The following is a 54,360-nucleotide window of genomic DNA, read 5'->3' as shown; positions in this document are numbered from 1 at the left end:
GGATTGCGCTGCGCGATGGGAGCGCAAACGGCGAGCTGCCCGAGGCCGCTCAGCAGTTATCTCCTTCGCACCGTCATAGTCGTACTGTTGCTCCCCCACCGCTGAGCGGGAAGCAGCCTGTGATGTGCCGGTTACAACCGGTGCCGGCGGCGGCGATGGTTCTGGCTCTAGGACCGTCGCCCCGGCACCAGCGAGTTGCCGGCGCAGGATACTCACGGCTTCGACACTGACATCCGTTCCGGATGGATCCGCCACCACCTCAACGGTGACGTCCGGCCATTCCGCCCCACAGACTTTTTCTGCCTGGTCAAGGACGGCCTCCAGCGCCCACCCCTCGGCGATTCCCGTGCCGGGCAGGTCATAGCGATAAATCGTTTCCGGGCCTTCATAAATCGTGGCGGCATCGAGCACCGTGACGATCAGCGTGGTCTCTGGCGCGGTTATCGGTGTTCGCAGTGCGTGCGTCGCGGTCATTGGTTGTCTCCTTTGTTGCCTGTGGTCTGTGGTGGGTTGTGTGAACTATCGGCGCTCGGCACGTACACCTGCGCCAAGCCCTGAGATATGCCGCGCAGTACCCATTGGCCGCGGCCTGGCGGCAGCGCTGTTGGCTTGATGCCGAAGATGGTGCCTTCGTCGCGGTCGGCGTCGAGAAGCAGCAGTGCCGGCTGCAGGTCCCGCACCGCAGAGAGGAACTGCCCAAACATCGCGCGCCCGATGCCGCCGGCTTTGCGCGCAAGCACCAGGTGCAGCCCCACATCGCGGGCGTGCGGGAGGAGCTCGAGCAGTGGCGCCAGGGCAATGTCGCTGACTAGGTCGAGGTCGTCGATAACAAGGTAGATGTCCGGCCCCTCCCACCAGCTGCGCGCTGCGAGCTGGGCGGGAGTGACCTCGGGGCCGGGAAGGCGCTGTTCCAAGGTGCGCACGGTATCGAGGATGGCTTGGGTGGCCGCGCTTGCCGACGCCCCATACGCCGCCACCATCTCCTCATCCAACGTCCCCAAATGTGCACGGCGCTCATCGATGACCACGAGGCGGGCGGCTTCCCTGCCCAGGTGGCTAATTCCGGCCAGGATTACGCTGAGGAAGTTCGATTTGCCGGAGCCTTGGGAACCAATGCACACCAGGTGCGGCTGTGTGACTGGATCCCAACTAAGGACTTCGAGGTCCGGCCCGCCGATTCCCCAGGCCACCCCGTCCAGTGGCGAGCCGTCATCTGGCTCGGGCAACTCGGTGAGAAGGGCGGGCAGCATCTTCAGCGGTGGAACCGGTTCGGCACCGGCATGCACACCGCAGATGTGGGCGATGTCTTGCGGGGACGTTGCGGCAAACAGCAGGTTCTCCCCTGCCAGTGTGATTCCCCGTCCGGGCGTTGCCGGGAGCTTCTGCTGCGCCTTGCGGTCGATGAGTGAGTCCATTGCTTCACCCAGCCGCAGCTCGATACGGGCCGCGATGAGATCCCGAATAGACGGCCGCAGGCTCGTCCACCGCGCTGCAGCGATCACGACGTGGACGCGGGCGGAGGCGCCGTCGGCGACCAGCTGGGTGATCGGCTCAGCAAGGTCCTCAAAATCCGCGCCGGAGGTGCCGATGTGGTGCCAGCCGTCCACGATGAGGAAGGTGTGGCGGGGCTCCGGGTGGCGCACGAGGCCGGCGACTTCATCAACGATGCGACGGATTTTCTCCGGCTCCTCACGGCCGGCCACCCCGGCCACGTGGGGCAGCCGGTCCAGCACCTGCAGCTGCCCGCCGCCCAGGTCAATGACATAAAAACGCACCTGGTCCGGCGAATGCCGCAGTGCCAGACCGGAGGCGATACTGCGCAGCGCCATCGACTTACCCGACTGCGGTCCACCGCACAGCGCCAGGTGCCCACCTCCTGCCTTAAAGTCCACGGTGAGCGGGTCTTGGCGCTGGTGGTAGGGGCGGTCAATAAGCCCCACCTCGGCGCGCAACTCTCCGCCCGCGCCGGGAGAATCTTCCCGTAAGGAGGCAACGCTGGACAGCTCCACCACGGGCGGCAGGGGAGGCAGCCAGATTCTTCGCGCCGACTGGCCACGCCGAGCAGCCTCATCCCGGGCAGCGGCCACTACGGTGTCCAGGAGCGTGCTCGAGGAATCTACGAGCTCTGCAAAGCCGAGTTCTTCTTCCACCGCGCGCTGCCCTGTGAAAAGCTCCACGCGCGCGGCGTGCCGCGCATTCATTTCAGAATCATCAGGCGCTACCCGGCGGGTGACCGGGCCAGACACATAGGAGGCGTGGAAGCGAGTGGGGGCATCGGCATCCGTCTTGAGGTAGCCGGCTCCCGGCTGGGCGGGGAGGTGATAGGCATCGACCACTCCGAGAACTTGGCGGGACTCCCCCGCGGAGAAGGTCTTCAACCCGATGCGGTAGGACAGGTGCGAATCCAATCCCCGCAAGCGCCCTTCCTCCAAGCGCTGGGAGGCCAGCAGCAGGTGCACATGGAGCGAGCGGCCAAGCCTTCCCACCGCGACGAAGAGCTCGGCGAAGTCCGGGTGCTGGCCTAAAAGCTCCGAGAACTCATCCACCACGATGACCAACGCCGGCAGCGGTCCGTGCTCGGCCACCGCAGCAGCCGAGGCGTTGAATTCGCCCACGTTCGCAAAATTGCCCGCCTTGCGCAGCAGCTCCTGGCGGCGGTTCATCTCGCCGGAGATGGCATCATACATGCGCTCCACCAGGGTCGATTCTTCCTCCAGGTTGGTAATCACGGCGGAGGTATGCGGCAGCTCCTCACACCCTAGGAAGGTTGCGCCACCCTTGAAATCAACGAGCACGAGGTTGAGCTCCTCCGGGCTATGGGTGGCGGCCAGCGCTACGACGAGTGTCCGGAGAAGCTCCGACTTTCCGCTGCCCGTGGCACCAATGCACAAACCGTGCGGCCCCATCCCGCCCTGCGCGGACTCCTTCACATCAAGCATCAGCGCGTGCCCGGACTCGTCCACGCCGATGGGCACACGTAGCCGCTCAGCCGGGCTGCGTCCCTGCCACATGCCGGAGGCCTGAAGCGCATCCACGTCCCGATAGCCCAACAACGAGGGCAAGTCCGCATCGCGACCGTGCCGGGGCGCTGCCGCAGCATCACTGCCAAAGGGGCGGTGATAGGGCGCAAGCGTACGGGCGCGCAGGAGGGCCGTGGAATCGTCGACAAGCGCACAGCGTCCCAGCTCCTCCTCCCCCGCGGCAGTAACCACGGAGAGCGCGCCCTCCGCCCGCAGGTAGATGCCTTCTTCCTCAGCGCGGCGCCCGAGCGGCGAATGAGGCGTAACGCCCACGGCGATGGTGGTTGTGGGGGTATCCTCCAGCTCGTCACTGCGCGGCATGGCAACACCGCTTGCCTGGTCCTCCTCAACAACGCGGATGCGGAACTGGGCTTGGGCCGGATCCCTGGCGTGCGGAAGCCACTTCAGCCACTCCCACTCCTCACCGTGGTACTCAATGCCCACTGTTTCCGGACCGTGCAGCACGGCCAGGTGTAGCAGCAGCGCGCGGGCAACCCCGGCCGCATCCTCGCCGGCCAGGCCAACGATGGGAAAGGCTTGCAACTGGATAACCACCGGCATGTCCGCCAGCGTTCCCACCGCGCGCACGGTCTGGCGCAAGCTCACCGCACACACCGGATCGAGGTCCTCCGCCGCGCCCGAATCCGGCACGTTAATGGGCGTGCACAGGGCCATCGGCCCCGTCCCCACCCGCACCTCCAAGGCGTCCGGGGCATCCGCATCCCGTTCCCACAGGCGCATTGTCGGAATCAACGCGCCAAGCTGCTCAGGGTCAGGGTTGCGGTGTTCTTCATGCGCGCGTTGCGCCGCCCCGCGCTCCAGCGCTTCCTCCCGCAGCGCCTTGAGGTGGCGCAGGTAGGTCCGGCGGGTCTCATCCGGATCCTGCCCGCCTCCCTGCGGGTTAAACATCATGGCCATACTGGCCAGCATCATGAGCGGAAACATGAGGCTCATGGGGCTCATCCGGCGGGCGTACCCCGCCCCGAGAACCATGAGCGCCACCATGCCCAGCATGGCCGCGATCATGACCAGCGGCATAAGTAGGCGAACCAGTGGCACGGGTTGAGCGCGAGCCGCCTCCGGCACGGCCTCGGCGTTAATGCTGCCCTGCGGCAACGGCGGTGCCGGCTCCCGATAGGCCGGCTGCCCAGTGTCCACGACGCGTGTGGGTACGCGCATGTCAAAGTCCTTCCCCCCGAAGTACTCCACCGCCTCCTGAAGCGGTGGACAGCGTGCCACCAGTAAGCCACAATGTGAGGCAATGGGCAAGGGGTTGCCCAGAAATTTTTCTCGGGGGAGGTACATTCCATGACTCGCGCACTCGCGCATTCTGTCCACGTCACCGTCCGCATCCACGCAGGTCATACCCGCAAAGAGGCGGACATATCCTTGCCGCTTTCTTCCAGCCTCGGGGAGGTGCTGGGGGAACTGCTCGTGCTTGTCGACGTCCCACCGGCCCCCATCCTGTGGCGCGCTACCACCGCGGCGGGCAAGACCATTTCGATGACCACACCACTGGACCGCACCAGCGTGGAAGACGGTTCCGTCCTCGTGCTCAGCCCTGATGCGCCGGCGCCGGCGCCGATTGTGCGCGATGCCGCGGAGGCGCTCGCTGCCGACGTCTCTGCAGCGCAGTTTTCCGGCCTGGCCGGGTTCTGGGGCGCGGCGGGGCTCATCGCCGTCGGCGCGTTGCTCGCCGCCGCGCTGTCTCCCGCGGTTGGCTGCACCACCGCTGCGATAATCGGCCTCGTGCTCGCGGCGTGGACCCGGCGCGGCTCCCTGCTCGCGGCCTCCCACGTGGCTGCCGGGCTGGCGGGGGCGCTGGCCACTGGGGTGCCCTTCTTTGCTGGCCCATCCGGAACCGCGATTCCGGCCGCGCCACTCGTGGCTTCGGCGGCGGCCGTGGGTACCGTGGCGGTGCTTTCCCATCTGGTGCGCATCGGCGGATTACGTGCTCGGGCAAGTGCCGCGACGTGGTGCCTGCTCGTGCTCATCGGCCTGCTTGGCCCCGCCCCGCTGCTTGCCGCCACCGTGGCCCTGCTCGCAGGCGCTCCCCTGTTCACCACGCGGCTCGCTGGCCTCCGGGTGCCACAACTTCCCACCGCCGGACAAGACCTGAGCATCTCCGATGAGGACCCTACGGATAACTCGCTCAAAGCCCGGCGCGCCGGGCAGGCCTACGAGGGAATCGCAGTGGGCTGCGCGCTGGCGGGCGTTCCTTCCCTTCTCCTCGTCGCGCTCAACGCTCACGAGAGCGTAACCGTCATTGTTTCCCAAGCCCTGTGCCTGAGTGTCGCGGGCGGTGTCATCGTGCATGCGGCACACCACGCCCGGCCCGTCGCCGCGTGGGCGCTGGGAATCTATGGCCTTGCCGCTGCGTGTGCCGCGGTGGCCGTACCTCTACGCGAGTGGCAGCTGCTTTCCGCCCCAACGACGGGAACGTGGGTGCTCAGCATCGTTGCGGGTCTGGTCATCGCGGCCATGCTGTCCATGCCTGTGTGGGCAGGCAAGCTACGGCAGATTGAGCCGACCACCATTGTGTGGTTCGAGCGCGCCGAAGCTCTCGCCCTGGCCGCGTGCCTTCCGCTGGCCGCGCACGTGGCAGGACTCTTCGAGCTCATTCGGGGGTTGGGATCATGAATACCCTGACCCGAATAGGCGCTGCCGGCGCTGCGCTTGGTGTTTTCCTGGCTTGGGGTACCAGTGCTCTGTGTGCGCCCGTAGCCGTCGCCCGCGAACCGGATACCGCCTGCGCGAAGGCCACGCTCGCCACGGCAGGGCCACAGCCTTCCGCGCAGTACTCGGAGTACCGGGCACGGCTGCATTCTTTTGCCACGGGTGCTGGGGTGAAGGTCGCGGTCATCGATACCGGGGTGGCCGCCCACCCACAACTACGGGTGACGCCAGGAGCAGACTTCGTGACCCCGGAGGAGCCTGACCCGCTGCGGGACTGCGACCTGCACGGGACGGTGGTGGCCGGCGTCATCGCAGGCAAGGACCTCGGCGTGGCCCCGGATGCGGAAATCTATTCCATCCGGCAAACCAGCTCGCACTACCGGACCCCAGCGCCGGACAACGATGAGGCGGACCGCGCCGGGGCCGGCACGCTGGCCAGCCTGGCTGCCGCCATCGAAGACGCCGTCAGCGCGGGGGTTCAGGTCATCAACGTCTCCGTGGTGTCGTGCGTTCCGCCGGAAGCCGCCACGCGGGTCGATCGTTCCGCCTTGGACGCGGCGCTGCAGCGCGCGGAAGGGGCTGGGGCGGTGGTTGTGGCAGCATCGGGAAACGCGACGGCCGGCGGCTGTGAAAAGGATGACGTGGTCTTTCCCGCAGAAGCCGACACCGTCCTCGCGGTTGGTGCTCTGGCCACGCCGCACGACCTCGCGGAGTATTCCATCACGGCACCGCTCAGCGCGGAAGGCAGCGTTCTCCTCGCGCTGGAGCCCGGCGGCGGATGGGCCACGGGAAAGGAGGACACCGTCTTTCAGGGAACGTCCTTTGCAGCTCCCCTGGTCAGTGGCACGATCGCCTTGTTGGCGCAGCGCTACCCCGGGGACTCCCCAGCACAGCTGCGCCAGCGCATCATTGACTCAGCAGAGCCCGGGCATGGGGTGGTTGATCCTCTCACAGCAGTGACTTACCGGCCCAGCACAGACACCCGCGAGGAACGTTTCGTCGCGGTGAGGCCGCAGGCGGCGCCACCCGCCAAGGGCTGGCCAATTGCTCGCCTTCTCCTCGGCGCCGTGGCCATCCTCGCCCTCGTAGCCACCCTCAGTGCTCAGACTCTAAGGCCTCCGCGCGGCTCAAAGCAGAGCCTTCCGGCAGCAGCCGCAGGATCTCCCACGGCACCCGCTCCGGTTCCCCCACACCCAGTGCTTTAAGCTCCGCCCCGCTAGCCAGCTCGTGGCGCCTGCCGGTGGCGGAAACCACGTGGTAGCCGTGCCCGCTGTCCACGCCGACGCCAGCCTGGAGGCCGGCGAAACGCTGCGCGGCCGAGTCCCCCGGCAAGTCCACCGTGGCCGCTACCGGCCGCATGGTTCCGGCGCCTTGTTCGTGAGTTGCGCACAACCAGCCTTGCTCAGGGGACAGGAAGTCCACACGGGTGGTGGGGAGGTTGAAGGACGGTGGGACGTCGCCCAGCGCGGCCACCTCCTGCGCCTGCGCAGGCAAACGCTGTGCGCCCAGGCCGACCAGCATCTCCGCCTGCGTGGGGGTGATGGAGAAAACACCCTGCTCCGTGCGCGCCCAAAGCTGCTCACCGGTATCCAGAATCTCCGGCGGGGCGGCCGGGAAGCTCAGCGGTTCCAATTCGGCAAATGTGTTGAGCAGCTCCGCGGGCATGGCCCACACGGCGGTCTCCGCGGTCATCCCCAGCGCGCGCCGCAGAACCCGGCCTTGTGTGCTCGTAGCCTCGGGCAGCACGACGCGCCCCTGGCCGGTGAGCAGCCACTGCGTGCCCTCAGTTTCCACTACGGCGGCGTGCTCTTCATCGAACCTGGGAACAGCGCGGTGCGCAACCACGGTCACGGTGCCAACGCGGCTGCTGGATTGCCAGTTCGCGCCCTGTGTTGATTCTTCCAAGCAGGCCGACCATCCTGGTTCCTGCCCAGTTGCGCTTGCAAGAAGGTTGGGGGCGTCTGCAATCCCCAGCGGGGTGCCCAGGCTCATCTCTTCTAAGAAGCTATCCCCTGCCACATGCGGTTCGACCGGCTCGTTGGCAATGAGTCTGGCCGAAGCCAAGTTAGACACTGGATGATAAGTGCCGTTGACCAGCGCTAAGAGCTGCCCTTCGGAGGAACGCACGACGGGCGCATCGCCGGGTTGCGGGTCCGGCTGCATCCAGGCGATAAGCCCCGAGCCAAGACTCAAGAAGGCTACTGCGGCTACCCCGCCCAGCAGGGCGCGTTGGCGCCTTTTCAATGGATCATGAATCATACGGATATCCCCGAACACGAGTCCGTGCTCGAGGCGGCGCAGTAGAAACTTGTGGCCCGATACCTGGGCCTTGGTAGTTGGCAACGCGCGTGCCATGAGAATCCTCCCCCGAATCGCAGCGCCACCCTCCCACGGCGCAGTGGGTTCTAGATTAACCCAACTCGGTGTCCTCCGCAGCGCGACGACCACGGGTCATCTCCGCCCGCGCGGCCAACTGGTCCGCATCGGGGTAATCCACGCCCACCAGGCTCAAACCTTGAGCATCAGCAAGCGGGATCTCGGAGGACCGGCTTTCTTCCCGCAGCATATGGGCGGCGAAGTCAACTCCGCGCGAGCCCTCCCCCACCCGCAAACAGCAGCCCACCAACGAGCGCACCATGGACCAGCAAAAGGCATCCGCGGTTACGTGCGCCTCGTAGAGCTGCGGCTCCGCGGGCGTCGACACGTCCTTCCACTCAAAGGCAAGGAGCTCGCGAATGGTCGTGGCGTGCGGCTTCGCCTTGCAGAAAGCCACGAAGTCATTGAGCCCCACCAGCTGATCGGCCGCGGCCTGCATTAGCTCCAGGTCCACTGGCTTGAACCACGTCGCGGTATCGCGTGCGCGAGTCGGAAGTGCACCGCGCGGATGGGTGGTGATGCGGTAGACGTAGCGGCGGCGTAAGGCAGAAAAGCGCGCGTCGAAATCTGCGGGAACTTCGGTGCAGGCGTGGACGCGGACGTCGGCAGGCAGCAACTTGGCCAAGCGCTTCACCAGCTTGGTGGGATCGCCGTCAATGCTGCGCTGTCCCAGCGCCGCCCGTGTGGTATCTAAGTGCGCCACCTGACCGCTGGCATGCACTCCGGCATCGGTGCGCCCAGCCACGGTGAGCTCCACTGGGTGGCGCAGCACCATGCTCAGCTTCTCCTCAACGGTCTGCTGAACAGTGCGCAGGCCGCCCTTCTGCTTGGCCCACCCGTGGAAGTCGGTGCCGTCGTAGGCCAAGTCTAGGCGAAGGCGAACGTTAGTCATGGATGCTAATTCTACCTAGTCGTTGGCATTCCACTCGCGATTGAGTTCCCAATCCTGGGCCGCGTGCTGGCGCTTCGCGCTCTTGCTCACGCCCAGCTTGCTCAAAGCGGCATAGCCAGCCCGCTTGGGGTGCTTTAGATTCTTCTTGGCCTGGTCGGCTTTGCGCTTGGCCTTGCGGGCGCCATCCCGAACAATGCGGGCAGACAAGCGCAGGCGCGGGTCCATGGGTTGTTCGGCTCCCCGGTATTCAAACACCGGCAGCGACCATCCAAAGTAGATCGCAGCCACGCGCAGCGCCAGCGCTAGGCATACCGTCACGACGCCAGCGACCTCATCGCTGAGCCCCAGCTCCATCAATCCCGCATAAGAAAAGGCTGCAAGAACAGAAATGGAGGCGTACAGCTCGGCGGACAAGACCAGCGGGATACGGTCGGACAACAAGTCACGCAAAATACCGCCAAAGACACCGGTCAGCACCGCAGCCACGGCAGCGATAACCAACCCATGGCCATGTTCCAAGGCCTTCTGAGCACCAAGGACACTGAATACCGCAAGGCCCAGGGCGTCGAGAAGCAAGAATACATGCCGGAAATAGTGCATTAGGAAGGACATATAAACCGTGGCGACGGCGGCGGCCACCACGGCCAAGAGGAAGCGCGGTTCCGCCACCCACGTCAACGGGTAGGCGCCCAGCACCATGTCGCGGATCGTGCCGCCGCCCAATGCGGTGACTGCGCCCAACATGATGACGCCAAACAGATCCATCTTTTGCCGGCCAGCGGACAGCGCAGCGGTCATCGCCTCGGAGACGATGCCGATTACGTACAGCACAGTAAACAGCGGGGTCATAGAGTATACGTTCTGGTCGGGGTTATATAGCCCAGAAAGCATAACAAAAGGCCGCAGCCCCACCTAAGGTGGTACTGCGGCCTAGTTAAGGCGAGAGAAGTTTACTTCTCCTCGGACTCCTCAGCAGCGGTCTCCTCGACCTCTGCCTCGGTTGCCTCTGCCTTTGCTTCCTCAGCGGATTCAGCCTCAGCCTCTTCAGCCTTAGCTTCCTCAGCCTGCTTGGAGGCAGCAGCGCGGGTAGCGCGGTTAGCCTCGGAGGTCACGGTCTCCTCGAGAACGAGGGAGATCTGGGACATCGGGGCGTTGTCGCCGGAGCGGTTGTCCAGCTTGATGATGCGGGTGTAGCCACCCTCACGGTTCTCGAACTTCGGTGCCAGCTCGTCGAAGAGGTAGGCAACGACATCCTTCTGCGGGATGAGCTTGAGAACTGCGCGACGGTCAGCAACGGTGCCGGCCTTCGCCTTGGTGATGATCTTCTCGGCGTAAGGACGAAGCAGCTTCGCCTTAGCGTCGGTGGTCTTGATTGCGCCGTGCTCGAACAGGCTCGCTGCCAGGTTGCTCAGCAGGTGCTTCTGCTGGCTGGCGGAGCCGCCGAGACGCGGACCCTTCTTGGGGGTAGGCATTGTGTACTCCTCGTGTGCGGATTAAGTGAGCGCGCGACGGGGCGCACAAGTCGCGCCGTCACGATTCAGTGGAATTCTTTACTCGGAATCGTCGGAAGCCGGGTCTTTGAAGTCGCCGGTTTCTGCGTCGTAGCCTTCGAGCTGGGTCGGGTCGAAGTCCTCAGGGGTGTCCTTGAGAGCCAGGCCCAGGTTAGCCAGCTTGATCTTTACCTCATTGATCGACTTCTGACCGAAGTTGCGGATATCCAGCAGGTCCGATTCGGTGCACTCTGCGAGCTCACCAACGGTGTGGATTTCCTGGCGCTTCAGGCAGTTGTAGGAGCGGACGGAGAAGTTCAGATCCTCGATCGGCATGCTGTAGGCGGCGATGTACTCCGTCTCCTGCGGGGACGGGCCAATCTCAATGCCCTCAGCAGCGGTGTTCAGCTCGCGGGCCAGGCCGAAGAGCTCGACCAGGGTGCCACCGGCGGAAGCCAGGGCGTCGCGTGCGGAAATCGAGTTCTTGGTCTCGACGTCGATGATCAGCTTGTCAAAGTCGGTGCGCTGCTCAACACGAGTAGCTTCGACCTTGTAGGAGACCTTCAGCACCGGGGAGTAGATCTGGTCGACCGGAATGCGGCCGATTTCCCCGGAAGTGGAGGCAGCCGGGACGTAGCCACGGCCGCGCTCGACGACGAGTTCCATCTCCAGCTTGGCGGAATCATTCAGCGATGCGATGTGCAGATCCGAGTTGTGGATCTCCACGCCAGCCGGCGGCTGGATATCGCCTGCAGTTACCTCACCCGGGCCTTCCTTGCTCAGGTACATAACCACCGGCTCGTCAGAGTCGGAGGACAGAACCAGACCCTTGATGTTCAGGATGATTTCGGAAACGTCTTCCTTCACGCCGTTGATGGTGGTGAACTCGTGGAGCACACCATCAATCTTGATGGAGGTTACTGCCGCGCCCGGGATGGACGAGAGCAGCGTGCGACGAAGCGAGTTACCGAGGGTGTAACCAAAACCCGGCTCGAGCGGTTCGATGACGAACTTGGAGCGAGACGAGTCGATGAATTCCTCGGTGAGCTGAGGACGCTGGGAAATAAGCATGGAGTTTCTCCTTGTCGGCGCCCGCTATATGACGCCGGTAGAAGGGGTAAAGATGAAAGTGTCGAAGGATTACTTCGAGTAAAGCTCGACGATGAGCTGCTCCTGCAGCGGAACGTCGATCTGAGCGCGCTCGGGCAGCTGGTGCACGAGGATGCGCAGGGTGTCCGGAACGACCTGCAGCCACGCCGGAACGTTGGCGTCTACCAGGCGGTCCTGAGCCTCTTCGAACCATTCCATCTTCTGGGAACGCTCACGAACATCGATGATGTCATACTGCGTAACGCGGAAGGACGGAACGTTGATCTTCTTGCCGTTCACGGTGAAGTGACCGTGGGAGACAAGCTGGCGAGCCTGGCGGCGGGTGTTGGCCAGACCAGCGCGGTAGATCACGTTGTCGAGACGGGACTCGAGCAGAACGACGAGGTTGTCACCGGTCTTGCCCGGGAGACGGTTAGCCTCGGCGTAGTAGCGGCGGAACTGACGCTCCAGCACGCCGTAGGTGTACTTTGCCTTCTGCTTCTCCTGGAGCTGCAGCAGGTACTCAGATTCCTTGATGCGGTTGCGGCCAGCCTGTCCCGGTGGGTACGGGCGGCGCTCAAATGCCATGTCGCCGCCGACCAGGTCGACGCGCAGACGGCGGGATACGCGGGTAGCGGGGCCAGTATAACGAGCCATTTTCTTACCTCTTCCTTTCCCTTAAACCTTGCGGCGCTTGGTCGGACGGCAGCCGTTGTGCGGCTGTGGGGTGGCATCCGTGATCGAGGAAACCTCGAGGCCTGCAGCCTGCAGGGAACGGATGGCGGTCTCGCGGCCGGAGCCCGGACCCTTGACGAAAACGTCAACCTTCTTCATACCGTGGTCCATGGCCTTGCGGGCCGCGTTCTCAGCAGCCATCTGCGCTGCGAACGGGGTGGACTTACGGGAACCCTTGAAGCCAACGTGGCCGGAGGATGCCCAGGAGATGACAGCACCGTGCGGGTCCGTGATGGACACGATGGTGTTGTTGAAGGTGGACTTGATGTATGCGTGGCCAGCGGCCACGTTCTTCTTTACGACGCGACGACCACCACGGCGCGCGCCGGAACGAGTCTTAGGTGGCATGTGTTACTTCTTCTTTCCTGCGATCGTCTTCTTCGGACCCTTGCGCGTACGAGCGTTGGTCTTGGTGCGCTGACCACGAACGGGCAGGCCACGACGGTGGCGGATGCCCTGGTAGCAACCGATTTCAATCTTGCGACGGATGTCAGCCTGAACCTGGCGGCGGAGGTCACCCTCGACCTTCCAGGTAGCTTCGATGACGTCACGCAGCGCCGACAGCTGATCATCGTCGAGGTTGTCGGTGCGCAGGTCAGGAGAAATGCCGGTCTTTTCCAGCAGCTCCTTGGCACGGGCAGGCCCGATGCCGTAGATGTAGGTGAGAGCAACCTCCATGCGCTTGTTGCGCGGGAGGTCAACACCAGCTAGACGTGCCATATGGCTAGTCCTTTCGGGTTGTTACGATGGTTTTCTCCTCATCCGTCCCCCGCCACGCATACGCTTCGCCCCGGGCCGTGCCGGGGAACTGTGGGCATGCTTAGCAGCGTGGGCTCAGGCCATCGCAGCCTGAGGTAGAAAGGGACGCACCAAGTGCGTCCCGTGGGTGAGGAGGCTTACTGTCTTTACTTGTAGCGGTAGACGATGCGTCCGCGGGTTAGGTCATAAGGAGACAGCTCCACGACAACGCGATCCTCCGGGAGGATGCGGATGTAGTGCTGACGCATCTTGCCCGAAATGTGGGCAAGTACCTTATGCCCGTTGTCGAGCTCGACGCGGAACATTGCGTTGGGCAGGGGTTCGACGATGCGACCCTCAACCTCGATTGCGCCTTCCTTAGCCATAACCTCTACTTTTCTGGTGGGGTTCTTCGCGCCGCGCTTGACGACGCCCCCACCTGCATGTTTGGTGTCTACTGCCTGGTGTCCTCCACAACCACTTTGGCTGCGTACAGACACCAGCTCTAAAGCATACGCTGCGGATACGCGTTTTCCAAATATAAAACCTCCCATCGCCCAAAGGCGCGGGAGGTATGCGAGAGAGTCGGCTACTAGCCGCTGCGGTTCTAGTAGATGAAGACCTTGGAACCCATCGGCACATCATTCCAGTAGCGCACAGCATCCTGGTGGGTCAGGCGTACGCAGCCATTGGACTGGTATGCCGGGGAGCCCTCATGGAAAGCATGGCCGTTATTGGTGAAGTACATGGCGTAGGGCATCGGAGCGTTGCCAAACTCCCAAGAAATCTCGTCTTTGATCTTGCGGTTGATGTAGAACGTACCGGCCGGGGTCTCCTGGCCCGGCATACCGGTGGACATGCCCTGAGCAACATAGGTCACGTTGCCGTTGCCGTCCTGCAGCCACGAGCGGCGGCCGTCGCGGTCTACGCAGATGCGCGCATCCGCGGGGCACGGGCCGACATCAAAGCGCTGAGCCTGGCGCTCAGCCTCGGCCTTGCGGGCAGCCTCCTCAGCGGCGGCTTTCTCGCGTGCGACCTGCTCAGCGTGAGCGCGCTCTGCAGCTTCGCGAGCCGCACGAATCTCGGCGTTCTTCTGCTCAATGAGGCCCGGGAAGACCAGTTCAATGGCACCGTCGATGACGGGGCGCAGGGCGTCAGCAGCCTGCGGGTTAACGTTGTGCAGCGTCTCCAGCATCTGGTTGCGGCTGTTCCACGCGTTCTCACGGGTCTGGCCGGCGAACTCATCAATCTGAGATTGGACGTCGGAGGACAGGGAATCAATCGAAGGGACCGTCTGTGCGTTTGCGGCGGGGGCAACCGAGAGAGTGGCGGCTACCAGGCCAATTGCGGTGGCACGGCGTAGGGAACGAGCGCCAACAAAGGAGCGAATCTTAGACATGTGGAGAAGTATAAACCTTCCTCCACGGTTTTCCTACCTGAATGTTGCGTTTTAGTAACGCTGTGTCAGAATTCGAGGACCATTCTCCGTTGCCGCCACGGTGTGTTCCCAGTGGGCAGCCAGCGATCCGTCGAGGGTGACAACGGTCCAGTCGTCGTCAAGCACGGCGTTGTCCTCAGTGCCCAGCGCCAGCATCGGTTCAATGGCCAGGACGGAGCCCTCCTGGATGATGGGACCGCGCCCTGCCTTGCCTTCATTGGCCAGGTATGGGTCTTCGTGCATTTCGTGGCCGATACCGTGGCCGCCGTAGCCGTCAACAATAAACAGGTCCACGCCGAACTTATCCTCGGCGCGGTAGGTGGCCTGTTCGAGGGCTGCGGAGACGTCGGTAAGCCGGTTGCCGGGGACCATGGCCTTAAGCCCTTCGTGCAGGACCCATTCGGTGGCATCAGACAGCGCCTGCGCCTCAGAGCTGAGCTTGCCGACGCCAAACGTCCACGCGCTATCCCCCACCCAGCCGTCGAGCGTGGCGCCACAGTCGATAGAGACAAGGTCCCCTTCAGCGAGGACAATCTCCTTGCTGGGTATGCCATGGACAATGACGTCGTTGACTGACGCACAGATGGACCCCGGAAAACCGCCGTAGCCCTTGAAGGTGGGCACGGCACCGGCATCTCGAATGGTCTGCTCGGCTACGTGGTCGAGCTCGAGCGTACTCACGCCAACTGCAGCGGCGGCACGCACCGCCTGCAGGGCGCGGCCGACGATTTCGCCAGCCGCCTGCATGGCATCAAGCTCGCCCGGGGTGCGGGCCGGAATCGTTTTAGTGCGTCGACGAAAAGCCATGACAAAAGACGGGCTACTTGCCCATTGCCTTCAGGGTACGCTCGTTGATTTCCTCAACGGTTCCTTCAGCCTTAATGGAGATGATGGCATCGCCATAGTGCTCGATGAGCGGGAAGGTCTCCTCGCGGTAGACGCCCAGGCGTGTACGGATGGTCTCCTCGGTGTCGTCCGCGCGGCCGCGGGCGAGCATGCGCTCGACCACGACGTCCTCGGATACCTCAAAGTTCAGCACGCCGTCGAGCTTCAGGCCCTTGTCGGAGAGGAGCTTCTCAAGAATGTCGGCCTGCTCCACAGTGCGGGGGAAGCCGTCGAGAAGGAAGCCATCCTTGGCGTCATCCTGGTTGAGGCGGTCCTCCACCATGCGGGCGGTGACATCAGTCGGCACCAGCTTGCCGGCGTCGATGTAGGACTTAGCCTCGACGCCGAGCGGGGTGCCCTCACCAATGTTGGCGCGGAAGAGGTCACCGGTGGAGATGTGCGGAACGCCGAGCTTTTCGCTGAGGAGGGCGGCTTGGGTGCCCTTGCCGGCACCGGGAGGGCCAAGGAGTACGTAACGCATTACTTAAGCAGTCCTTCGTAGTTGGATTGTAGGAGCTGGGACTCGATTTGCTTGACCGTGGTCAGGGCCACCGAGACCATAATGAGGATGGCAGTACCGCCGAAGGCGGAAGTGCCGCTGGCACCTGCGCGGCCCACGCCGAGGTCCAGAAGTATATTCGGCAGAACAGCGATGAGCGCCAGGTAGATCGAACCGACGAACAGAAGGCGGTTCATGACGAATCCCAGGTATTCGGCGGTCGGCCGACCCGGGCGGATACCCGGGATAAATCCACCATACTTCTTCATGTTCTCCGCCTGTTCAGCAGGGTCATACTGAACCGAGACATAGAAGTAGGAGAAGAAGATGGTGAGGACGAAGTAGAGGACGATGTACTGCCAGGAGCTCGGTGCCTGCAGGTGCGCAATCACGTTGCGCTGCCACCAGTTATCGGACACGCCCGGAGAGCCGGAGTTGACGATCTGGGTGATAAGCACTGGCATGTAGATCAGCGAGGAAGCGAAGATAACCGGGATAACGCCGGCCTGGTTGACCTTGAGCGGCAGGTAGGTCGACGAACCACCGTACTGGCGACGGCCAACCATACGCTTTGCGTACTGCACCGGAATGCGGCGCTGGCCCTGCTCGATGAAGGTGATGCCCACGACGAGGACGATGAGGCCGGCAACCACCATGGCGAAGACGAGGCCACCGTTGTTCTGCATGATGCTGACACCATCGGTGGGAAGGCGGGTAGCAATACCGGCGAAAATCATCAGCGACATACCGTTACCAATGCCCTTCTCCGTAATCAGCTCACCCATCCACATCACGAGGATGGCGCCGGAGGTCATGGTGATAACGAGCACGACGAGGGTGAAGAAGTTACGGTCCTCCGCCAGGACGCGTACGCCTTGCCCCAAGAGTTGCTCGCGGTCCGCCAGGGCCACAATGCCCGAAGACTGCAGAAGCGCCAGCGCCAGGGTGAGGTAGCGCGTGTACTGCGTCATCTTGGCCTGACCGGACTGCCCCTCCTTCTTCAACTGCTCGAAGTGAGGAATCACCACGGTGAGCAGCTGCACGATAATCGACGCCGTAATGTACGGCATGATGCCGATGGCGAAGATCGACAGCTGCAGCAGCGCGCCACCGGAGAACAGGTTGATCACCGAGTAGAGGTTGCCGGATTCCTCCGTGAGGTCACGAAGGCGGCCGGCGATGGTGGCGTAATCAACGCCCGGCGACGGGATCTGCGCGCCAACGCGGTAGAGGATAATCAACACGAGCGTGAAGATGATCTTCTTACGCAGGTCGGCATCTTTAAAAGCCTGCAAAATGGCGGACACTACTTAATCCTCCTGGCCTACCGCGCTTGTTGTGCGGTTCGAATTCGCCGCGCACGGGGGTGGATCTCATCTGTTCCCAAAAGCTAAGAGCCCTCTTAAGGCATCTCATAGGAACGGTTGAACACTTTTGACCCCATTACCCTACCAGCCTTGGCCACTTTCGCCACATTAACCCCGCACATGGCCGCCCGGAGGTCCCCTTTTTAGTTTCTCCCTTAGCGCTATCCCCGGATTGGGCCTACCATTGCCTGTGTTGTCTGAAGGCAATGTCCTTACAAGATTTCTACGTCTTTTCGACCTCCCCCGAGACGCCCGGGGCGTCTCGGAGTATGGCCGTTCTTTTTCTGCCAGCCAATGAACCGAAAGAAGTATGTAGTTTTATGAGTAAGCGATTCTCTCCAATGACCGTGGCCGAGATTATCGATACCTTCGTCCCCAGCCCCAACCCCTTCCGCTGGGAGGCTTTCGATGGTTCCGCCACCGGCCCAGCCGATGCGCAGTTTACCGTCAAGATCAACAACCTCCAGGGCTTGGCCTATATCGCGACTCACCCAGGGGATGTAGGATTTGCCCGCGCTTATGTCACCGACGGCATCACTGTCGAGGGCGAACACCCGGCGCACCCCTACGGCATCTTCGATGCGCTGCACGCCATGTATGACAAGTTCACCCGCCCGGACGCGAAGACCTTGGCCAGGGTGGCACGCTCCCTGGCCTCGATGGGAGCTTTCCAGATCCAGCCGGTCCCGGAAGTCGAGCGAGCCTCGTGGCTGCGCCGCAAGCTGCACGAAGGATTGTCCAAGCACTCCAAGGAACGCGACGCGGACGTCATCTCCGATCACTACGACGTGGGTAATGACTTCTACGAGCTTTTCCTCGGTGACTCGATGACGTATACCTGCGCCTACTACCCCTCCCCCGACGCCACGCTGGATGAGGCCCAGGAAAACAAGTATCGCCTCATCTTCGACAAGTTGCGGCTCAAGGAGGGTGACCGCCACCTGGACGTCGGCTGCGGCTGGGGCGGCATGGTGCGCTACGCCGCCAAGCGCGGTGTGAAGTCCCTCGGAGTAACCCTCTCCAAGGAGCAGGCTGAGTGGAGCCAGGCCAAGATCAAGGAGGAGGGTCTCGAGGACCTCGCGGAAATCCGCTTCATGGACTATCGCGATGTCACCGAGGAAGGCTTCGACGCTATCTCCGCCATCGGGCTACTCGAGCACATTGGCGTCAAGAACTACCCGGACTTCTTTAGCTTCCTCAACGGCAAGCTCAAGCCGGGTGGATTGATGCTCAACCACTGCATTACCTACCCGGATAATCACAAGACTCCGAAGGGCGGCTTCATTGACCGCTATATCTTCCCCGACGGTGAGCTCTCCGGCTCCGGCACCATTACGAAGTGCATGCAGGATGCCGGCTTCGAGGTTGTCCACACGGAATCCCTGCGCTTCGACTACATGCGCACTCTGCACGATTGGTGCGAGAACCTCAAGGAGACGTGGGTGGAGGCCTGCTCTCTGGTGGGCCTTCCCACCGCGCGCCTGTGGGCCATCTATATGGCCGGCTCCGAGTGGGGCTTCGAGCACAACATCATCAACTTGTACCACTTCTTGGGCGTCAAGCTGGGTGAGGCCGGTTCTCGTTCCGGCGTGCCCGAGCGCCGCTGGTGGGAAGATTCGCGCTTCTAAAGACTTAAAGGAATTCTATGTTGACTGATCTCATTCGCAATCACCGCAGCGTCGACGCCGTGGAAATCCCGCCGGTAGGCTGGAAAGCGCACGAGGAGGGCGTCGATAAGCTCCTGCGTAGCTTCCGCGCGGTGCCGAAGGATAAGCGCGTACGTCTGGCAAAGAAAACCTCGAACCTTTTCCGCGGGCGCAGCGGCGAGCAGGTGGGGCTCGACGTGTCCGGTCTGGGTGGGGTCATTGAGGTCGATCCAATTGCGCAGACCGCCGAGGTTCAAGGCATGTGCACCTACGAGGACCTTGTCGACGCCACCTTGCCGCACGGCCTTATGCCCTTCGTGGTGCCGCAGCTCAAGACCATTACGCTCGGCGGCGCGGTAACGGGCATGGGCGTGGAGTCCACGAGCTTCCGCGATGGATTGCCGCACGAATCCGTGCTGGAGATGGACATCCTCACCGGTACTGGCGAGATTCTCACGTGCTCGCGCGAGGAGAATGTCGATCTCTTCCGTCTCTTCCCCAACTCCTATGGCTCCTTGGGCTATGCGGTGCGCCTCAAGATTGAGCTGCGCGCGGTGAAGCCTTACGTGGAACTGAGGGAGGTGCGCTTCCACGACTTTGAGTCCTTGGCACGCACGCTTGACGACGTCTCCCGCACCCACTCCTACGACGGCCTCGATGTCCACGGCCTCGATGGCGTGGTCTTCTCTCCGGAGGAATCCTACCTGGTCATGGCCCGTTTCACGGAGGAGGAGGGCCCAACCTCCGACTACACGAGGGAGGAGATTTTCTACCGCAGCCTCCAGCACGCCCGGGGTATTCGCCGCGACCGCCTCACGGTGCGCGATTACATCTGGCGCTGGGATACTGACTGGTTCTGGTGCTCGCGAGCCTTTGGCGCGCAGAACCCGCGGGTGCGCAAGGTGTGGCCGCGGCAGCTGCGGCGCAGTTCCTTCTACTGGAAGCTCGTGCGCCTGGACCGGAAATACGAGCTGGAGTACAACTTCATCAAGAAGCCAAAGGGCCTGCCGCGGGGTGAGCGCGTGGTGCAGGACATCGAGGTCACCCCGGAGAACTTGCCGGAGTTCTTGGACTGGTTCTTTGCGGCCTCCGATATTCAACCGGTGTGGCTGTGCCCGATTCGACTTCGCGAGGGCGTCGAAGACCTCGTCGGCACCGGCTCTCTCGCGGCTGATTCCCCCGCCCCGTGGCCGCTGTACCCGCTGCGCCCGGACCAAACCTGGGTCAACGTGGGGTTCTGGTCAGGCGTGGAGGGCAATCACGTCGACCCCTCCGCCCCGGGCAACGGCGCCTTCAACCGCGTCATCGAAGCTAAAGTCAGCGAGCTCGGCGGGCATAAGTCGCTGTATTCAGAAGCCTTCTACTCCCCCGAAGAATTTGCCGAGCTCTACGGCGGTGACCTGCCGGAGCGCATTAAAGCGCTCACTGACCCGGACAGCCGCTTCCCCGGCCTCTATGAAAAGACGGTCAACGACGCGTAGCGCGCTGCCTTCCTAGGCAACTGCATCGACGCGATCATAACCGTTGGTGGCCAGGGCCTTCATCACGCGGTCCACGGCGGCCTGGTCGGTGTCGGGGTTGTAGGTTTCCAGGAAGACGATGTGCGCGGTGTCATTGCCTTCAAAGCGGATGGTCATGAAGTCGTGCCCCAGCTCCTGGGTGGCAAGGGCCAGCTCGCGCTGCACCGCCAGCTCGCCGCTGGGCAGGTTTTCCGTGCTGGTGGCGGACTCTGGCTGGGAGAGCATCTCCTGTGCATCGACGGGGCCAGTAACGCCAGCCAGGGGCAGAAGTGCGGCGATGGCGGTTGCCACGATGGAAGATACGGACGACATAACACTCTCCTTAACGCTTACTAAGATTTAACCAAGGGTGATACTACTCTTCTTAGCTCCGCGCGCACAATAGGCATGAAAAATCCCCCTGCCCCGCACGAATGCGGTGGACAGGGGGAAGAAATCTACTGAGTAAAGATTTACTTGGTGGTGGCGGTGCCGCCAGCAGCCTCGATCTTCTCAACAGCAGACTTGGAGAACTTGTCAGCCGTGACGTTCAACTTAACGTTGATGTCGCCGTTGCCCAGAACCTTGACCGGCTGGTTCTTGCGAACCAGGCCAGCAGCGACGATGTCCGCTACGGTGACGTCGCCACCCTGAGCGAAAGCCTCTGCGAGGTCAGCAACGTTGACTACCTGGTACTCAACGTGGTTCGGGTTCTTGAAGCCCTTGAGCTTCGGCAGACGCATGTGGATCGGCATCTGGCCACCCTCGAAAGCAGCGGAAACCTGCTTGCGAGCACCGGTGCCCTTGGTACCGCGACCAGCGGTCTTACCCTTGGATGCCTCACCGCGGCCGACGCGGGTTTTGGGCTTATTGGAGCCTGCGGACGGGCGCAGGTCGTGGAGCTTGATGATATCAGCCATGGTTTACTCCCCTGCCACTTCTTCGACGGTGACCAGGTGACGCACCTTGTGAACCATGCCGCGAATAATCGGGGTGTCCTGCTTTACAACAGAGTGTCCGATGCGCTTGAGACCAAGGGCCTCAATGTTGGCGCGGTGGTTCGGCTTGGTGCCCACAAGGCCCTTTACCTGAGTAATCTTCAGAGCCATTGCTTATGCCTCCTGACCTGCGCGCTTGCGCAGCATCTGGGCCGGTGCGACCTCCTCGAGGGACTTGCCGCGGCGTGCAGCAACTTCCTCCGGGCGAACCAGCTGCTTGAGGCCGTCCACGGTAGCGCGGACGACGTTGAGAGCGTTGTCGGAGCCCAGGGACTTCGACAAGATGTCCTGCACACCGGCGCACTCAAGCACCGGACGAGCAGCACCACCGGCGATGACACCGGTACCCGGAGCGGCCGGCTTCATCATGACGATGCCAGCTGCGTCGCGACCCTCAACCGGGTGGGTAATGGTGCCGGCAATCATCGGGACGCGGAAGAAGTTCTTGCGAGCCTCTTCTGCACCCTTCTGGATTGCGGCCGGGACTTCCTTGGCCTTGCCGTAGCCGACGCCAACCATGCCCTGGCCGTCGCCAACGACGACGAGAGCGGTGAAGGACATGTTGCGGCCACCCTTAACGGTCTTGGAGACGCGGTTGATGGTCACAACGCGCTCGATGTACTTATCGCGCTCGTTGTCCTGGTGGTTGCGGCGGTCGTTACGACGGCCGTTGTTGCGACCCTTGCGGTCGTTGTTGTTCTCGGCGGAGCGTCCGCCGTCACGCTGTTCACGGTCCGACATTAGGCGTTCCTTCCGTTGATGTTTCCGTATGCCTTAATCATTAGAACTGCAGACCACCTTCACGAGCAGCTTCGGCCAGCGCAGCAACGCGGCCGTGGTACTTGTAGCCTGCACGGTCGAAGACGACCTTCTCGATGCCAGCGGCCTTGGCGCGCTCAGCGATGAGCTGGCCTACCTTGGCAGCCTTGGCCTTCTTATCGCCCTCGAGTGCACGCACGTCGGCTTCCATGGAGGAAGCAGCGGCCAGGGTGTGGCCGGCCAGGTCGTCGATGACCTGAACGTGCATGTGGCGGGAGGAGCGGTGAACGACCAGACGCGGTGCCTCAGGGGTGCCGCGGAGGGTCTTACGGATGCGGAAGTGGCGGCGCGCGCGTGCTTCACGACGACGCGAGGAAATGTCCTTGCCAACCGGGGTGCGCTTTGCGTTTTCAGTGTTAGCCATTGCTTACTTACCCGTCTTTCCGACCTTGCGGCGGATCTGCTCGCCGTCGTAGCGAATACCCTTGCCCTTGTAAGGATCGTCCTTACGCAGGCGGCGGATGTACGCGGCGACCTGTCCAACCAGTTGCTTGTCAATACCAGATACGGAGAGCTTGGTTGCGCCATCCACAGCGAAGGTGATGCCCTCCGGAGCCTTGATGAGGATCGGGTGGGAGTAGCCCAGAGAGAACTCCAGGTCCTTACCCTTCTGCTGGACGCGGTAACCAACACCGAAGATTTCCATCTTCTTGGTGTAGCCCTCGGTCACGCCAACGACGGCGTTGTTGACCAGGGAGCGGGCCAGACCGTGCAGTGCGCGGTTCTTGCGGTCGTCGTCCGGACGGGAGACCTTGATCTCATCGTCCTCGACGGCTGCGGTGATCGGCTCCGGCAGCTCAACCTCGAGGGAGCCCTTGGACCCCTTCACGTTGACAACCTGGCCATTGATGGTGATGTCGACGCCCTTCGGGACGGCGATAGGTGCTAGACCGATACGAGACATGTGTCAATCCTCCCTTACCAGACGTAGGCGAGAACTTCTCCGCCTACACCCTTCTCCTGAGCCTGACGGTCGGTAAGCAGACCCTGAGACGTGGAAATGATGGCCACGCCCAGGCCGCCCAGAACCTGCGGCAGTTCGGTGGACTTTGCGTACACACGCAGACCCGGCTTAGACACGCGACGCAGACCCGAGAGGGAACGCTCACGATTGTTGTACTTAAGCTCGAGGGACAGCTCGCGGCCCTCGACGGAGTAGTCAGCGATGTAGCCTTCCTGCTTCAAGATCTCGGCGATGTTCGCCTTGAGCTTGGAGGTCGGCATCGACACGGAATCGTGGTGCGCATTGGATGCATTGCGCACGCGCGACAACATGTCGGCAATAGGATCAGTCATAGTCATATGAGTGACCTGTAACCTTTCTCGTTGCGGTTCCCTTAAAGCTCACCAAAGCGTTTTCCGTGTGATTTCGGGCTACTCACGCTCCCCGCGGTCAATACCGCGAGGCGCTCGCCACCCTTTGATACAGACAACGGTCCGCTGTCTACGGCGAGGGGCCTACAACAAAGTAGATGTGTTCAATTCTTCCGGCTTGGCACATTTGCGCACCTCCAGCGCCATTTTTGCGGCGCGGAGGAGGAAAAATGCAAGTCCTTCGGCTTACTTTACTCGCTGACATGCTGTTTTCCAAAACGCGTTAGCATGGGAAGTCATGAGTGAAGAACAAGACCCCATCCGCACGGCACACCAGTGGCTTGAGGAGGCTGCCGAGCTTGTCGGCGTCTCCCCGGCCGACGCCACCGCCTTGGTTAGAGAACTCCTCGATCTGACCAAGGACGTCGCGCATACCCAATCGCGCCCCGCTGCCCCGCTGACGGCGTACCTGGTCGGTTTGGCCTCGAAGGACGTCGACGAGGCCCGCACCCACATCGCCACGCTCAAGGAGGCCCTCAACCGATGAGCGGGCGCGTCAACGCCACCTTCGCCGTGACCAAGGTGCGCCTCGATGAGCACGGAGAGGTCATCCAGGTCGATACCCGCGGCGATACCGTCGCCGGCGAAGAGCCTTTGGAGATCCGCGTGGGCGGACAAACGCTGACCACGACGATGCGCACGCCCGGCCACGATGTCGAGCTGGCCCATGGTTTTCTTCATTCCGAGGGCCACATCGAGAAGGCCAGCGATGTCACCGAGGCGCGCTACTGCGCCGGTGCCTCAGTGGACGGGCGCAACCCCTATAACCTGCTCGACGTTGAGCTAGCCAACCCCCACGCGATCAGCCTCGCCGATCTCCGCCTGACGACAACCACGTCTGCGTGCGGAGTGTGCGGCACCTCCTCTATCGAGGCGCTGATGATGCAGTCGCGATACTCAATCCCACAGGTGCCGGTGGATCCGGGGATCGTCGCCAAGCTGCCCGGCGCCTTGAAAGCGGAACAGAAGCAGTTCCGCAAAACCGGCGGCATCCACGCCGCGGGCGCCTTCACGCTCGAGGGAGAACCCGTCGTTGTACGCGAGGACGTCGGCAGGCACAACGCCGCCGACAAGGTCATCGGCCACCTACTGATGGAAGGAATGCTGCCCGCCAGCGACCTCATCCTGGTGATGAGCTCGCGCGCCAGCTTCGAGCTGGTCAACAAGGCTGCTATGGCCGGCTTCGGCATGCTCGTTGCGGTCTCCGCGGCCTCCTCGCTGGCGGTGGAAACCGCCCGGGAAACCGGCATGGCGCTCGTGGGCTTTGCCCGCGGCGACCGCTTCAACCTCTACTCGGGCGAACTTAGTCGCGGTACGCCTCCGGGCCAGAGTTAAGCCAGGCGTACACGCCGCCAATAAGGAAGCCGCCGCCGATGAGGTTTCCCACCCACACGATGGACCAGTTGGCCAACACCGCGCCGAGGGTAAAGCCTTCCGGCAGCGGGCTGGCGCAGAAGAAGGTCAGGGTCATCAGGCAGAAGTTGGCAATAACGTGCTCCAGGCCTAGGCCCACGAAGCAGGCGATGATCGGCACGATGACGAAGAACTTGGACACCACATCCTTGGCAAAGACCGCGCCGACGATAGCCATGTTGACCACGAAGTTGGCCAGCATGGCCTCCACCAGCAGCCCGCCTGGGCCCTTGGTCAGCTTGCCCATCGAGAGGTTAGCAATGAGATGGTTGGGGTCGATTCCGCCCAGCTTGGCCGACATTCCCATGGCTGCGGCAAAGAGGGCAGCACCAACCAGGTTAAACAGCGTCGTGACCACCAGCAGCCACAGGCCCTTGCCCCAGCCCACCTGTTTAGTTACGGCGCCATAGACCATGTACATCATGTTGCCGGTGGCCAGCTCCGCGCCGAGAAGGACGATGGCAAACAGGCCCAAGCCGAACAGGCAGGCAAAGACCAGCGAGCCCATGCCTTCCACATGCTTCTCGACGCCCATCCCCATCACCGCAGCAAACGCCGTACCGATGGCGAGGTACACACCCGCCAGGGTGGAGCGCACGGCGAACCGGCCAAAGGACTCATCGAGCAACGCAACCTTTTTCTTTACCGCGGCTGCCGAAGCATCATTCAGGGACATTTCTTACCTCACTGGGGGACGCAGACTTCTCAGACGCTCGTAGTTTACTCACAACCTCAGACATCATCTTTACTCAGGGGAAACAAGACCCCAAAAAGGGCGCAGACACAAAACTCCCCCGGAGCTCCTTCACGGAGTGCCGGGGGAATGATTCAAGCGCTACTTTACTTGAACGGGAAGCCGAGCTCGCGCAGGAGCTTGCGGCCCTCCTCGTCGTTGGTAGCGGTGGTCACGACGGTGATGTCCATACCGCGCGGGCGGTCCACCTTGTCGATGTCAATCTCGTAGAACATGGTCTGCTCGGTGAGACCGAAGGTGTAGTTGCCGTGGCCGTCGAACTGCTGGTCGGAGAGACCGCGGAAGTCGCGAATACGCGGCAGCGCGATGGTCAGCAGGCGGTCCAGGAACTCCCACATGCGGTCGCCGCGCAGGGTAACGCGTGCGCCGATGGGCATGCCCTCACGGAGCTTGAAGTTTGCGATGGACTTCTTAGCGCGACGCACCTGCGGCTTCTGGCCGGTGATAGCGGTAAGGTCCTCGAGAGCACCGTTGATCATCTTGGAGTCGCGGGCAGCGTCGCCCACACCCATGTTGACAACGACCTTGGTGACGCCCGGAATCTGCATCACGTTGTCGTACTTGAACTCGTCGTTCAGAGTCTTCTTGATTTCCTCGCGGTAGCGGGTCTTCAGACGCGGAGTGTAGTTCTCGCTCATGTTAGATGTCCTTCCCGTTGCTACGTGCGATGCGGACCTTCTTGCCGTTTTCGTCGAAACGGTAGCCCACGCGGGTCGGGTTGCCCTCGGAGTCAACGATCGCAACGTTGGACACGTGGATCGGAGCTTCCTGGGTAACGATTCCGCCGGACTCGGCGCCACGCTCGGTAGCGGAGTTAGCAACGTGCTTCTTGACGCGGTTGACGCCCTCAACGAGGACCTTGTCGCGCTTCGGGTATGCCTCGATGACCTTGCCCTTCGCGCCCTTGTCCGGGCCCGAAATGACGATCACCATATCGCCCTTATGAATCTTCATAAGATTAGATCACCTCCGGTGCGAGAGAAACGATCTTCATGAAGCGCTTATCACGAAGTTCGCGAGCAACCGGGCCGAAGATGCGGGTACCGCGCGGCTCATTGTCGCCCTTGAGAATAACTGCGGCGTTTTCATCGAATGCGATGTAGGAGCCGTCCGGGCGACGGGTCTCCTTCTTGGCACGGACGATGACAGCCTTGACGACATCGCCTTCCTTCACGTTGCCACCCGGGGTGGCTTCCTTGACAGTGGCAACGACAACGTCACCAATGCCAGCGAAACGTCGAACGGAGCCGCCGAGAACGCGGATGACGAGGAGCTCTCGTGCACCGGAGTTGTCGGCGACGCGCAGACGCGATTCTTGCTGAATCACTATGGGTCTCCTGACCTGGATTAACGTGCGTCAAGATTTCCGTCCTTGACACACCTGGTCTACTTGCTTGCGTGGCATAGGCTGTGCGACGAACTCGCTGTTCACAGCGGTCGAAGGGTCTCGGTGTGGCGATTCGGAAACGCATCGCGCTGCACCGACCGACCATATGCAACCCATACATTCAAGCATGTCCCCCACTGTTTCCCCAAATCGCGCACCCCACTGTTTCCCCGCCCCCACAGAACTTCCCATCCTCCCAAACCCAAATGTGCAGACCCGGAAGTGCAGAGGCGCTGGTGGACGTCGTCAAGCGCACGCGCAGTGCTTGGCGACGACCGTGCTGTACTTCCAGGTCTGCACTTATGGAATCGGCGGACGGAAGCTCTAGGCCTTCTCCGCTGAAGCGGCGGTGGCTGCAGCAGCGGGTTCCGGCTTGGGGTCGACGGTGAGCAGCGCATCGCCGAAGGTGATTTCCGCACCGGTGGTATAGGCCGGGAGGACCGGGCCCGTCTTCTTCGAGTTGGATACCACCACAGGTGTTGTCACCGGGTAATCCGCCGCCTTGATGGCGGCGATATCGAACTCGCAGAGGAGGTCGCCGGCCTTGACCTCGTCGCCCTTGGAGACGTGCGAGGTAAAGTGCTCACCCTTCAGGTTCACGGTGTCGAAACCGACGTGCATGAGGATGTCCACGTTGTTGCCGTCGGCATCCTTTCCGCGCACGGCATAGGCGTGCTTGGAGGGGAAGGTGACGGTGATCTTGCCATCAATCGGGGAGACGAGGCGCCCCTCGCTCGGCTCGATGGCCGCGCCCGCGCCCAGCTTGCCGGCGGCAAACATCGGGTCGGAGACCGATTCCAACGCGATGGCCTTTCCGGCCAGCGGGGAGGCCACGCGGTAGGCATTCGGATCAGCGGTGGCGGCAGGAACCGCACCGCCTACGTCGGCGTTGGCGGTACCGACCTCATCGGGATCGATGGAGCCGTTCTTGGAGATGAGGTAGCGGCCATATACAAAGGCCACGCCGAAGGAGAGGATGAGGGAGACGAAGGCGCAGATGAAGAACTGCGTGTAATCCTCCGGGCGCATTGAGACGAATCCGATGAAGCCGGCGGCGCCGAGGGCGGTAGCTTTGACGTCGAGAAGCGCGATGAGCGTCGAGGCCACTGCGGACGCGCCCATGCCGATGTAGAACGGCCAGCGCAGGCGGAGGTTCACACCGAAGATAGCGGGCTCGGTAATGCCGAAGAGCGCGGAAACACCCGAGGCGCCCGACAGGCCCTTGAGCTTCTCCGACTTGGTCAGGAAGTAGACCGCCAAGGCCACGCCACCCTGGGCAATGTTGGCCATGGAGGCCACCGCGAAGATGAAGGAACCGCCCTCGTTCCACAGCATCGTCTCAATCGGCGGGAAGGACTGGTGCAGGCCGGTAATGACGATCGGTGAGTAGAACAAACCGAAGATGAAGCCGCCCACTGGGCCGGCGAAGGTGTAAAGGTCGTTGAGCCCAGCGCCAAGCATGTCGCCCGCCGTGCGCAGAATAGGACCAACCGCGATGAAGGTGATAAAGCCCGTCACCAGCAACGTGAGCAACGGGGTGAGCATGAAATCCACGGTGCCCTTGAGGTGCTTGTGCAGGAATTTCTCAATCGTGGCCAGAATCCACGCGATGACCAAGATCGGCAGGATGGAACCCTGGTAACCCGCCTGGGCCACATCGAGGCCGAAGATATTCCAGTAGGACATCTCCCCCGCCTCGATGGTCGCGGCCACCTGATACCCGTTCACCAGGTCCGGCATCACCATGGCCATGGCCATGCCCGCGCCGAGGAACTCGTTGCCGCCGAAGCGCTTGGTGGCGGTGAAGCCCACCAGGATGGGCAGGAAGGCGAACGGCGCGGAAGCCAGGAGGTTGATGAGCCCGGCGACATCCGCCATGGCTGGGAACATCTCGATGACGGATTGCTCGCCGAACAGCCCGTTGGCGGTCAGCACATTGTTGAGCGCCATGAGCAGACCGCCGCCAACCAGAATCGGGATGAGCGGCACGAAGATATCCGCGAGGACCTTCACCGCCCGGGAGAACCAATTGCCGGAGTCGGCGGCGATGTCCTTGAGCTTGTCAGTAGAAACCGCGATATCCTTCGAGGTCATCGCGTTGATCTGGTCGAAGACGATGTTGACATCGCCCGGGCCGACGATGACCTGGAACATGCCCCCGGCCTCAAAGATGCCCTTGAGGTCCGGATCGTTTTCCAGTGCGGCCGTATCGACTTTTTTGCTGTCTTTCAGCACCATGCGCAGGCGGGTGGCGCAGTGCGCGAGCGCCACAATGTTGTCTTCGCCGCCGATTGCTTTGAGTGTTCGCGCCGCGACCTGTTTGTGATCCATACCGGCGTGCCTCCTCGGAGAGTGAGATGAATTAAATAGCTTCACCTCCCATTAGACACGTTACCCAACATAAAACCAATCATTCGGGCCCAAATATAGGAAAATTCACACCCTACCGGGCTTCCCAGCCGCGCCAGCGAGCGTCACCGGCACCAAAGACTGCCGACGCCCCCGCAATCCGCCCATCACCTGCAAAGACCTCCACCGCGCAGCCATCAGCGACAAGCTCCAGTGTTCCTGCTGGACACGGCACGACGCGTTCATCTTCGCCAGACGTGAGCCGCAGCTCTCCCCCGCCGTAAGCTACGAGGAAGGCGGTGGCATCGGAGGCGTCGACAAGCGCATAAGTGCCCTCCCCAGCCTGCAGCGTGGCCACCGAACCGAACCCCTCTCGCGCCGGCCCCGTCGGCGCAGACCCTAGCGACCACAGCGGTGCCTGGCGCAACCAGCCATCCTCCAGCCAGACGCGCCGCGGAAGCGTCAGCGTATGCACCCAGCCCTGGGCGACAGTCGGGGTGTCATCCTGCGCGGGCAGCCCCATCCACCCCAGCATGATGGCCTCGCCATCCTTCTCCACCAGCTGCGGCGCATAGAACTGGTGGCCATAGTCCACCTCGCTGAAACCGCGCTCCACGTGGAAAACCGTGCTCTCAAGCCGGCCCACGAGGTAGCCGCACTGGTCGGAGGAGGCGTAGTGCGTGGCGTTACCGCGCACGGGATCTAAACCTTGTGGGCAGATGACCAGGACGTCCTTGTCCTCCCCCGTGGCGCGGTCCCGCAGCGTGAGCAAATTCGGGCATTCCCACATGTAGCCGCCCGGCACCAGGTCGGGGCTCAGGCCCGGCTCAGCGCCTGAGGTGTCAAAGGTGAGCGCACCCTTAAAAGACCACTGCGCCAAGTCCGTGGAGCGATAGAGCACCACGTGCCCGGTTTCATCCTCCGCCTGGGCGCCGAGCACCATGCGCCAGCCGTCCTTGTCGCGGGTGATCTGGGGATCGCGGTAATGCCCGGTGAAACCTGCGGCGGGCCCGTCGATGAGCGGGTTCGCGGCGTCGTGCTCATAGAAGCCGCCTTCTGGACCGCCGGCATCAACCGCGCGGACACGGTTCTGCGAGGGAATCCGCACGCCATCGCGCTTGAGGTTGCCGGTATAAAACAGCCAGACATCCTCGCCGTCGACCACCGCGCCACCGGAATAGCAACCGTGGGCGTCGTGCTCACGGATGGGATAGAGCGCGTCCGGGAAGTGCCGCCAGGGCTGTGGTTCGCTTAAGCAAGTCACGGCGTGCCCCCAGCCCGTCTGCTTCGGCGCGTGTGGGAAGCAGGGGTCGTGCTGATAGTAAACGTGCAGGTTATCGCCATCAAGGAAGACCCCGTTTGGATCGTTAAGGCGACCAGACGGCGGGGAGAGATGGAAGTGCGGACGGTAGTTCATGCTCCCGATAGTATGGGCTCTATGGACATTATGGTGTGTGGCGAAGGCCTCGTTGACCTCGTTCCGCGCGGACGCGGGGGGCTGGCAGATCTCACCCCGGCGTTGGGCGGCGGCCCCTTCAATGTGTCGGTCGCGGCGGGGCGTTTGGGCGCAAGCGTGGGTTTTCAATCGCGGCTTTCGCGGGATGCATTCGGGCAGGCGCTCATGGAGCGCCTACATAGAGAAGGAGTGGATACCTCGCTCGTGCAGCGCGGTGACGAGCCCACCACGCTGGCAGTCTGCAACATCGGGGAGGACGGCTCGGCCACCTACTCCTTCTATACGGAGGGCACGGCGGACCGGCTGGTGGAGCCAGTGCTTGCTGACGTCCCCTGGGCCTGCTTCGGCACCGTCTCCCTCGCCCTGGAGCCGGGCGCATCCCGCTATGCCGCGCTACTTCAGGCGCTTGCGGCGCAGGGCACAAAGGTGGCGCTGGATCCGAACATCCGCCCCTTCTTTGCCACCCCGGCGCACCGCGAGTTTTTGTTGTCCTTGCTGCCGCACGTCACGCTGTTGAAGCTGAGCGAGGAGGAAGTTGAATTCCTCGGTGAGGACGCGCTTTCGCAGGTGCCCGTGGTCGTGACCACGCGTGGCGCCGAAGGTCTGAGCGTGCGCACGGACTCGGTGTCGCTGCAGGTCCCGCCGGTTACGGTGGAGGTGGCGGACACCATCGGCGCGGGCGACACGGTGATGGCCGCGCTCTTAAGACAGTTGGTGGAGCGGGACATTAGCGCTTTGAGCGTCGAGGAGTGGCAGGAGATCCTGCACTTTGCGGCGACGGCCGCAGCCATTACTGTTTCCCGCACGGGCGCGCAGCCGCCCACGCTTTCTGAGGTGGAGGAACTACTATGAGCTATCCCCTGCGCACGACCGGGCTCCACGGCCTGCTCTTCCTCGTGGTGACGGTGTCCTTCATTTTGCCCGTCGTCTTCGGCACGGGCGCGCTTCTGCCGGTGCCAGCTGCGGTGGTGCTGTCGGTGCTGTTGGGAGGCGCCGCGCTTGTCGACGCCTCCTACCACGCCTTCTCCCCCGCCCAGCGCCCCACCCGGGGGCTGCGCGCTATCTCCGCGCTGGGCGCGGTTGCGCTCATCGCGGGCTGGCTGGTGTGGCTCAAGGTCTTTCGCACCGTCGACCTGGCCAGCGCCGCGCCCTACCGTATCGGCACGTTTCTTCTCGCGGTGGGCTCGGTGCTCAGCGTCTTTAGCATCGCTATCGCGCTCACACACCGGCGGGTGCGCTAAAGAATATCTGCCGGTATGTAGGGCATGCGCAGCGTGCCCATCGGGACACTCACATCGCTTTGCCAGAATCCGCTCGTGGCATCGATCGGCAAGGTGGCCTTCATTCCTTCGTAGCCGTCCCACAAATCCCCATTGCCGACTATTCCGATGCATTCCTGGTTTGCACGAACCTCCACCTCACCCGGCCTGCCGCTCTTGGTACCGCTCAACGTGGTGGGCGCGTCCAAGGCCAGGACCCACACCTCTTCCGAGGCATATTCGGGCAAGACGATGCCGGGCTCTCCACCGTCAAGGTCGCCTGCTTTTGCCTTGTGTACGGTACCCGACACAGTGGAGGGAACATCGGCAGGATTGCCCTCGCTGCGGACGCGGTCCTTCCGGTACACGCACTTCTCAATGCCGCTGGCGGCGGAGGTGCCCGCGCCGTCTTTAGCTACATCTTGTGCGTTGGACGTCTTCGCGCCCTCAGCCGCACCAGAATCATCGGCGCCAGGTGTATAGCCGGCTGGCAGCGTCGGGTTGGGTCCGGCCGCTTCGATGCTCGGTTGTGGCTCCGCGTCCGAATCCGGCTCCGCCTGCGTAGTTGAAACGTCGCCAGTGGATTCCACCGCCGGAGCATCGGCAGCAACGGGAGCAGGCTCCTCCGCGGCGCAACCGACGAGGGCTGCAACAGAGAAAGCGCAGACAAGGGTAAGCAGAGAGCGAGAGAACGCGGACATAGAGAGTTTGGCCTTTCAAGAGATGAACGGCCTTACCCTAACACGTTCCCGCAGCTTAATCCCTATAACTGGAGACCGCTCCCCTGGCAGGCTGTTGTCTCTGGCGTGCCGGATGCGGGGGCGAAAGGCGCATAGAAAATGGCCCCCACGTAAACCGTGGGGGCCATTGATATCGAGGAGGGCTAGATTCTACTTAGCCTTCTCGACGATCTCGACGAGACGGAAGTGCTTGTCCTTGGACAGCGGGCGAGTCTCGGCGATGAGAACGCGATCGCCGATGCCGGCGGTCTCGTTCTCGTCGTGCGCCTTAACCTTCTTGTTAGTGCGCATAATCTTGCCGTAGAGGGCGTGCTGCTTGCGGTCCTCGAGCTCGACAACGATGGTCTTGTCCATCTTGTCGGAGACAACGATGCCGGTGCGGGTCTTGCGAGCGCCCTTTTCCTTCTTATTGTTCACGTTTGCCTCACTCATGATTAAGCCTCAGCTCCCGGAGCAACGGACAGGCCCAGCTCGCGCTCGCGCAGAACGGTGTAGATGCGGGCGATGTCGCGCTTAACCGTGCCGATGCGGCGGTTGTTGGTCAGCTGGCCAGTGGCCTTCTGGAAACGAAGGTTGAAGAGCTCTTCCTTCGCATCCTTCAGGCGGGTCTCCAGCTCAGCGTTGTCGAGCTCACGGAACTCGTGGGCGGGGGTACCGGTAGCCATTAGAACTGGTCCTCCTTCTTGATGATGCGGACCTTGCACGGAAGCTTCTGGCCAGCGCGGCGCAGAGCCTCGATGGCAACTTCGTCGTTCGGGTAGGTCATCTCGAAGAGGATGCGGCCCGGCTTAACGTTGGCAACCCACTTCTCGACGGGACCCTTACCGGAACCCATACGCACGCCGAGCGGCTTCTGGGTCAGGGGGCGGTCCGGGAAGATGTTGATCCACACCTTGCCACCGCGCTTGACGTGGCGGTTGATGGCAATACGTGCGGCCTCAATCTGGCGGTTGGTGATGTACGCCGGCTCGAGAGCCTGGATGGCGTAGTCACCGAAGTTGATGCGGTTACCGCCCTTGGACACACCCGAGCGGGTCGGGCGGTGCTGGCGACGGTACTTGACGCGCTTAGGAATCAGCATGGATTAGCCCTCCTGCTTCTGCTGTGCGCGCTGACGACGCTGGCCACCACGGCGCGAGCGACCGTTACGGTCACCGCGGCCACGGCCCTGCGCCGGAGCGTTCAGTTCGGACTCGCGCACGCCACCGACAACGTCACCCTTGTAGATCCACACCTTGATGCCGATGCGGCCGAAGGTGGTGTGGGCCTCTGCGGTGCCGTAGTCGATTTCGGCGCGAAGAGTGTGCAGCGGAACGCGACCCTCGTGGTAGCGCTCAACGCGAGACATTTCTGCACCGCCCAGGCGGCCGGACAGCAGAATCTTGATGCCCTTGACCTGCGGCTGGCGCATAGCGGACTGGATGGCCTTGCGCATTGCACGACGGAATGCGACACGGTTAACCAGCTGCTCCGCGATGGACTGCGCAACCAGGGTTGCGTTGGCGTCGACCTGCTTGACCTCGAGAATGTTGAGGGCAACCATCTTGCCGGTGAGCTTCTCCAGCTCGCGGCGGATGCGGTCAGCCTCAGCGCCGCGGCGGCCAATCACGATGCCCGGGCGGGCGGTGTGAATGTCCACGCGGACGCGGTCGCGGGTGCGCTCGATGACGACGTCGGCAATGCCGGCGCGGTCGAGGCCCTTCTCCAAGTACTCGCGGATCTTGATGTCTTCGGCTACGTAGTTTGCGTAGTCCTTATCGGCGTACCAGTGGGTCTTCCAGTCGGAAGTGATGCCCAAACGTAGGCCGTGAGGATGGATCTTCTGGCCCATTACTTGGCCCCTTCCTTCTGGCTCTCGACAACCACGGTGATGTGGCTGGTGCGCTTACGAATCATGAATGCGCGGCCCTGTGCGCGCGGCTGGAAACGACGCATGGTCGGACCCTCGTTGGCGTATGCCTCGGAGATGACCAGGGTGCGCGGATCCAGGCCGAAGTTATTCTCAGCGTTGGCAGCTGCGGATGCAACGACCTTGGCAACCGGCTCAGCGGCGCCCTGCGGAGCGTACTTCAGGATTGCAAGTGCCTCGGCTACGGATTTACCGCGGACCAAGTCGATGACGCGGCGTGCCTTCATCGGGGTAACGCGGACGTAGCGAGCCGTTGCGGATGCGGAGGTGATGGTGTCACTCATCGCTTATCGACGTCCCTTCTTGTCGTCCTTGACGTGACCCTTAAAGGTCTTGGTGGGTGCGAACTCACCGAGCTTGTGACCAACCATGGAGTCCTCGACGAACACCGGCACATGCTTGCGGCCGTCGTGGACGGCGAAGGTGTGACCGATGAAATCGGGCAGGATGGTGGAGCGGCGAGACCAGGTCTTGATGACCTGCTTGGTGCCGGCCTCGTTCTGAGCATCAACCTTGTTGAGGAGGTGCTCATCGACGAACGGGCCCTTCTTAAGGCTGCGTGGCATTGTTTACCTCCTCTTAGCGCTTCTTGTTCGGGCGACGACGGCGCACGATCATGTTGTTCGAGTAACGGTTCGGGTTGCGGGTGCGGCCTTCCTTGTGGCCCCACGGCGACACCGGGTGGCGACCACCCGAGGTCTTACCCTCACCACCACCGTGCGGGTGGTCGACCGGGTTCATAACGACACCGCGGACGGTCGGGCGGACGCCCTTCCAGCGCATACGGCCGGCCTTGCCCCAGCGGATGTTCATCTGGTCAGCGTTGCCAACCTCACCGACGGTGGCGCGGCAACGGATGTCGACGCGACGGATCTCGGAGGACGGCATACGCAGGATGGCGTACTTGCCTTCCTTACCCAGCAGCTGGATGGAAGCACCAGCGGAGCGAGCCAGCTTAGCGCCAGCGCCCGGCTTGAGCTCCACAGCGTGGATGGTGGTACCGGTCGGGATGTTGCGCAGCGGCAAGTTGTTGCCAACCTTGATATCTGCGTTCGCACCAGCCTCAACGATGGCACCCTGCTTCAGGCCCTTCGGGGCGATGATGTAGCGCTTCTCGCCATCTGCGTAGTGCAGGAGGGCGATGTTAGCGGTACGGTTCGGGTCGTACTCGATGTGAGCGACCTTTGCAGGGATGCCGTCCTTGTCGGTACGACGGAAGTCGATGAGACGGTAACGGCGCTTGTGGCCACCGCCGATGTGGCGGGTGGTGATGCGGCCGTAGTTGTTACGACCACCAGTCTTGCTCAGCGGGCGCAGCAGGGACTTCTCCGGGGTCGAGCGAGTGATTTCCTCGAACTCGGACACGGAGGATGCGCGGCGACCCGGAGTTGTCGGCTTGTACTTACGAATAGCCATAATTCTTCCTTTTCCTTTCGGCTCTTCGGTGGGGCTTAAGCGCCTGCGCCGAAGACGTCGATGGAGTCGCTGCCTTCACGGAGCGTCACGTAGGCGCGCTTGGTGGACTTACGCTGACCGAAACCGGTGCGGGTGCGCTTGCGCTTGCCTGCACGGTTCACGGTGTTCACGGAAGCAACCTGCACGCCGAAGATCTGCTCGACGGCATCTTTAATCTGGGTCTTGTTGGAGTCCGTGGAGACGTAGAACGTGTACACGTTCTGCTCCATGAGGCCGTACGACTTCTCGGACACAACCGGTGCGATGATGACGTCGCGCGGGTTAGCGAGCTTAGCCATTACTTCTCCTCCTTAGCTTCCTCGGCAGCGCCGGTAGCGCGCTCGACGAAGGTGTGCAGAGCCTCAACGGAGAACACAACGTCGTCCGAGTAGAGGACGTCGTAGGTGTTCAGCTGACCGGCGTCCAGGATCTGGACGTTCGGCAGGTTGTTGGCGCTGCGGCGAGCATTGATGTCCTCGCGGCCGATGACCAGAAGAACGTTCTTGCGGTCGGTGAGGCGCTCGATGAAGGCCTTGGCCTGCTTGGTGGACGGGGTCTGGCCCGGGACGAGCTCCTCAATGACGTGGATGCGCTCGTTACGTGCACGGTCAGACAGTGCGCCGTAGAGAGCAGCCTTGATCATGCGCTTCGGGGTGCGCTGGGAGTAGTCACGCGGGACCGGGCCATGCACGGTGCCGCCGCCGGTGTAGTGCGGAGCACGGATGGAACCCTGGCGGGCGCGGCCGGTGCCCTTCTGGCGGAACGGCTTGCGACCACCACCGCGGACCTCGCCGCGGGTCTTGGTCTTGTGGGTACCCTGACGAGCGGCAGCGAGCTGTGCGTTGACAACCTGGTGCATCAGAGCAATGGATGCCTCGGTGTCAAAGAGCTCGGCCGGCAACTCAACGGTGCCGTTGGTCTTACCGTCAGCGGTCTGGACGTCTAGCTTGAGGTTGCTCATGCGTGTGCACCGCCCTTCACTGCGGTCTTAACGGTGACGAGGCCACCGCGCGCACCCGGGATAGCACCCTTGATGAGCAGCAGGTTGGACTCGGCATCAATCTTCTGAATCTTCAGGTTCTGGGTGGTCACGCGGTCCTGGCCCATGCGGCCAGCCATGCGCTTACCCTTGAAGACGCGGCCCGGGAACGAAGCGCCACCGATGCCACCAACGCGGCGGTGAGCAGCCTGGTTACCGTGGGCAGCGCCCTGGCCTGCGAAGCCGTGGCGCTTCATGGCGCCGGCGTAGCCGTGACCCTTGGTGGTGCCGGTGACGTCAACGAAGGTCACGCCCTCGAAGATGTCCACCTTGACCTCCTGACCGACCTCGTATGCGGAGGTATCGTCCATGCGGATCTCAGCGACGTAGCGGCGCGGGGTCACGCCAGCCTTCTTGAAGTGACCAGCGGCCGGCTTGTTGGCCTTGCGCGGGTCCTTCTCGCCGAAGGCAATCTGGATGGCGTTGTAGCCATCGGTTTCCTTGGTACGGATCTGGGTAACCACGCACGGGCCAGCCTCGACGACGGTCACCGGCACAACGCGGTTCTCCTCGTCGAAGACCTGGGTCATGCCGAGCTTGGTGCCCAGAATTCCCTTGATCTCGTTTTCACTCATTGTTTGTTCTCCACCAAATACGTTGTGTCGATCGCTTACTGGATATTCACGTCGACGCTTGCCGGAAGGTCGATGCGCATCAGGGCGTCAACGGTCTTCGGGGTCGGGTCGAGAATGTCGATGAGGCGCTTGTGAGTGCGCATCTCGAAGTGCTCGCGAGAGTCCTTGTACTTGTGCGGAGAACGAATAACGGCGTATACGTTCTTCTCGGTTGGGAGCGGCACCGGGCCGACAACACGAGCACCCGTACGGGTAACGGTCTCGACGATCTTCTTAGCAGAAGCGTCGATGGCCTCGTGGTCGTAGGCCTTCAGCCGAATGCGGATTTTTTGTCCCGCCACGCTTATCCTCTTCCTCGCTTCCCCACTTTCACATACCCGGCCTATCCGGGGCGTGAAGCGGTGGGAAATTGCTTCTCGATTTCTCTATAACGTTGTCCGGGCTGGAAGCCATGGCTCAACGCCAGTTGTCTGACTGTCATGACGACCACGAGAGTGACTTAAGGCAAAGCCCAGAGTGCAGTGCTCGTGACGGGGTACAAGACCCGTAGTCAAAGTAAATAGGAAGAAGACTGGGGCGTTAGATCTCAACGATCCGCAACCAAAGTCTTATTCATATCCTGCCGCTGTTTATTTGCCATGCCCCTTCTCCGGTCCATCTTCTCGGGGTGTCTCTGCTCAAGCGCGGACCTAGCCCGATCGGATGACCTTCGCGTGCAGCTCTGGAATGAACTCCACAACAAAGGTGTCATGTTCGCCTTACCAGCAACAACGCCCTACAAGCTTGCGCCTGCGGCTACGTTGCTGTGTTAAAGCAACCCCTGTATTTAAGCACGTAACCTCGCGTTTTCCAAACTCCTGCCGAAACAGTGGGTAACATCACGTTTTGGGCAAGGATTGCCTCCCCGCCGCCCCGCGTTCTGCGTTCGGCGATAAGCTCGTGACGTAGGTACCAACTACACAACGAAAAGGATTGAGCATGGCTGAGAACACCACCCCCAAGGACGTTGCCGAGCAGAACACTCAGGCTGGCGACGCCACCCCGGCACCCGCACCGGAGCGCAACAAGAACCTGGAGACCGACTTCGGCACCACCCGCATCGATGACGTCGTCGTGTCCAAGATCGCCGGAATCGCCGCCCGCGAGGTCTCCGGTGTCGCTGCCCTCGGTGGCGGCGGCGCCCGCATGATGGGTTCCATCCGCGAATCCTTCGGTGCTTCCGAGGACGTGCGCCAGGGCGTCACCGTCGAGGTGAACAACGGCACCGCTTCCATTGATATCGCCATCATCGCCGAGTACGGCGTGGCCATCCACGAGCTCGCCGAGGCCATCCGCCGCAACATCATGAATGCGGTCGAGCGCATGACCGGCCTGAGCGTGGACCGCGTTGACGTCGTCGTCCACGACGTCAAGCTGCCGAAGGAAGAGCAGGATTCCACCGAGTCAGCCCCGGCGGTTACCCAGGGCCAGGCATAACGTGGCCCCTGCCGAGCTGACCCCCTCCATCGCGCAGTCCATAGTGGCGGCGGTGACGGATCTGAGGGGCGTCGCCAAGCTCTCGCCCGGCCGGTTCGGGGAGGTCGCGCTCCTGTTTCCCGGTGAGCGCATACACGGCATCCGCCGCCCCACCCCGCAGGATGACACGCACCTGGAGCTGCACGTCGTCGTTGATGTCAGCGCCGGCGTTCCGCTCGCCGAGCTTGGTGCCGCCACCCGCACCACCGTCCGCAACACCTGGCCCGCGGCGCGCCGCGTGGACGTTGTCTTCGACGACGCGGTGTAGAGGAACCGACACACAGAACTAAAGGAAAACCATGAAGAACTACACCTCCCTCGGCGTGATTGCCGGCTTGGTTCTGGCCTTTTTCATCTACCTCGGCGTGTGGTACGTCGCGCTCGCGGTGTTGCTTGCAGCCGTGGGCGGCGTGATCGGCGCACATTTCGACGGCCGCATCGACCTCACCGCGGTGTGGAAGGGCGTGGTCGGCCAGGATAGAGGCCGAGGCTAGTGAACACCGAATCTACCGGGGTCGCCCTCTTCGGGCGAACCCGCTTTTCTCTGCGCGCGATGGAGAAGGTTATTAACGCCGCCATTGCGAGCGTGCCGGGAACCGCGGCTGTCGACGCCAAACTAGCTGGCTTGGCCGGCCGCGCCTTTCCGCGCGTGATGGCGCAGATGGATCCGGATACGCAGATGGTCGCTGTCGACGTCGATATTGCCGTCTACTGGCCCTCCCCCGTCACCGACGTTGCGGCAGCCGTTCGCACGGCGATACGTGAGGCCGTGCGTGATTTCACCGGTTTCCGGACCACCCGCGTCAACGTCACCGTGGGTGGCGCCGTGGCAGGCGAACGCACGACTGCCTTGGCGGTCGAGACACGGGCGCCGCTGCCGGCGCAGATCCCCGCGATTGTGCCGGAGCGTGTCCTAAAGCCCATCACCACCGCGAACGGCGTGCCCGTGCGCCACATTGCGGCCCCACGCGAGGCTACGGTACGTGCTGTGGCGGCACCGGAGGGACCGCGGGTGCGTGGTGTTGCTACGCCATCCGAGGTTGCGGTTCGCACGGAAGGTTTCGGCCCTTCAGAGCAGCGCTACCACGAGCTGCGGCCAATTCGCACGGCAGCACCGCAGCCGCTGCGCGTTATCGCGGACCCCGCGCCCGTCGAAGTCCGCTCGGTAGCGTCACCCCAGGAGTTCGCGTTGCGCCGCATCACTACTCCCCGCCCGGTCCAACCGCGACACGTGGACGTTCCGCAGGCACCAGCGCTGCGCTCCCCGCACGCCGAGCCGCTCCAGCTGCGCCCGATTGAGATTCGGCCCTCGGCCGAGTTCACACGCCGGGTAGACGTCCCGCGCCCGGCGCCGCTGCGCGCCATCACGATCAACGAAGGAGGCCATTATGAGTGAGAACTCCCTGCCCGTTGGCTTTGGTCAACGCCCGAAGGCCTCCCCGCCGGCGCGCGGCTGGACCATCATCCTGGGCATCGTCCTGCTCGTCGCCGCCGTGGTCGTGGGGCGTGAGGCCTGGGTAGTGGGTGCCGATGAGGGCGCTGCGTCGTGGTTGCAGCCGTTCATCGATGTGATGTCCTCCCCGGAGATCCACGGGTGGATGCTGGTGGCCGGCGGCGCGGCGATCCTCATCGGACTGATTTTGTTGTGGGCTGCGTGTGCACCGCGGAAGACGACGCACGTGCGGATTGGCTCCGAGGATGCGTCGATGTGGTTGCGCGCGGTGGACATTGCGCGGGTGGCGTCGGCAACGGCGCGTCGGGTGCCAGGAACTACAGCAGCGCGCAGTAGGGCGCGGATCTCCGGGGACCAAGCGCGCATTACGGTGACTGCGACGGGCGATGCCGACGACGCGCAGCTTAAAGAGCGCGTAACTGAGGCGGTGACCGCGGCACTCGCGGCCATTACCCCGGCTCCGGACATCACCGTGGTGCTTGAGGATGAACAGGAGGAGATCGCTAATGTCTAAGGCGCTTGCCGGCGTGGACCGTACGATCCTTGCCATTGTGGGAGTCCTGCTCATTGCTCTGGGCGCGTGGCCGATCCTCATCCATTTCGATGTCGCTTTTGCCACATACCTGGCAACGTGGGTTGATCACGACACATGGGCGGGCTTGCCGGGGCAGAGTTGGTGGCCCTATGCGCTGGGCTTGGCGACGATTGTGTGCGCTCTAGCCGGTCTGTGGCTTGTAATCAGCAACCTGCGGCACCATCGGTTTAGCGCGGTATCTTCGGAGCAATCGAATGAGGAGGGAGCGATTAAAACTGAGATGTCCGCGATTGCGGGCGCAGTGGCGGATACCCTCGCTGAGATTGAGGGCGTGGAGAAGGTCTCGCGGCTCGTCGCCTACGACCGCTCGCGGCCGACTCTGCAATACGAGGTCCTGGCGGATCCCGATACCCCGCTCCTGCGGATTAAGGACGCCATTGAGGTCAACAACCGGGACTTCCGCGCGGCGTTCCCTGACGTGGATGTGGATACACGGTACAAGGTCCACTTCACGAAGGTGCGCAATGCTGTCGTCTAGATACCGCCTACCCTGCTCACAACACTGCCTGTGAGCAGGGTTTTCTTCTCTCCGGTTGCGGGGTTGCTGGTGCTGTTTTAGTCTCTGTGCCCATGGGGGATATCGAAACCTACATCCACCTACGCAACTCGGGGATTGCGCTGGTGGAGCATATACCTGGCACACCCGAAAAGCTCCGCGCGCTCGGCGCGGATGCCTCCGATGCCACCGAGCTTTCACAGCTGCACCAGGTGTACTTCGGCCCCACCCGCTTTACCGGCAAACAACGCAAAACCCGCCACGCAGCCCTTGCCCAACGCCACAGCCTGAGCACCCTCACACTGATTGAAACCTACGTTTCCAAAGTCAAGAAAACCCTCGATGCGTGGAACCTCCGCGCCAAACTCGCCGCCACACCCGCACACCGCATCCGAGCCGTTGCCACCGCACGGCTTAAAGAACTCACACGCAAAAGAACCGCTAAACCAGGCGTGCGCATCACCTACAGATCCGAAGGCCCTAATACGCTCTCCATTACTGACGATGCCACCACCATTGCCAACATGCGCGCAGCCTTAGAGTCCACCAACAACACCGACCTCCTTCAAGCCGCCAACGACATCTTCTTCAACCACGCAGGCGGTACAAAACCTGCCGTGCGCACCCAAGTCATCGTCACGTTGAACGAGTTGGACCAGATCATCAACGGCGACGGGGACGAGATCGAGCTCAACCTGACCAACGGCGCACGCATGAGCGGGGCAGAGTTTTTAACCCACAAGTTTGCCGAGATCGGCTACGCCACCATCGTCCACCCTATTGAAGGACCCATCGACACTTGGCGGCTCGAGCGTGCAGCCAACCTCAAACAACGCCTGACCCTCCACGCCGAATTCCACACCTGCTCAAGACCTGGATGTAACAAACCAGCTGATTACTGCCAAGTCCACCACCTCATCCCGTGGCAAGCAGGTGGCTACACCAACATCAAAAACCTGACCTTTTTGTGCGCCTACCACAACGGCATTAACGACGATGATCCGTCAAGGCCTACCGGGCGTGGCTACATGTACCGCCTTAATACCGGAGTTAGCTTCATCCCACCCTGGGGTGCACCAATTACCGCAATGCCGGAATACCAAGAAGCACTCGCCAGACTCAACGCCGAACGAGAAGCACAACGACCACCAAACCCACCACCCGACAGCAGCTAACACCCAACCACCAAACACAGAAAAGCGCCGGTAACCTGCAACAAAGGCGCTACCGATAAAAGAACCCGTCAGACAAAGCCATGCTGACGGGGATATCGGCGTTCCCTGGCCACGATTCACGTGCCGCCCGCCGGAGGTGGAGTTAAACCCTTAAAGACGAAAGATGGTTGACGGGAGCATCGGCGATCTAAAACGCGGACCAGCGTGTCATTGGCTATCTGCTTGGAATGCGCAGAAGTCCTGGCGTGAGCCCGGACAGGATTTGGGCGGGCTGAACAGGCGTCCGCTAGTAGGGCAAGACGGACTCGTTCCACGGCGCGGATTCAGCGAGGATGAGCTCCTTGATACACCCAAAAGTGTGCAACGTTCCCCGTGATAGTTGGACGCGAAGTGCTTTCCCAACTTCGCCCTCCTCGATGGTGTGCCACGAGAAGTCGGTTCGGATAAGCTCACGATTCTTGCGTTCAACAATGTGGATCCCATGGTCGAGGATTATGGTTTCGGCATCGGTACGAATGAACCACACCCGGTCCCCCACGCTACGGCGCTTGAGGCCGGTCAGGCTCCGATGGTCCTCCCGTAAGCGCGTAACGGACTCAACGACACCAAACCGATGCTCGAATCCTTCGGCATCAGAAATCACGAGCGGTCGTCCTGGCCCAACGGGCCGGAGGGCTGACACTGTCCACGCGACCGGCTGACCCCGCTGCCCGTCCTTCGATACCGGCCTCACCACCGCCACAGACGTCGCTTGTCGGCGCTGCTCCGCACTGCGGGGGGCCGCAATTGTAGGAGCTAGCGTCACGCGATGTGAGGGGGTGACGACCAGCCAGAGTCCTTCGGTGACGAGATTAGCGTCGAGAGGCACGAGCGGAGGGTGCACAGCCGCCATCGCCTCCAACCGCGCGGTGAGCTCGTCGTCAGGCACGCCCCAGCCGTAACCTTCAGCCGCCAACATGCCGAACAGCGTTCCCAGGGGAAGGTCCGGTTGGCCTTCCCACGCGGTGCGCAGAGCGGCGAGGGTCCGGTCAATGCGGGTTGGGTCGAACATGACTCTCAAGCCTAGTAGGCCCACGATCACCAAAGCCGCCCAACCCCATCAGGGATTGAGCGGCTCACAGACCTGCTAATCAGGAAGGGCCCTAAGCCCTAGCAAGAATTAGTCCAGGATCTTGGTAACGCGGCCAGCGCCGACGGTACGGGAGCCCTCGCGGATAGCGAAGCGCAGGCCCTCGTCCATAGCGACCGGCTGGATGAGCTCTACGGACATCTCAACGTTGTCGCCCGGCATAACCATCTCGGTGCCCTCAGGCAGCTTGATGACGCCGGTAACGTCGGTGGTGCGGAAGTAGAACTGCGGACGGTAGTTGTCCATGAACGGGGTGTGGCGGCCGCCCTCTTCCTTCTTCAGGACGTAGACGGAACCCTCGAACTTGGTGTGCGGGGTGTAAGCGCCCGGCTTGATGACAACCTGGCCACGCTCGACGTCCTCACGCTTGGTACCACGCAGAAGCAGACCACAGTTGTCGCCAGCCTCGGTGTAGTCCATCATCTTGCGGAACATCTCGATACCGGTAACGGTGGTGGAGGTAGCCTTGTCGCGGATACCGATGATCTCAACGTCCTCGTTGACGTTCAGGGAACCACGCTCAACACGGCCGGTAACAACGGTACCGCGGCCGGTAATGGTGAAGATGTCCTCGATCGGCATCAGGAACGGCTTGTCCAGCTCGCGCTCCGGATCCGGGATGGAGTCATCGCAAGCCTGCATCAGGTCAACGATGGACTGTGCCCACTTCTCGTCACCCTCGAGAGCCTTGAGAGCGGAGATGTGAACGATCGGAGCTTCCTCGTCGTAGTCCTGCTCGGCGAGCAGCTCGCGGATCTCCATCTCGACGAGCTCGATGATTTCCTCATCGTCAACCATGTCGCACTTGTTCAGTGCAACGAGGATGTACGGAACGCCAACCTGGCGAGCGAGGAGCACGTGCTCACGGGTCTGCGGCATCGGGCCATCGGTTGCAGCAACAACCAGGATGGCACCGTCCATCTGAGCAGCGCCGGTAATCATGTTCTTGATGTAGTCGGCGTGGCCCGGGGCGTCCACGTGTGCGTAGTGGCGCTTCGGGGTGGAGTACTCAACGTGGGAGATGTTGATGGTAATACCGCGCTCCTTCTCCTCAGGAGCCTTGTCGATCATGTCGAAGGCGAAAGCGGTGTTCTCCTCCGGGTAAGCGTCAGCCAGAACCTTGGTGATCGCTGCGGTGGTGGTGGTCTTGCCGTGGTCGACGTGTCCGATGGTGCCGATGTTCACATGCGGCTTCGTACGCTCGAACTTCTCCTTTGCCACTGTTTGTCCTCCTGGACTCTATGGCGGCTACGTATTTCGCAGCCACGTGGTTTGTATTGCCATTGGCACTTCGAGCCGAAGCTCATAAGCGCTAATGACGCTTTCTTACGTGCCAGTTACACGATCCTAGATTTATGCCGCAGTTTTTTCAAACTGCCCAAATAGGAGGTAACCCCGCCCATCAGGTGCGGACGTTGACCCTCGACAAGAATCAATTTAAAGGATCCTGGGAGGGTAACGGCCGGCTCAACGCGCAAAATGTTTACGCACTCAGCGGACCGCTACCTCCCCAGCGCTGGGGCTGGTGCCTACTGGCGAAGACTACCAGCCCCACAAGGCAGGGAGTCCATCGGACCCCCCTTAAACCTTAGGCCTTGGCGCCGGTGCGCTCCTCGATGATGGCCTGTGCCACGGAGGACGGAACCTCAGCGTAGGAATCGAAGACCATGGTGAAGTTTGCACGGCCTGCGGTGGAAGAACGCAGGTCACCGATGTAGCCGAACATCTCGGACAGCGGAACCTTAGCCTTAACCACCTTGGCGCCGGAGCGATCCTCCATGGCGAAGACCTGGCCACGACGGGAGGAAATGTCACCGTTAACGGTGCCCATGTACTCCTCCGGGGTGACGACCTCAACGGCCATGATCGGCTCGAGCAGAACCGGCTTAGCCTTGGCGACGGCCTCCTTGAGGACCTGAGAACCGGCCAGCTTGAAGGCCATCTCAGAGGAGTCGACGTCGTGGTAAGCGCCGTCCTCGAGGGTGGCCTTGATGTTCACCAGCGGGAAGCCAGCGACGAAGCCGTACTGCATAGCGTCCTGGATACCAGCGTCGACGGACGGGATGTACTCCTTCGGAACGCGGCCACCGGTGACGGCGTTCTCGAACTTGTAGGTTGCGGACTCGCCCTCTTCCAGCTCTTCCGGATCCGGGTTGTAAGGCTCGATGGTGACGATGACCTTTGCGAACTGACCGGAACCACCAGTCTGCTTCTTGTGGGTGTAGTCCAGGGACTCGACCTTCTTGCGGATGGTCTCGCGGTAGGCAACCTGCGGGTTACCGATGTTTGCCTCAACCTTGAACTCGCGCTTCATGCGGTCCACCAGGACGTCGAGGTGGAGCTCGCCCATGCCGCCGATAACGGTCTGGCCGGTCTCTTCGTCGAGCTCGACAGTGAAGGTCGGGTCCTCGGCAGCCAGCTTCTGAATAGCGGTACCCAGCTTCTCCTGGTCGGCCTTGGTCTTCGGCTCGATGGAGACCTTGATAACCGGGTCCGGGAAGTCCATGGACTCCAGGATGATCTGGTTGTCCTTGTCACACAGGGTGTCACCGGTGGTGGTTTCCTTCAGACCAATGACGGCGTAGATGTTGCCGGCATCCGCCTGCTCCACCGGGTTCTCCTTGTTGGCGTGCATCTGGAACAGCTTGCCGATGCGCTCCTTCTTACCCTTGGTGGAGTTCATAACCTCGGTGCCCGGCAGAACCTGGCCGGAGTACACGCGGGTGAAGGTCAGCTGACCGAAGAACGGGTGAGCAGCAATCTTGAAGGCCAGTGCGGAGAACGGGGATTCCACGGACGGCTTACGGGTGATGACCTCATCCTCGTTGCCCACAGCGTGGCCGGTGATCTCACCGACGTCGAGCGGGTTCGGGAGGTAGGCTACGACGGCGTCGAGAAGCGGCTGGATGCCCTTGTTGCGGTAAGCGGTACCACACAGGACCGGGTAAATCTCAGAGGCGACGGTCATCTTGCGGATGGCGGTCTGGATTTCTTCCTTGGTCAGCTCCTCGCCACCAAAGTACTTCTCCATGAGGGCCTCGTCGGACTCAGCAACGGCCTCGAGCAGCTTCTCGCGGTACTCCTCGGCCTTCTCCTGCAGGTCGGCCGGGATCTCCTCGATGGTGGGCTCAGCGCCGGTCTCGACCTTGCCGCGCCAGGTCACGGCCTGCATGTCGATGAGGTCGACGACGCCGTCGAAGTCATCCTCAGCGCCGATCGGCAGCTGCAGAACCAACGGCTTAGCGCCGAGGCGGTCGATGATGGTCTGGACGGTGAAGTAGAAGTCCGCACCCATCTTGTCCATCTTGTTGACGAAGCAGATACGCGGAACGTCGTACTTAGCGGCCTGACGCCACACCTGCTCGGACTGCGGCTCGACGCCTTCCTTACCGTCGAAGACGGCAACAGCACCATCGAGAACACGCAGGGAGCGCTCCACCTCAACGGTGAAGTCAACGTGGCCCGGGGTGTCGATGATGTTGATCTGGTTGTTCTTCCAGAAACAGGTAACGGCGGCGGACGTAATGGTGATGCCGCGCTCCTTCTCCTGCTCCATCCAGTCGGTGGTGGAAGCACCGTCGTGGGTCTCGCCGACCTTACGGTTGATGCCGGTGTAGAAGAGAATACGCTCAGTCGTAGTGGTCTTACCAGCATCGATGTGAGCCATGATGCCGATGTTGCGGACCTTGTTCAGGTCCTTAAGCACTTGTTGTGCCACAGTAAATACCCCAACTTAATTGTCGTCGACGCCCGAGCCAGCTTGTGACCGACTCACATAAAATGACGTCTTCATGGATAGGTCTTGGTCTATTTTGCCACGTCCAGGCTTTCGCGTCAGCGTGAGGTCGCAGGGCTTTAAGCCCTACGCCATAAAAAATGGCCCGAACAACGCTATTAAGGTTTAGATTCCGCACCGACTAGCGTGCGCTGCTCCGCCGAAGGGAGCGCGTGCACGCACTGTCAGCGCAGGTAAACGATGATATCGCTGTTCGAGCCATAATGCCGTGTGGCGGGTTATACCGCAGGTATTACCAGCGGTAGTGGGCGAAGGCGCGGTTGGCCTCAGCCATCTTGTGAGTATCCTCACGACGCTTAACGGAAGCGCCCAGGCCGTTGGATGCATCGAGAATCTCGTTTGCGAGGCGCTCGATCATGGTGTTCTCACGACGCTGGCGGGTGAAGGTCACCAACCAACGCAGAGCCAGGGTGTTGGAACGGGCGGGCTTAACCTCAACCGGGACCTGGTAGGTAGCGCCACCAACACGACGGGAGCGAACCTCGAGGTCCGGACGGATGTTGCCCAGGGCCTTCTCCAGGGTGCCGACCGGATCGGTGCCGGTCTTCTCGCGGCAAGCCTCGAGAGCACCGTAGACGATGCGCTCAGCGGTGGACTTCTTGCCGTCCTGGAGGATCTTGTTGACGAGCATGGTGACCTGCTCGGAGTTGTAAACCGGGTCCTTAACTACAGGACGCTTCGGTGCAGCATTCTTACGCATTGTTGATTACTGTCCCTTCTTTGCGCCGTAGCGGGAACGAGCCTGCTTACGGTCCTTCACGCCCTGGGTATCCAGTGCGCCGCGGATAATCTTGTAGCGAACACCCGGGAGGTCCTTCACACGACCACCGCGGACGAGCACCATGGAGTGCTCCTGCAGGTTGTGGCCCTCGCCCGGAATGTAGGCGGAAACCTCGATACCGGAGGTCAGGCGCACACGGGCAACCTTACGCAGAGCCGAGTTCGGCTTCTTCGGGGTGGTGGTGTACACGCGGGTGCACACGCCACGGCGCTGCGGGGAGCCCTTCAGGGCGGCCGTAGCAACCTTGGCCTTCTTGTCGTGGCGGCCCTTGCGGACCAGCTGCTGAATAGTTGGCATAAATCTAGTCTTTCTCTATGACTTCGGCTTGAACTGACCGCTTGACTCGCCCAAACATGCAAAAATAGGGGCTCTTCTCCGGGGCCCTACCGCATGTCCAGAACGCTCCTCAACCAGATGCCGGCTGAGATGTCGATCAGACTTTTCATCCATAAAGATGAAACCTTGGACAGACTACCACCGGCGCGCTGATCTGCCCAAATCCGGCCTGTGGCTCCCCCAGTTGCCTCAGTAACCGGCGCGTACTAGCGCCACTCCCAGGTCAGGTCCGCGTCTACTGCGCGCTCGGCAAAGTGCTCTTTTTCCTGCCGCTCCCACGTTTCGAACCACTCTTCATAACCGGGGTCACGCTCGAGGGCGCGCTCGCGGCGCTTCTCGCGTGGGCCGTCGATGTGCACGGTTACCACGCAGCCGCGCTGCTTGGCGACGTCCACGGTGGCCCCAGTGACTGAACCCACGCCCTCGACGATCAGATCATCGCGCTCATCCACGCTGGCCCAATCCTTCGGCGCGTTGGCCTCCCAATCCCAGCGCCAGTAGCCCGGGTTATTCTCCCGCAGCACTTGCTCCGCCACCATGGCGGAGCCTTCTTCCAACCCGTGCCAGCCGGGGTAGAACTCGTCCAGGTGGACTACCCGCCACCCGGTACGCTCCGCCAGGGCCGCAGCGGTCCAGGTCTTGCCGGCGCCGGAGGGGCCGTCGATAAGCACGGTGACCGGGCGCATCGGGCGCTTGCGCGCTGCCGCGAGCGACAGCACATCGTTTAAGAGCCTGTCCATCTCTGCGGCGTGAGTTTGGGCAGTGTCCTTACCGCCTTCCCGATGGTCCGTGCGGTCCGTGTCCTGCATGTGTTCTTTCACCACTTCTGGGTACGTCTAGCGTGCAGCGTTGCGAGAGTTCGTCCTAGAGTCCGAAGAATCTCCAGGACCCACTGAGAACCGAAACTACCACCGGTAGCGCCGCGAGGCCGGCTCCCACCACCATGGCTAGCCAGTCCCGCGCGACTAGGCGGGAGGGCCGCGCCCACGTGCGCTGGCCACCGCCCGGCGGGGTGCGGCCAAACCCGCGCGCCTCCATCGCCGTGGCCAACTTGCCTCCGCGGCGCAGGGCTAACACCAACAACCCGAAGGACATGGTGATGAGGTGCTTGATGCGGCCTTGGTCGCTCAGCCCACGCGCGCGCCGCGCCATGGCGAGGTACTGCCAGTCGGATTTGAACAGCGTCATCATGCGCACCCCGGCCACCGCCCCGATGACAAACCGGGAGGGCAGCTTGAGGATCTGGGAGAGGGCGTCGCCAAGCTCCGTCGGGTCAATATCCCGCGCCAACACCACCATGGGCAGCGCCACCGCCAGAACGCGCAGGGTGATGGCGAGGGCCAGCTCCAGCGAGTTATCCGTGACCGTCATCAGCCACCAGCTGAAGTACTCCCGCCCGCCGGGCTCGCCATAGAGCAGCATCGAGATTCCCGACAGCGGCGCGATAAGAAAGAGGAACCAGCCGGCTTTAAACAACCGCGTCCACGACACCCCACACAGCGGCGCGAAGAGCAGCGTCATTCCCAAGGACACGGCCGCAGAGACCCAATCCACGGAGAGCAACAAGGGCGTAACCCACACGAACATCAGGAAGATGCGCGTTAGCGGATTCATCCCGCGCAAAAGATTTGTACTAGCCACGGCTCACCTCCACTCGGTGGTCACCCAACGCAGAAATGAATAACGGATCATGGGTCACCGAAGCAATCGTCGTCCCCTCATCCGCCATGCGCCGCAGCAACCACACCAACTCGGTAAAGGTGTGGGGATCTTGGCCGAAGGTGGGCTCATCAAGGAGCAGCACCTCGGGTGCAGTGACCAACGCCGTGGCCACGGACAGCCTGCGCTTCTCCCCTCCGGACAGCGTAAACGGGTTGGCGTTGAGCACATGCCCCAGGCGCAGCGACTCCACGAGCTGATCAATCCGCTTCTCTGGCACCTCGCGACACATGACCCGCGGTGCCACGCGCAGCTCCTCCGCCACCGTGCGGGCGACGAACTGGTGCTCGGGGTTCTGGAAGACGAACCCAATGCGGTCCGCCAACTCCCGGGACTTCCACGTCAACGGCGAGCCCTTCAGCCCCCGCCGCACGTACTCTGCCACACCAATCTCCCCTGACTTTGCGGGAAGCAGCCCCGCCACCGTCATCAGCCACGTGGTCTTGCCCGCACCATTCGGCCCGGTAATCACCGTGGATTTCCCCCGCGGCAACGCGTAGCTGCGCGGCGGCCCGAAGCGGGTGACCAAGTCGGTGCTCCACAGCGCCGCCGATTCCGGCACTCCCCCAGCGCTGCTTGGCGACGTCTCCCCGTCCCCCCGCGCCTGCGGCAGGCCGATCACCGAACGCTGAGCGACAACGCTATCCACCGGACCGTCAGCGACGATGCGCCCGTCCTTGAGCTCAATCGCGCGGTCGAGTACCCCTTCCCACGCCGCGTGTTGATGCTCGACCACGATGAGAGTCGCGCCGGTGCGCTCCACCATGGTGGACACCGCCTCGATGACTTCCAGCGCGCCTTCTGGGTCGAGGTTCGCAGTGGGTTCATCGAGCAGCACCATGCCCGCCCCCATCGCAATAACACCAGCTAAAGCTAGGCGCTGCTTCTGCCCTCCGGAGAGACGCTCCGTGGGGAACGACAAGTCAACATCAGGACCCACCATCGATAGCGCCGCAGACACCCGCTGCCAAATCTCAGGACGCGGATAAGCCAGATTCTCGCAGCCAAAGGCCACGTCATCACCAACGCGTGCAGCAATGACCTGCGAGTCTGGGTCCTGCAGCACCAGCCCCACCGGGATCGTGCGCCCTGGCGGCTCCACATGACCGGACGCATCCTCCAACAAGATCTCGCCGACTCGCGTACCTTCATCATCCCCGCCGAGCACACCCGCTATGGCCGCGAGCAGCGTGGACTTTCCTGAACCGGAATCACCACACAGCAGCACCTTCTCCCCCGGCTCAACCACAAGGTCGATATCCGCCAGCGCCGGCGCACGCCTACCCGCATGCGTCCAGCCATAGCCGCGGGCGACAAGTTTGGTTGCCCCCGTTGACATACCTCCTGGCACACCCGCACCGCCGCCGGGCCCCACACCCATGTTCTTCATGAGCGGTGCTAGGCGCTGTGCTGTTCGCGGCCGACTGCGAAGCGGTCTAGGGCGCCGGTCTTGGCCAACGCGTTGACGACAACATAGCCCACAGCACCCGCCAAAATGGCTCCAGAGATGCTCAGCGTCACCAGGTAGATGAGGTTGAATTGCAGGGTCTTGCCCAAGTTTCCGGAAGTAAACAGCTCCAGCACGAACGCACCCCAGCCAGCGGCCATGCCGCCAAGCATCGCAATGACTAGACCAAAACGGCGGTACAGGAAGATAGCCAACACAATCTCCACGCCTATGCCTTGCGCGATACCGGAGTACACCGTGCTCGGGCCCCATTGGGATCCCAGCACCGCGGACACGATGGCTGCCAGCAGTTCCACGTAGAGCGCCGCGCCCGGCTTACGGATAATCAGGCCACCGATGACGCCACCAATCAACCAGATACCAGTAGCGATGCCTCCCAGCCCCGGGGTCAGCGCGTCCATGGCCTCGAACCAGGCGTATCCCACCGTGTTCCATACCAGGAACACGAAACCGCACGCCACGCCCAGCACGGAGGCCACGACGATGTCAACGATGCGCCAATTCAAGCTGCGCGGTGCAGCAGCACCAGCCGCAGATGCTCCATCAACGAATCCACCATGAGATACAGAGTTCATTTTCCTCCCTTTCGCCGGCATTATCCGGATCAGGTTCGACGGTTTGCCGCTGCAGCGCGACATCTCAGCCTCCCCGCACAACGACGCTGCGACCCCCAAATGAATGACTTGGGGATAAACGCAGTGAAGGTATACGAGGATGCACCCGTGACGATGTTTATTTTTCGTTTATGCATAGCCGCCGGGTTCCAAAAAGCAGCGGCTCAGCACGCTTAATAAGCCTTTATAAGCACCGTTAGCTTAGCAAGCCACAGCTAAGAGGGCACATCTACCTCTGCCGGAAGAGAGAGCTGCACCGAGCAGAAAAACGAACGTACCCCGCCGCGTCCTCTGACCTACGCGACGGGGTAGCTGCACACCGACGTCGAAAACCCCGGCGGCCATGAGCCTTTGCTCGAATCAGCTTAAGGAAAGGCAAAGCTTCGGCAAAGACCCAAGACTAGGGAAATAACTTAATGCATTTCGGAATTATCGAACAAAGTAACTCGAGCTCTAACGAAGAGCTAGATGGAGCAGGCCACGCCGTCGAAGTCAAGACCGCGACCGCAGTGCCCCACTCCATCACTCTCGAGTTGGAGGGGAGGTTAACGCACCTCCCTAGGCGGTGGTTTTAGAGGAACCACATCCTGTGACGCTCCTACTTGGAGGAACCTGTGGAAGAGCCTCCACCAGCACCTGGTGCACACGCATCAGCAATAAGGCCGATAGCCAGAGCACCAGCAGCAATCAGAGCCACAGCACCAGCAACCTGCTGATACTCAGCACCGAAGCGCTTCAGCTGCGCATCGATACCAGCAACCTTGCCAGCCAGCGGACCATTAAACACACCAGCCTGCTTCTGCAGCTGAGTATTCAGATCCTGAATCTGCTTGTTAATCGGAGCAACAAAGTCCTTCAGACCCGGAATATTCATCTGGGAAGCCAGACCAACCGGAATCAGGAACAACAGCGGGATACCAACACCCAAACCAGTGTTGATGCAACGCTGGGACAGGTTAGACGACAGGTCAGAGGAACCAGATCCATCGGACGAAGCACCCGGCTTCTCAACCTCAACGACTACCTTGTCGATCTCCTTGCCGTCCTTGTCCTTGACAACAACGACGACCTTGTCACCAGGCTTAGCGCCCTTATCGACGTCGACAATCAGCTTGCCGTCCTTATCGATTTCAGCCTTACCCGGACCCTCGGTCTCAACGGTGGTGCCGTCTTGCACCTTGCCACCGTTATTCGGGATCTCAACCTTGTCACCAGGCTTACCGGAGTCGTCCTTCCAGTCAGGGTTCTCAGAAGGCTTCTCAACCTCAACGACTACACGGTCGATCTCCTTGCCGTCCTTGTCCTTGACAACAACGACGACCTTGTCACCAGGCTTAGCGCCCTTATCGACGTCAACAATCAGCTTGCCGTCCTTATCGATTTCAGCCTTACCCGGACCCTCGGTC

Annotated in this window: 64 protein-coding genes and 1 pseudogene (1 of these 65 only partly in view); 15 read left to right on the top strand and 50 right to left on the bottom strand. The window is 62.2% G+C overall.

Annotation, left to right across the window (positions count from 1 at the left end):
* Positions 1-474: the 5' end (the start) of a type VII secretion-associated protein gene (locus ACUY3D_RS10845; RefSeq protein ID WP_101735835.1), read on the bottom strand. It extends 657 nt beyond the left edge of the window; 474 of the gene's 1,131 nt are visible here — the first part of the coding sequence; it begins with the start codon at positions 472-474; its stop codon lies off the left edge, out of view.
* Positions 471-4,199, bottom strand: coding sequence for a type VII secretion protein EccCa (gene eccCa / locus ACUY3D_RS10840; RefSeq protein WP_448241108.1), 3,729 nt, complete (start codon positions 4,197-4,199; stop codon positions 471-473). The genes ACUY3D_RS10845 and eccCa overlap by 4 nt, the downstream gene beginning before the upstream one ends.
* A gap of 129 nt (positions 4,200-4,328) precedes the next feature.
* Between eccCa and eccD the strand changes: the two genes are divergently transcribed.
* Entirely contained in the window at positions 4,329-5,660 is a 1,332-nt protein-coding gene (gene eccD, locus ACUY3D_RS10835) for a type VII secretion integral membrane protein EccD (RefSeq protein WP_448241107.1), read from the top strand.
* Entirely contained in the window at positions 5,657-6,901 is a 1,245-nt protein-coding gene (locus ACUY3D_RS10830) for a S8 family serine peptidase (protein WP_448241106.1), read from the top strand. The genes eccD and ACUY3D_RS10830 overlap by 4 nt, the downstream gene beginning before the upstream one ends.
* Here ACUY3D_RS10830 and eccB read toward each other — a convergent pair.
* From eccB to secY, 13 genes are all read right to left on the bottom strand, one after another.
* Complete coding sequence (eccB, locus tag ACUY3D_RS10825; RefSeq protein ID WP_448241105.1) at positions 6,792-8,051, bottom strand: type VII secretion protein EccB; 1,260 nt, start codon at positions 8,049-8,051, stop codon at positions 6,792-6,794. The two genes, ACUY3D_RS10830 and eccB, sit on opposite strands and share 110 nt — an antisense overlap.
* Positions 8,052-8,106: 55 nt before the next feature.
* Positions 8,107-8,964 (bottom strand): tRNA pseudouridine(38-40) synthase TruA, encoded by an 858-nt coding sequence (gene truA / locus ACUY3D_RS10820; protein ID WP_070521662.1) that lies wholly within the window; start codon positions 8,962-8,964, stop codon positions 8,107-8,109.
* Between the two features lie 15 nt (positions 8,965-8,979).
* On the bottom strand, positions 8,980-9,813 hold the full coding sequence (locus ACUY3D_RS10815) for a trimeric intracellular cation channel family protein (RefSeq protein ID WP_448241104.1): 834 nt from the start codon (positions 9,811-9,813) through the stop codon (positions 8,980-8,982).
* A gap of 101 nt (positions 9,814-9,914) precedes the next feature.
* Complete coding sequence (gene rplQ / locus ACUY3D_RS10810; protein WP_070565046.1) at positions 9,915-10,436, bottom strand: 50S ribosomal protein L17; 522 nt, start codon at positions 10,434-10,436, stop codon at positions 9,915-9,917.
* A gap of 78 nt (positions 10,437-10,514) precedes the next feature.
* Complete coding sequence (locus ACUY3D_RS10805; protein WP_070521667.1) at positions 10,515-11,525, bottom strand: DNA-directed RNA polymerase subunit alpha; 1,011 nt, start codon at positions 11,523-11,525, stop codon at positions 10,515-10,517.
* 69 nt (positions 11,526-11,594) lie between these two features.
* Complete coding sequence (gene rpsD / locus ACUY3D_RS10800) at positions 11,595-12,200, bottom strand: 30S ribosomal protein S4 (protein WP_010189536.1); 606 nt, start codon at positions 12,198-12,200, stop codon at positions 11,595-11,597.
* Between the two features lie 21 nt (positions 12,201-12,221).
* Positions 12,222-12,626 (bottom strand): 30S ribosomal protein S11, encoded by a 405-nt coding sequence (rpsK, locus tag ACUY3D_RS10795; protein WP_010189540.1) that lies wholly within the window; start codon positions 12,624-12,626, stop codon positions 12,222-12,224.
* A 3-nt stretch (positions 12,627-12,629) separates the two neighbouring features.
* A complete protein-coding gene (rpsM, locus tag ACUY3D_RS10790; RefSeq protein ID WP_010189542.1) occupies positions 12,630-12,998 on the bottom strand; it encodes a 30S ribosomal protein S13 in 369 nt (122 codons plus the stop codon).
* Between the two features lie 185 nt (positions 12,999-13,183).
* The gene (infA, locus tag ACUY3D_RS10785) at positions 13,184-13,402 is read right to left on the bottom strand and encodes a translation initiation factor IF-1 (RefSeq protein ID WP_003854422.1); all 219 of its coding nucleotides are present in this window, start codon (positions 13,400-13,402) and stop codon (positions 13,184-13,186) included.
* A 221-nt stretch (positions 13,403-13,623) separates the two neighbouring features.
* A complete protein-coding gene (locus ACUY3D_RS10780; RefSeq protein WP_070565049.1) occupies positions 13,624-14,415 on the bottom strand; it encodes a L,D-transpeptidase in 792 nt (263 codons plus the stop codon).
* Between the two features lie 51 nt (positions 14,416-14,466).
* Positions 14,467-15,261 carry a type I methionyl aminopeptidase gene (map, locus tag ACUY3D_RS10775; RefSeq protein ID WP_070530789.1) on the bottom strand — a complete coding sequence of 265 codons (795 nt, stop codon included), beginning with the start codon at positions 15,259-15,261 and terminating at the stop codon, positions 14,467-14,469.
* Positions 15,262-15,274: 13 nt separating this feature from the next.
* Positions 15,275-15,820 (bottom strand): adenylate kinase, encoded by a 546-nt coding sequence (locus tag ACUY3D_RS10770; protein ID WP_070530790.1) that lies wholly within the window; start codon positions 15,818-15,820, stop codon positions 15,275-15,277.
* A complete protein-coding gene (secY, locus tag ACUY3D_RS10765; protein WP_070521679.1) occupies positions 15,820-17,145 on the bottom strand; it encodes a preprotein translocase subunit SecY in 1,326 nt (441 codons plus the stop codon). The genes ACUY3D_RS10770 and secY overlap by 1 nt, the downstream gene beginning before the upstream one ends.
* A gap of 380 nt (positions 17,146-17,525) precedes the next feature.
* Here secY and ACUY3D_RS10760 point away from each other — a divergent pair, with 380 nt between their 5' ends.
* On the top strand, positions 17,526-18,833 hold the full coding sequence (locus tag ACUY3D_RS10760; protein WP_448241103.1) for a class I SAM-dependent methyltransferase: 1,308 nt from the start codon (positions 17,526-17,528) through the stop codon (positions 18,831-18,833).
* A gap of 17 nt (positions 18,834-18,850) precedes the next feature.
* The gene (locus tag ACUY3D_RS10755; RefSeq protein ID WP_448241102.1) at positions 18,851-20,332 is read left to right on the top strand and encodes an FAD-binding oxidoreductase; all 1,482 of its coding nucleotides are present in this window, start codon (positions 18,851-18,853) and stop codon (positions 20,330-20,332) included.
* A 12-nt stretch (positions 20,333-20,344) separates the two neighbouring features.
* Here ACUY3D_RS10755 and ACUY3D_RS10750 read toward each other — a convergent pair whose 3' ends face one another.
* The 7 genes from ACUY3D_RS10750 to rpsH all read right to left on the bottom strand — a co-directional run bounded on the left by ACUY3D_RS10750 (position 20,345) and on the right by rpsH (position 23,469).
* Complete coding sequence (locus ACUY3D_RS10750; protein WP_070521688.1) at positions 20,345-20,683, bottom strand: hypothetical protein; 339 nt, start codon at positions 20,681-20,683, stop codon at positions 20,345-20,347.
* Positions 20,684-20,823: 140 nt separating this feature from the next.
* Positions 20,824-21,270, bottom strand: a complete 447-nt coding sequence (gene rplO / locus ACUY3D_RS10745; RefSeq protein WP_070521691.1) for a 50S ribosomal protein L15 — start codon at positions 21,268-21,270, stop codon at positions 20,824-20,826.
* Between the two features lie 3 nt (positions 21,271-21,273).
* The gene (rpmD, locus tag ACUY3D_RS10740; RefSeq protein WP_039673747.1) at positions 21,274-21,459 is read right to left on the bottom strand and encodes a 50S ribosomal protein L30; all 186 of its coding nucleotides are present in this window, start codon (positions 21,457-21,459) and stop codon (positions 21,274-21,276) included.
* 3 nt (positions 21,460-21,462) lie between these two features.
* A complete protein-coding gene (gene rpsE, locus ACUY3D_RS10735) occupies positions 21,463-22,089 on the bottom strand; it encodes a 30S ribosomal protein S5 (protein WP_070521694.1) in 627 nt (208 codons plus the stop codon).
* Positions 22,090-22,129: 40 nt separating this feature from the next.
* On the bottom strand, positions 22,130-22,531 hold the full coding sequence (gene rplR / locus ACUY3D_RS10730; RefSeq protein WP_070521697.1) for a 50S ribosomal protein L18: 402 nt from the start codon (positions 22,529-22,531) through the stop codon (positions 22,130-22,132).
* Positions 22,532-22,534: 3 nt separating this feature from the next.
* Positions 22,535-23,071, bottom strand: coding sequence for a 50S ribosomal protein L6 (rplF, locus tag ACUY3D_RS10725; RefSeq protein ID WP_070521700.1), 537 nt, complete (start codon positions 23,069-23,071; stop codon positions 22,535-22,537).
* A 14-nt stretch (positions 23,072-23,085) separates the two neighbouring features.
* A complete protein-coding gene (gene rpsH / locus ACUY3D_RS10720) occupies positions 23,086-23,469 on the bottom strand; it encodes a 30S ribosomal protein S8 (protein WP_070521703.1) in 384 nt (127 codons plus the stop codon).
* A gap of 310 nt (positions 23,470-23,779) precedes the next feature.
* Between rpsH and ACUY3D_RS10715 the strand changes: the two genes are divergently transcribed.
* A complete protein-coding gene (locus ACUY3D_RS10715; protein ID WP_070563549.1) occupies positions 23,780-24,028 on the top strand; it encodes a DUF6457 domain-containing protein in 249 nt (82 codons plus the stop codon).
* The gene (gene fdhD / locus ACUY3D_RS10710) at positions 24,025-24,876 is read left to right on the top strand and encodes a formate dehydrogenase accessory sulfurtransferase FdhD (RefSeq protein ID WP_070530799.1); all 852 of its coding nucleotides are present in this window, start codon (positions 24,025-24,027) and stop codon (positions 24,874-24,876) included. Before ACUY3D_RS10715 ends, fdhD begins: the two co-directional genes overlap by 4 nt.
* On the opposite strand, the gene ACUY3D_RS10705 is transcribed toward fdhD, so the two are convergent.
* The 6 genes from ACUY3D_RS10705 to ACUY3D_RS10680 all read right to left on the bottom strand — a co-directional run bounded on the left by ACUY3D_RS10705 (position 24,845) and on the right by ACUY3D_RS10680 (position 30,861).
* On the bottom strand, positions 24,845-25,630 hold the full coding sequence (locus tag ACUY3D_RS10705) for a formate/nitrite transporter family protein (protein ID WP_070530801.1): 786 nt from the start codon (positions 25,628-25,630) through the stop codon (positions 24,845-24,847). The two genes, fdhD and ACUY3D_RS10705, sit on opposite strands and share 32 nt — an antisense overlap.
* Positions 25,631-25,794: 164 nt before the next feature.
* Positions 25,795-26,346, bottom strand: a complete 552-nt coding sequence (rplE, locus tag ACUY3D_RS10700) for a 50S ribosomal protein L5 (RefSeq protein ID WP_070521728.1) — start codon at positions 26,344-26,346, stop codon at positions 25,795-25,797.
* A gap of 1 nt (position 26,347) precedes the next feature.
* Complete coding sequence (rplX, locus tag ACUY3D_RS10695; protein WP_005527724.1) at positions 26,348-26,662, bottom strand: 50S ribosomal protein L24; 315 nt, start codon at positions 26,660-26,662, stop codon at positions 26,348-26,350.
* A 4-nt stretch (positions 26,663-26,666) separates the two neighbouring features.
* Positions 26,667-27,035, bottom strand: a complete 369-nt coding sequence (rplN, locus tag ACUY3D_RS10690; RefSeq protein WP_070521731.1) for a 50S ribosomal protein L14 — start codon at positions 27,033-27,035, stop codon at positions 26,667-26,669.
* A 384-nt stretch (positions 27,036-27,419) separates the two neighbouring features.
* Entirely contained in the window at positions 27,420-29,426 is a 2,007-nt protein-coding gene (locus tag ACUY3D_RS10685; RefSeq protein WP_070597123.1) for a sucrose-specific PTS transporter subunit IIBC, read from the bottom strand.
* Between the two features lie 112 nt (positions 29,427-29,538).
* Positions 29,539-30,861 carry a glycoside hydrolase family 32 protein gene (locus tag ACUY3D_RS10680; RefSeq protein ID WP_070597122.1) on the bottom strand — a complete coding sequence of 441 codons (1,323 nt, stop codon included), beginning with the start codon at positions 30,859-30,861 and terminating at the stop codon, positions 29,539-29,541.
* A 21-nt stretch (positions 30,862-30,882) separates the two neighbouring features.
* Between ACUY3D_RS10680 and ACUY3D_RS10675 the strand changes: the two genes are divergently transcribed.
* Positions 30,883-31,752 (top strand): carbohydrate kinase family protein, encoded by an 870-nt coding sequence (locus tag ACUY3D_RS10675; protein ID WP_448241101.1) that lies wholly within the window; start codon positions 30,883-30,885, stop codon positions 31,750-31,752.
* Positions 31,749-32,141, top strand: coding sequence for a hypothetical protein (locus ACUY3D_RS10670; RefSeq protein ID WP_070597121.1), 393 nt, complete (start codon positions 31,749-31,751; stop codon positions 32,139-32,141). The genes ACUY3D_RS10675 and ACUY3D_RS10670 overlap by 4 nt, the downstream gene beginning before the upstream one ends.
* Here ACUY3D_RS10670 and ACUY3D_RS10665 read toward each other — a convergent pair.
* The 12 genes from ACUY3D_RS10665 to rpsJ form a co-directional block, all read right to left on the bottom strand.
* Positions 32,138-32,860: a hypothetical protein gene (locus ACUY3D_RS10665; RefSeq protein ID WP_070597120.1), complete on the bottom strand. Its 723-nt coding sequence runs from the start codon at positions 32,858-32,860 to the stop codon at positions 32,138-32,140. The genes ACUY3D_RS10670 and ACUY3D_RS10665 overlap by 4 nt on opposite strands.
* 189 nt (positions 32,861-33,049) lie before the next feature.
* A complete protein-coding gene (gene rpsQ / locus ACUY3D_RS10660; RefSeq protein ID WP_070683927.1) occupies positions 33,050-33,331 on the bottom strand; it encodes a 30S ribosomal protein S17 in 282 nt (93 codons plus the stop codon).
* A 2-nt stretch (positions 33,332-33,333) separates the two neighbouring features.
* On the bottom strand, positions 33,334-33,564 hold the full coding sequence (gene rpmC / locus ACUY3D_RS10655) for a 50S ribosomal protein L29 (RefSeq protein ID WP_005276944.1): 231 nt from the start codon (positions 33,562-33,564) through the stop codon (positions 33,334-33,336).
* Positions 33,564-33,980, bottom strand: a complete 417-nt coding sequence (gene rplP, locus ACUY3D_RS10650; RefSeq protein WP_070521748.1) for a 50S ribosomal protein L16 — start codon at positions 33,978-33,980, stop codon at positions 33,564-33,566. Before rplP ends, rpmC begins: the two co-directional genes overlap by 1 nt.
* 3 nt (positions 33,981-33,983) lie before the next feature.
* Positions 33,984-34,730: a 30S ribosomal protein S3 gene (gene rpsC / locus ACUY3D_RS10645; RefSeq protein WP_070446580.1), complete on the bottom strand. Its 747-nt coding sequence runs from the start codon at positions 34,728-34,730 to the stop codon at positions 33,984-33,986.
* On the bottom strand, positions 34,730-35,092 hold the full coding sequence (gene rplV / locus ACUY3D_RS10640) for a 50S ribosomal protein L22 (RefSeq protein WP_010189645.1): 363 nt from the start codon (positions 35,090-35,092) through the stop codon (positions 34,730-34,732). The genes rpsC and rplV overlap by 1 nt, the downstream gene beginning before the upstream one ends.
* Positions 35,093-35,095: 3 nt before the next feature.
* Positions 35,096-35,374 (bottom strand): 30S ribosomal protein S19, encoded by a 279-nt coding sequence (gene rpsS / locus ACUY3D_RS10635; RefSeq protein WP_010189646.1) that lies wholly within the window; start codon positions 35,372-35,374, stop codon positions 35,096-35,098.
* Positions 35,375-35,387: 13 nt separating this feature from the next.
* On the bottom strand, positions 35,388-36,224 hold the full coding sequence (rplB, locus tag ACUY3D_RS10630) for a 50S ribosomal protein L2 (protein ID WP_070563577.1): 837 nt from the start codon (positions 36,222-36,224) through the stop codon (positions 35,388-35,390).
* A gap of 35 nt (positions 36,225-36,259) precedes the next feature.
* The gene (gene rplW, locus ACUY3D_RS10625; protein ID WP_070521753.1) at positions 36,260-36,562 is read right to left on the bottom strand and encodes a 50S ribosomal protein L23; all 303 of its coding nucleotides are present in this window, start codon (positions 36,560-36,562) and stop codon (positions 36,260-36,262) included.
* On the bottom strand, positions 36,562-37,224 hold the full coding sequence (gene rplD / locus ACUY3D_RS10620; protein ID WP_010189650.1) for a 50S ribosomal protein L4: 663 nt from the start codon (positions 37,222-37,224) through the stop codon (positions 36,562-36,564). Before rplD ends, rplW begins: the two co-directional genes overlap by 1 nt.
* Entirely contained in the window at positions 37,221-37,877 is a 657-nt protein-coding gene (gene rplC / locus ACUY3D_RS10615) for a 50S ribosomal protein L3 (protein WP_070521756.1), read from the bottom strand. The genes rplD and rplC overlap by 4 nt, the downstream gene beginning before the upstream one ends.
* A 35-nt stretch (positions 37,878-37,912) precedes the next feature.
* Positions 37,913-38,218: a 30S ribosomal protein S10 gene (gene rpsJ, locus ACUY3D_RS10610; protein ID WP_003848085.1), complete on the bottom strand. Its 306-nt coding sequence runs from the start codon at positions 38,216-38,218 to the stop codon at positions 37,913-37,915.
* A gap of 637 nt (positions 38,219-38,855) precedes the next feature.
* On the opposite strand from rpsJ, the gene ACUY3D_RS10605 reads away from it, so the two are divergent.
* The 7 genes from ACUY3D_RS10605 (at position 38,856) to ACUY3D_RS10575 (ending at position 43,111) form a co-directional block, all read left to right on the top strand.
* Entirely contained in the window at positions 38,856-39,353 is a 498-nt protein-coding gene (locus tag ACUY3D_RS10605; RefSeq protein WP_070521759.1) for an Asp23/Gls24 family envelope stress response protein, read from the top strand.
* Between the two features lie 52 nt (positions 39,354-39,405).
* Positions 39,406-39,660 (top strand): hypothetical protein, encoded by a 255-nt coding sequence (locus tag ACUY3D_RS10600; RefSeq protein WP_246816518.1) that lies wholly within the window; start codon positions 39,406-39,408, stop codon positions 39,658-39,660.
* 31 nt (positions 39,661-39,691) lie between these two features.
* On the top strand, positions 39,692-39,886 hold the full coding sequence (locus ACUY3D_RS10595) for a hypothetical protein (RefSeq protein ID WP_010189668.1): 195 nt from the start codon (positions 39,692-39,694) through the stop codon (positions 39,884-39,886).
* Positions 39,886-40,788 (top strand): Asp23/Gls24 family envelope stress response protein, encoded by a 903-nt coding sequence (locus ACUY3D_RS10590; RefSeq protein WP_448241100.1) that lies wholly within the window; start codon positions 39,886-39,888, stop codon positions 40,786-40,788. The genes ACUY3D_RS10595 and ACUY3D_RS10590 overlap by 1 nt, the downstream gene beginning before the upstream one ends.
* The gene (locus ACUY3D_RS10585; RefSeq protein ID WP_448241099.1) at positions 40,781-41,359 is read left to right on the top strand and encodes a DUF6286 domain-containing protein; all 579 of its coding nucleotides are present in this window, start codon (positions 40,781-40,783) and stop codon (positions 41,357-41,359) included. Before ACUY3D_RS10590 ends, ACUY3D_RS10585 begins: the two co-directional genes overlap by 8 nt.
* Positions 41,352-41,918, top strand: coding sequence for an Asp23/Gls24 family envelope stress response protein (locus ACUY3D_RS10580; RefSeq protein WP_448241098.1), 567 nt, complete (start codon positions 41,352-41,354; stop codon positions 41,916-41,918). Before ACUY3D_RS10585 ends, ACUY3D_RS10580 begins: the two co-directional genes overlap by 8 nt.
* Positions 41,919-42,010: 92 nt before the next feature.
* Positions 42,011-43,111: an HNH endonuclease signature motif containing protein gene (locus tag ACUY3D_RS10575; protein ID WP_448241097.1), complete on the top strand. Its 1,101-nt coding sequence runs from the start codon at positions 42,011-42,013 to the stop codon at positions 43,109-43,111.
* A 286-nt stretch (positions 43,112-43,397) separates the two neighbouring features.
* On the opposite strand, the gene ACUY3D_RS10570 is transcribed toward ACUY3D_RS10575, so the two are convergent.
* The 10 genes and pseudogenes from ACUY3D_RS10570 to ACUY3D_RS10525 form a co-directional block, all read right to left on the bottom strand.
* Complete coding sequence (locus tag ACUY3D_RS10570; protein WP_448241096.1) at positions 43,398-44,162, bottom strand: hypothetical protein; 765 nt, start codon at positions 44,160-44,162, stop codon at positions 43,398-43,400.
* Positions 44,163-44,270: 108 nt separating this feature from the next.
* The gene (tuf, locus tag ACUY3D_RS10565; protein ID WP_070521778.1) at positions 44,271-45,461 is read right to left on the bottom strand and encodes an elongation factor Tu; all 1,191 of its coding nucleotides are present in this window, start codon (positions 45,459-45,461) and stop codon (positions 44,271-44,273) included.
* 367 nt (positions 45,462-45,828) lie between these two features.
* Complete coding sequence (fusA, locus tag ACUY3D_RS10560; RefSeq protein ID WP_070530489.1) at positions 45,829-47,958, bottom strand: elongation factor G; 2,130 nt, start codon at positions 47,956-47,958, stop codon at positions 45,829-45,831.
* Positions 47,959-48,268: 310 nt separating this feature from the next.
* Entirely contained in the window at positions 48,269-48,736 is a 468-nt protein-coding gene (rpsG, locus tag ACUY3D_RS10555) for a 30S ribosomal protein S7 (protein ID WP_070521784.1), read from the bottom strand.
* Between the two features lie 6 nt (positions 48,737-48,742).
* Positions 48,743-49,114 carry a 30S ribosomal protein S12 gene (gene rpsL, locus ACUY3D_RS10550; RefSeq protein ID WP_005286791.1) on the bottom strand — a complete coding sequence of 124 codons (372 nt, stop codon included), beginning with the start codon at positions 49,112-49,114 and terminating at the stop codon, positions 48,743-48,745.
* A 245-nt stretch (positions 49,115-49,359) separates the two neighbouring features.
* On the bottom strand, positions 49,360-49,893 hold the full coding sequence (locus ACUY3D_RS10545; protein ID WP_255362890.1) for an isopentenyl transferase family protein: 534 nt from the start codon (positions 49,891-49,893) through the stop codon (positions 49,360-49,362).
* A 124-nt stretch (positions 49,894-50,017) separates the two neighbouring features.
* Positions 50,018-50,767, bottom strand: a complete 750-nt coding sequence (locus ACUY3D_RS10540; protein WP_070521805.1) for an energy-coupling factor transporter transmembrane component T family protein — start codon at positions 50,765-50,767, stop codon at positions 50,018-50,020.
* Between the two features lie 19 nt (positions 50,768-50,786).
* Complete coding sequence (locus ACUY3D_RS10535; RefSeq protein WP_448241111.1) at positions 50,787-52,211, bottom strand: ABC transporter ATP-binding protein; 1,425 nt, start codon at positions 52,209-52,211, stop codon at positions 50,787-50,789.
* 59 nt (positions 52,212-52,270) lie between these two features.
* Entirely contained in the window at positions 52,271-52,915 is a 645-nt protein-coding gene (locus ACUY3D_RS10530) for an ECF transporter S component (protein WP_101735805.1), read from the bottom strand.
* Between the two features lie 637 nt (positions 52,916-53,552).
* Positions 53,553-54,360: pseudogene (locus ACUY3D_RS10525) on the bottom strand (hypothetical protein); the annotation flags it as partial.

The organism is Corynebacterium guaraldiae, assembly GCF_053480195.1.
Note: the sequence above shows the minus strand (reverse complement) of the source record. Positions and strands in the feature narration are given on the sequence as shown.

Coding starts and splice junctions, on each gene's coding strand:
- ACUY3D_RS10575 (WP_448241097.1), top strand. CDS start 42,011: ATGGGGGATATCGAAACCTACATCCACCTACGCAACTCGGGGATTGCG.
- ACUY3D_RS10585 (WP_448241099.1), top strand. CDS start 40,781: ATGAGTGAGAACTCCCTGCCCGTTGGCTTTGGTCAACGCCCGAAGGCC.
- rplV (WP_010189645.1), bottom strand. CDS start 35,092: ATGAGTGACACCATCACCTCCGCATCCGCAACGGCTCGCTACGTCCGC.
- ACUY3D_RS10815 (WP_448241104.1), bottom strand. CDS start 9,813: ATGACCCCGCTGTTTACTGTGCTGTACGTAATCGGCATCGTCTCCGAG.
- infA (WP_003854422.1), bottom strand. CDS start 13,402: ATGGCTAAGGAAGGCGCAATCGAGGTTGAGGGTCGCATCGTCGAACCC.
- rplF (WP_070521700.1), bottom strand. CDS start 23,071: ATGTCTCGTATCGGTCTAGCACCTATCGCCGTCCCGAAGGGCGTCGAC.
- rplD (WP_010189650.1), bottom strand. CDS start 37,224: ATGAGCAACCTCAAGCTAGACGTCCAGACCGCTGACGGTAAGACCAAC.
- fdhD (WP_070530799.1), top strand. CDS start 24,025: ATGAGCGGGCGCGTCAACGCCACCTTCGCCGTGACCAAGGTGCGCCTC.
- ACUY3D_RS10675 (WP_448241101.1), top strand. CDS start 30,883: ATGGACATTATGGTGTGTGGCGAAGGCCTCGTTGACCTCGTTCCGCGC.
- ACUY3D_RS10805 (WP_070521667.1), bottom strand. CDS start 11,525: ATGCTTATTTCCCAGCGTCCTCAGCTCACCGAGGAATTCATCGACTCG.
- ACUY3D_RS10780 (WP_070565049.1), bottom strand. CDS start 14,415: ATGTCTAAGATTCGCTCCTTTGTTGGCGCTCGTTCCCTACGCCGTGCC.
- rplW (WP_070521753.1), bottom strand. CDS start 36,562: ATGGCTAAGCTCGCTAACCCGCGCGACGTCATCATCGCACCGGTTGTG.
- rplC (WP_070521756.1), bottom strand. CDS start 37,877: ATGAGTGAAAACGAGATCAAGGGAATTCTGGGCACCAAGCTCGGCATG.
- ACUY3D_RS10540 (WP_070521805.1), bottom strand. CDS start 50,767: ATGAATCCGCTAACGCGCATCTTCCTGATGTTCGTGTGGGTTACGCCC.
- ACUY3D_RS10665 (WP_070597120.1), bottom strand. CDS start 32,860: ATGTCCGCGTTCTCTCGCTCTCTGCTTACCCTTGTCTGCGCTTTCTCT.
- ACUY3D_RS10545 (WP_255362890.1), bottom strand. CDS start 49,893: ATGGACAGGCTCTTAAACGATGTGCTGTCGCTCGCGGCAGCGCGCAAG.
- ACUY3D_RS10760 (WP_448241103.1), top strand. CDS start 17,526: ATGAGTAAGCGATTCTCTCCAATGACCGTGGCCGAGATTATCGATACC.
- ACUY3D_RS10680 (WP_070597122.1), bottom strand. CDS start 30,861: ATGAACTACCGTCCGCACTTCCATCTCTCCCCGCCGTCTGGTCGCCTT.
- rplE (WP_070521728.1), bottom strand. CDS start 26,346: ATGAGCGAGAACTACACTCCGCGTCTGAAGACCCGCTACCGCGAGGAA.
- rpsK (WP_010189540.1), bottom strand. CDS start 12,626: ATGCCACCTAAGACTCGTTCCGGCGCGCGCCGTGGTGGTCGTCGCGTC.
- truA (WP_070521662.1), bottom strand. CDS start 8,964: ATGACTAACGTTCGCCTTCGCCTAGACTTGGCCTACGACGGCACCGAC.
- ACUY3D_RS10715 (WP_070563549.1), top strand. CDS start 23,780: ATGAGTGAAGAACAAGACCCCATCCGCACGGCACACCAGTGGCTTGAG.
- rpsL (WP_005286791.1), bottom strand. CDS start 49,114: ATGCCAACTATTCAGCAGCTGGTCCGCAAGGGCCGCCACGACAAGAAG.
- rplX (WP_005527724.1), bottom strand. CDS start 26,662: ATGAAGATTCATAAGGGCGATATGGTGATCGTCATTTCGGGCCCGGAC.
- rpsM (WP_010189542.1), bottom strand. CDS start 12,998: ATGGCACGTCTAGCTGGTGTTGACCTCCCGCGCAACAAGCGCATGGAG.
- ACUY3D_RS10605 (WP_070521759.1), top strand. CDS start 38,856: ATGGCTGAGAACACCACCCCCAAGGACGTTGCCGAGCAGAACACTCAG.
- rpsC (WP_070446580.1), bottom strand. CDS start 34,730: ATGGGCCAGAAGATCCATCCTCACGGCCTACGTTTGGGCATCACTTCC.
- eccD (WP_448241107.1), top strand. CDS start 4,329: ATGACTCGCGCACTCGCGCATTCTGTCCACGTCACCGTCCGCATCCAC.
- rpsD (WP_010189536.1), bottom strand. CDS start 12,200: ATGGCTCGTTATACTGGCCCCGCTACCCGCGTATCCCGCCGTCTGCGC.
- ACUY3D_RS10770 (WP_070530790.1), bottom strand. CDS start 15,820: ATGCGTTACGTACTCCTTGGCCCTCCCGGTGCCGGCAAGGGCACCCAA.
- ACUY3D_RS10530 (WP_101735805.1), bottom strand. CDS start 52,915: ATGAACTCTGTATCTCATGGTGGATTCGTTGATGGAGCATCTGCGGCT.
- rpsG (WP_070521784.1), bottom strand. CDS start 48,736: ATGCGTAAGAATGCTGCACCGAAGCGTCCTGTAGTTAAGGACCCGGTT.
- eccCa (WP_448241108.1), bottom strand. CDS start 4,199: ATGCGCGTACCCACACGCGTCGTGGACACTGGGCAGCCGGCCTATCGG.
- rplO (WP_070521691.1), bottom strand. CDS start 21,270: ATGGCTGATATCATCAAGCTCCACGACCTGCGCCCGTCCGCAGGCTCC.
- ACUY3D_RS10595 (WP_010189668.1), top strand. CDS start 39,692: ATGAAGAACTACACCTCCCTCGGCGTGATTGCCGGCTTGGTTCTGGCC.
- rpsS (WP_010189646.1), bottom strand. CDS start 35,374: ATGCCACGCAGCCTTAAGAAGGGCCCGTTCGTCGATGAGCACCTCCTC.
- ACUY3D_RS10750 (WP_070521688.1), bottom strand. CDS start 20,683: ATGTCGTCCGTATCTTCCATCGTGGCAACCGCCATCGCCGCACTTCTG.
- rpsH (WP_070521703.1), bottom strand. CDS start 23,469: ATGACTATGACTGATCCTATTGCCGACATGTTGTCGCGCGTGCGCAAT.
- map (WP_070530789.1), bottom strand. CDS start 15,261: ATGGCTTTTCGTCGACGCACTAAAACGATTCCGGCCCGCACCCCGGGC.
- ACUY3D_RS10755 (WP_448241102.1), top strand. CDS start 18,851: ATGTTGACTGATCTCATTCGCAATCACCGCAGCGTCGACGCCGTGGAA.
- rplB (WP_070563577.1), bottom strand. CDS start 36,224: ATGGCTATTCGTAAGTACAAGCCGACAACTCCGGGTCGCCGCGCATCC.
- ACUY3D_RS10570 (WP_448241096.1), bottom strand. CDS start 44,162: ATGTTCGACCCAACCCGCATTGACCGGACCCTCGCCGCTCTGCGCACC.
- ACUY3D_RS10685 (WP_070597123.1), bottom strand. CDS start 29,426: ATGGATCACAAACAGGTCGCGGCGCGAACACTCAAAGCAATCGGCGGC.
- rpsE (WP_070521694.1), bottom strand. CDS start 22,089: ATGTCGGACCGTGAACAGCGTGACGGCGGACGCTCCGCCGAGAACAAC.
- rpmC (WP_005276944.1), bottom strand. CDS start 33,564: ATGGCTACCGGTACCCCCGCCCACGAGTTCCGTGAGCTCGACAACGCT.
- rpsQ (WP_070683927.1), bottom strand. CDS start 33,331: ATGAGTGAGGCAAACGTGAACAATAAGAAGGAAAAGGGCGCTCGCAAG.
- rpmD (WP_039673747.1), bottom strand. CDS start 21,459: ATGGCTCTGAAGATTACTCAGGTAAAGGGCCTTGTGGGCACCAAGCCG.
- ACUY3D_RS10580 (WP_448241098.1), top strand. CDS start 41,352: ATGTCTAAGGCGCTTGCCGGCGTGGACCGTACGATCCTTGCCATTGTG.
- ACUY3D_RS10535 (WP_448241111.1), bottom strand. CDS start 52,211: ATGTCAACGGGGGCAACCAAACTTGTCGCCCGCGGCTATGGCTGGACG.
- eccB (WP_448241105.1), bottom strand. CDS start 8,051: ATGGCACGCGCGTTGCCAACTACCAAGGCCCAGGTATCGGGCCACAAG.
- ACUY3D_RS10670 (WP_070597121.1), top strand. CDS start 31,749: ATGAGCTATCCCCTGCGCACGACCGGGCTCCACGGCCTGCTCTTCCTC.
- rplP (WP_070521748.1), bottom strand. CDS start 33,980: ATGCTGATTCCTAAGCGCGTCAAGTACCGTCGCCAGCACCGCCCGACC.
- rplQ (WP_070565046.1), bottom strand. CDS start 10,436: ATGCCTACCCCCAAGAAGGGTCCGCGTCTCGGCGGCTCCGCCAGCCAG.
- rplR (WP_070521697.1), bottom strand. CDS start 22,531: ATGGCTAACACTGAAAACGCAAAGCGCACCCCGGTTGGCAAGGACATT.
- ACUY3D_RS10705 (WP_070530801.1), bottom strand. CDS start 25,630: ATGTCCCTGAATGATGCTTCGGCAGCCGCGGTAAAGAAAAAGGTTGCG.
- ACUY3D_RS10830 (WP_448241106.1), top strand. CDS start 5,657: ATGAATACCCTGACCCGAATAGGCGCTGCCGGCGCTGCGCTTGGTGTT.